The sequence below is a fragment of the Herbaspirillum sp. RV1423 genome (assembly GCF_000577615.1).
Lineage (GTDB): Bacteria > Pseudomonadota > Gammaproteobacteria > Burkholderiales > Burkholderiaceae_D > Herbaspirillum.
In genome coordinates this window covers 1-56,634 of the sequence record NZ_CBXX010000038.1, presented here as the reverse complement: position 1 = coordinate 56,634, position 56,634 = coordinate 1, and the positions used below count along the sequence as shown (strand labels likewise).

The window sequence follows — 56,634 nt, the reverse complement described above, 5'->3', positions numbered from 1 at the left end:
CCGTGCTCTCACGGATGGATTGCACTGGCATAACTCCTCACTACTCGGCGAAGAAGAACGCGCGGCTGGCCGAGGCTCACGCCAAGTGGGTGTATCCCGCTTGGATCCGGTGCAATCAGCTGGTGCGCCTTTTTAGCAGGTGAGCTGCTGCATTTTCTTCGAATCTGCCAGCTTCTTCGATATAGCCCTGTACCGTTCCGTCGTGGCGCCAGCCGCCTTGACGCTTGATATCTCGGAAGTCTGCCCCGGCGCGGTAAGCGCTAGTTGCCATGCCTCGACGCAAACTATGGCTGGAGAGATCCGGCACGTAGTCCAAGCCCGCCATACTTGCGCAATCAGCCAGGATCGCATTGATGCTGGCGGGGTGGATGGCATGCTCGCCTAGCATCGCCCATTTGTTGATGGAGCGAAATACCGCTCCGTCGCCAATTCCCGCGGTCTCCAGCCAGCCTCTTAGAGCGGTCGCTGGGCAGCACGGGCCGGTGCCGTAGGGGATTGCCTTGACGATCCCCTGGCCTTGCTGGTCAGTCTTGGAGCGCTGCAGCATCACGATCAATCCATCCGGTTCCCATGCGAGATCAGAAATCTGTAAGCCTGCTAGCTCACTTCTCCGAAAACCGCCAAAAAATCCCAGTTGTAGCAGCGCGCTATCCCGCTTGGCTTTGAGGGTATCTAAGGAGTCCAGCTTCAAGATGATCTTTTCAAGATCTTCGACCGGGAGGGCCTTGGCCTGTTTTTTTGGACGTCCGTGAGTTCGCCCGATACCTTTCAGTGTCTTGCGGACTGTGGGCGTGCTCGCAGGATCAGCAAAGCCTTGATAGAGATGCCATTGTGATAAGGCCGTCAGGCGCAACGCCAGAGTACGCGCATTGAGGTTGCTAGCGTGTGCCAGCAGGTAGCGGATCACTGCATTCTCGTCAGCCGGCAAGATCCCGCCCCAAGCCAGGAAATGTCGAATGGCCGAACGATACGTGCGCCGGGTATTTTCGGACGTGGCCGCTGCGAGGAAATTCCTGTGAGCCGCTTCAGCATCCGCAGGTAAAAGCGTATCGGCAGCTATAGCACCGCCAATGGCGGTGATAATTTTAGGAGATGGCAATTTGTCGCTCATTTTGGCTAATGTACCGCAACGCGACGGCATAAACGAGGAATGACGCACTATAACATTCGATAACCGACTTTATAGAGTACTATAAGGTGGACTTTTCCATAAATTATGAATTGTATTAAAACGTATTATTACGTATAACGTACTACGATATCTTATTTGATGGAGTTCTCATGGCCCGTGCCGGCATCCTCTACTCACAAGTCGCCAAAGCGGCCTCCAAGCTGGCCGCTGCTGGAAAAGCACCCACCATCGACACGGTTCGCGAAGCACTCGGAGATACGGGAAGCAAGAGCACCATCGCTCCCATGCTCAAGCGCTGGAAGGCCGAACATCAGGAAGTGGTTGCCGGCGGCGACACCGGCTTGCCAGTCGATCTGGTGGAGGCCGTCAAGTGCGTCTACCAGCGGCTTCAGGATGATGTCGTTAAGCAGTTGGAAGCCGCCAACGAGGCACACGAGCGAGCGCAGGCGGTGATGCGTAGCCAGAGAGAGGCAGCCCTGGCCGGCGAAGCCCAACTGCGCCTGGCCCACACCACCTTAGCCCGAGAACACGACCAGACTCAGCAAACCTTGGCGAGATGCCAGCAGGATCTGCAGGCCAATGCGCTTGTCCTCACGGCCGCACAGACTGAGAATGCCGGCCTTCAGCAGCGGCTGACTGATCGTGCCGCCGAGGCTCATGCCTTGAGCCAGCAACTGGCGCAGACCCGCACCCAGTTCGAGCACTTCCAGGAGGCGGCCGCGCGCCAGCGCGCCGAGGAGCGGCAGGCTTTCGAGCAGCGTCTTGCGCGCCTTGAACAGGAAAATATCGCGGGCCAGCGGCGCCAGGAGGCCCAGCAAATGAAGCTTGGCCAACAGGAGGCCACGTTAGCGCACCAAGTGAGCGAACTAGAACGACTTCGCGACGCCCTGTCGGAAGCGCGCGCTGAATTGGATCAGGTTCGCTCGGAGCGAAACCAGCAAGCCGCTCAACTTCAGGAATTGACCGTAGCCCGAGCCGACGCAGAGCGCCGACTCGACATGGCGCAGCAGGCGCTCATCGAGGCCAAGGCCGGTGTAGCGGTCGCCGGCAACCAGGTTGAAATGCTGACGAGTCAACTGGCCATTGCAGAACGCAAGGCCGAGCAAGCCGAGCGGGACAAGGCCGCGTGGATTGATAAGATCTTCGCGCAGCGTCCAGATAACACGGCTGCTGCGGTGTCAAATAGCCATGAAGGTGTTCGCCATGATTAGGCTCCCTGAAATCGGGGGCGCTGTCAGAGCTCGCCGCCAAGAAGTGGGCCTTTCGTCTCAGCAACTGGCCGCTTTCAGCGGCATGGACGCCCAGACCCTCATCGCTTTGGAGAACGGAACTCTTCCCGACATGGGCTATAGCCAGTTGGCCGCTTTACTGCAATTGCTTAGTCTCTCTTTCGGAGGACTGAGCACCTCAGCTCGGCTCACCAAGCGCGGGCTCTGGATGGCAGCGAAGAATATTAGCGTGTCTTATCGAACCGAAATTTCGCCCGACCTGTTGCGTGGTGTGTTGCAGACTGGAAGCTGCTCGCCGGACTACACTTCCAACATCGGCACTTTCCTAGACGAAACGCCCCTTGAGCTGGTCATCATGGCCGTAGAAGAGACTGCGGACGATGCGCAAGCAAGAGCGCACATCTGGCGACAAATTGCCGGTTTAGCATGCCAGCTTGGCTCCGCCAGGAGCGCATTGTGGGGAATTTAATGACACCAGACAGATGAAAATTTATTATTGAGCCATTAATAAGGACGATATATGGGACAAGCGAAGATCAAACAGCGCACCGCCTTTAATCCGCGCTCTATTGGGGAGTGGGAGGCAAATGATTGCGTCAATTTCGCTGTAGCTTTGGCCAGACTTACAGGCTGGCTTCTCCATGTGGATTGGTGGTCGGTGTCCGCCGAACGGCGAGAGGATATTCCGCTGGACCAGCTTACACCGTTGAGGGTATACGTCGCAGACAATCAGGACAGAATTTTTGACGTGCGAGGCGTCAAGAATATAGTTGAGTTCAATGAGGGCATCCTTTTCAAGATCATCCGCAAGAATGGATTTGGAAATGGTTGTGTCTATACCCGTTTTTATGACGAGGCGAAACTCCGGTCATTGCCTCTGAGAAGTCATGTAATGACCCACTAAAAACCTGCTCAGTAGATAATCCTAAAAGGAAATCAAAATGAGCAAGGTCATGGAAGAAGAATTCAAGCGTTGGACAGCCAAGCGCAAAGCGGCACTGGTGATGGAGATCATCCAGGGAAAGACGACGGTAGCCGAGGCTAGCCGGTCGTTTGATATCCCGCCATCCGAGATCGAAGAATGGGTCGATGAAGGCCGCAAAGGGATGGAGAACGCCCTGCGTGCCAAGCCGCTGGATGTGAGAGAACAGTACGAGCGGCAACTCAAGGAGCTCCAAGAAGCCTACGGAGAAGCCATGCTGGAGCTGCGCGCCAGAAAAAAATTGGCGTCCCTGTTGGGCGAGGAAGACAAGTAATCGAGACCATCCGCCAGGGACTCAAACAAGACGGTTTCGATGTAGCTGTCAGCAAGATCTGTGCGTGGTTTGGGATTGCCAGGCGCAGCGCTTACTACAAGCCTGTGAAGGCCGAGCCCAAAGTGCAGGAGCGCTTTGCCGAACCTATTCGCAAGATGATCCTGGAAGAGCCGTCCTTCGGCTATCGCACGGTGGCGGGCCTGCTCGGGTTCAACAAGAACACGGTGCAGCGGATCTTCCAGCTCAAAGGCTGGCAGGTCAAGAAGCGACCTATTGGTTTCCGTCCCAGGGTGAAAGCCTTGCCGTCGGTAGCCACAGGACCAGACCAGCGCTGGGCTACTGATCTGTGTCGGATCTGGACAGGACGCGATGGCTGGGCGGTGTTGGCCCTGGTAATTGATTGCCACACGCGGGAATTACTGGGCTGGCATCTGTCGCGTTCGGGTAGGTCGAAGACGGCCGAGTCGGCCTTGGAGCAAGCGCTGATCGCGCGTTATGGCTCGCTGGGTTGCGTGACGGCGCCGTTCTTGCTGCGCTCCGATAACGGCCTAGTGTTCACCAGCCGTAGTTACACAGCGCTGGTCCGTAGTTACGGGCTGCAGCAGGAGTTCATCACGCCGCATTGCCCGCAGCAGAATGGCATGGTCGAACGCGTCATCAGAACCCTGAAGGAGCAGTGCGCTCATCGACATCGCTTCGAAACATTGCAGCACGCCAGTCGCATCATTGGTGACTGGATTGGCTTCTATAACCACCGCCGGCCGCATCAGGCGCTGGGCATGAAGACACCGGCTGAGGCGTTTGCTTTAGCCGCATAACTTGAGCAGGTTTCGCTGGGTCATTACAGTCAACCTGATGAGGCATTGATCGCTCGCGCCACTTTAGAGATCCAGGCAAATCCTCACTACGTTGCAGAAATTCCGCGTCGAGTCGAACCGTATATTCCGGCATACAAAGCGGCTCAATACACCTATGGCAACTGCGCCGCGTATGCGGAAGCGTTGCATGAGCTGACTGGCCTGAAGCCAGCAGCTCTATTAGCAGTAAAATTCTCGCCGCTATTCGAAGGCACTAAGCGCGATGAAAGAGGGTATTTCCACAGTGTCGTCCTTCATCCTGATGGCATGGCCGAAGATTCCTGGGGTAAAGCATCCGTCGCCGAGATTGCAAACCGATTTGGGGTAATCGAATTTACGGTCAGCACAGAAGAGCATCCGCGTGTAATTGAGAAAATTCTGGAGTCTTCTGCCGACATTTATGCAGAGGTCCTGCAAGAGGCTAAGAGTGTCATACACGCGCATCGAGTTCGCGGCATTACGTAACCAGTCCGGTATCGTCAGAATTATTATCCATAGCACTCAAAACTTTACTTCGCCACCATGATGCAAGAAGTCCGGAAATCTGGATCGACCCTGAAATGACTTTCATATTTACTGCGAGCCAATTGACTGCTATTTCAAATGCTCTGGGTGATACGAGCATTGGGCTAACGAACTCGGAGATCGACTACCTAATCCTCGAATGTAGATTTAGAGACATCAGCCAAGGGCAAAACAAACGGACGCGAATATTTAACGCTTTCGTTCACGACCAAAATATGCGTCAAGACAGAGTAGGAATATTGGCATTTATCCGGAAATCAATGAGACCCGAGCGGCACCTGAAAGATCCGAGTCGTTTTGAGGCTTTGCGGGTTCTACTGAATCAAGCGCTTTCTTTTGTCGAAATGGCGGTTAATGAATCAGGGGAATTGATTAGTACAGAGAAGGTTTCAACTATTTCGCAAGCTCAAAGGCGAGCAGATGAACTTCGTGCCGACATGGTGCTACGAAAAGTTCATGACGAGGTCCTGAAATATTGCAGAGAGGAGCTTCTTGTTCGCAATTACTTCCATGCCGTTTTGGAGGCTGTGAAAAGTGTCTTTTCGAGGATTCGCTCGCTCACGGGCCTGTCCCTGGATGGTGGGCAACTTGTCGATCTAGCTTTTGGTGGTGACAATCCTATGCTCCGGATAAATTCGCTATCAAACGAGAATGAGAGAAGCGAACAAAAGGGCTTCATGAATCTCCTCAAGGGTACCTTTGGCATGTTTAGAAACCCCGCCGCCCACGAGGCAAAGATTCATTGGGAAATGACAAAAGAAGATGCGCAAGATCTTCTGAGTCTTGTGTCGATGACACATCGCCGACTGGATCGCGTAGCCCGTCAACGCGAAAGCTAGTGGAGCAGGTCAGACCTACAGATCAAACTTGAATATAAAAATCGGTCGCTAATTACTTTTCTGCTTTTATCCAAACGTTTGCTTTCTCGGAGCCGGCTCCCCACAAGGGGTGATGCTGCAGGTTAAGCGCCCACAAAGCAAAAGCCTGATGTAAATGGGAACTCTAGAATTCTATGAATCCACTACGTGAGCGCATTCGAGAAGAACGAGAAATTTTCCGCATGACGGGGCCACGCGCATTCCGGCGGAAACGATTTGTTGCGAAGAAAGATTTACGTCCTCTTCGGGTCGTAATTCGACGATCAATGCCTTTGAAACCCAATCCCAAATGGGGCGTCGTACCCAACATCCATGAGGCGGCTTAGTTACATTTACGCTGATATCCGAAATTTTTCGTTATCTCGGCTGGCTCGCAAGAAGACTGGCGCTTTATTTAAAAAAACAATCAAATCAACTATTTAGCTAAAATTCTGCAAAAATTTCCAGACTCACGGCCGACCCTCTAATGGTGAAATTTTCGGCGGCCACTTGGGAAGGCTGCTGATCAAGGAAAAATCTCAACCGCATTACGGAGTAGTCGTGAAGATTTCTGAACTTACCCGCCGCGACATTATTGATGCCATGTCCGTCGAGAAGGTTAGTTGGTGTGGCCGTCTGGAAGAATCCGGATTCCTCTCGCGGATATACGACCTGTCGGCGATGCCTTCAACGGACCCGCGATTCACCGACGCAGCTGGTGACATCTGGCAGCATCGAGTCAATAACTTCGACTGGGACGACGACTGGATTTTTTACGACAGCCGCTTTAACTTGGCCCACGGCGACGATGAGACATTCCTCCGCTTTCTTTGCGAGACCTTGCATCCTGTGGTTCGCTCCGACCCTACTGAAGTCGAGCGGATCTTGCAGATGTTTAACCAATATCTTCAAAATGACGGTTTCAAGCTTGTCGAGAAGACTAGGATGTCTGGGAGGCCAATTTTCGTAGGTCGTGATGTCGGCCTACTCCAGACGCCTGGAATCGCAGCCGCCCGCGAAGCTCTCGCCATTGCTGATCTTGGATATGTCGCCCAGCAGATCACCAGGATGGAGTCTTCCGTAGTCAATGACCCCGGCTTGGCAATCGGCACGGCAAAGGAGCTCGTCGAAACTTGCTGCAAGACGATCCTCGAAGAACGTAGCGTTGCTTTCTCAAAAAATGCAGACATCCCCGAACTAGTAAAGCTGGCGGTTAAGGAACTCGATCTCACCCCGGCGAACATCCCAGATCAAGCCAAGGCCGCCGATACCATCAAGCGGCTGCTCAGCAATCTAGCCACAATCACCCAAGGTGTGGCAGAGCTTCGCAACCACTATGGGACCGGTCATGGCAAGGCTGCTGGAGCGAAAGGGTTACAGGCTCGCCACGCAAGGCTCGCGGTCGGCGCCGCGTCGACCCTGGCAGTCTTCTTGGCGGAGACTCATTTGGATCGCGGCAGTTGAGCGCATCTTGGGCGCAACTGAGGGAAGACACCTGGCGTGGGCAAGCATCCACACGCGAAGGTCAGGTTTCAACCAATGCCGTCCCATCGTAATACCAGTCAGGCGGCATTGGAGCCGTCAGTTTTCGGTCAAGGGGCTAAGTCCAGGCTAAGATTGCTCGGGCATAATCGTTCCTTCAAAAACTCCAACAATTGTCACTTATGCATTACAACGATTTTTCTGACGACACCGAAGATACTGAACATACCCAACTGGACCGCGCGAAGGCCGCCTCGCAGAGTACTTGGGTTAGTGTTGCCGTAAATCTTATGCTGACGTTGTTGCAAATCATGGTCGGGATATTTTCCAAGTCTCAAGGTCTGATTGCCGATGGCATCCACTCGCTCTCAGATTTGGTTGCTGATTTCGTTGTGCTATTCGCGAACCATCACAGCAAAAAGGATGCTGACGAGGAGCATCCATACGGGCATCATCGATTTGAAACCGCTGCATCACTCGTGTTAGGCGTATTACTCCTTACCGTTGGCGTCGGCATGCTTTGGTCGGCAATAGTCAAACTTGAGAACCCCGAAAGTGTGCAAGAAGTTCACGTCGTGGCATTGTGGGTAGCATGTGGAGCGTTACTGGCTAAAGAGCTCCTGTTCCGTTACATGCTACGAGTCGCAAAGCGAGTGAAATCTAGCATGTTGGTCGCCAACGCTTGGCATGCGCGGTCCGACGCTGCATCATCTTTAGTCGTTGGAGTCGGCATTGTAGGCAATTTGGCCGGATACCCAATCCTCGATCCCATTGCGGCCTTGATAGTAGGTGTCATGGTTATCAAGATGGGTTGGGAGTTCGGTTGGGAGGCACTTCACGATCTGATGGATCGCGCCGTAGATCAAGACGAGGTAGATGCGATTCGGAGCACCCTCCTGGATACTCCCGGAGTAAATGGAATTCACGATGTACGTACCCGAAAGATGGGAGACATGATCGTAGTCGACGCCCATATCGAAGTCGATGCACTGATTAGTGTGGAGGCAGGGCACGAGATTGCTGTCTTAGCCAGGCAGCGAGTAATGCAGCGCCATCGGGTACTTAACCTGATGACACATATTGATCCATGGCACCGGCCGGATCGGGATCACTCCGACTAATCTGGCTCGTTGACATTTTATCGGGTGTGGCGGGAAACAGAATTGAGGGCAATATCGAGCCAGCAGGTGATTTCCCGGGTTGTGATACGGTTGCTTCAAATAATTCTAAGTAGCGCTGCGTCCATGCCTCTGTTATCCCGCTCTCCGTCATGAGCAGGATTCTGGTCTAGGCTCAAGTCTAATCAAAAGCTGACGTTCAAGAGGATTGAGCGTCAGCTTTTTAGTGCCGCAGGGAGCAGACATCGGCTCAGGCAAAACGACAGACTCATTGCCCGCGAGCATCAGGATATTCCTTATAGTGCGGTAATGCGGCTGCATACAGACTTTGAGTCTTTTCCTTATCACACTCCATCAGGGGCTCGGAATGAACATCAAGATCAGCGCACGACTTGCAGCTTGCTTTGCGGTACTCATTGCCGTGATGTGCCTCATCACGGGTGTCGGCTTGCAGAGCCTTAGCAGCATCAGTAAGGCCTCCAATATCTTGGTGGAAGATCGTTACGCCAAGATCGCACTGGCCGGGGATATACGCGACAATGTCAATGCAGCTGCCCGCAACCTGCGCAATGCTTTGCTTGGGCGCAACCTCGAAGAAGCCACGCGTTACCTTGATCGTAGCGCAGCTGCCAGTGCCAAGACAACCGAAGCAATGGCCAAGATCGAAAAGCTGTTGTCGACCCAGCAGGGGCGAGATATCTTCAAGGCCGTCGAAGAAGCACGTGCGGCCTACAATGGGCCGCGCGACAAGCTGCGCGAGCTGATCAAGCAGCAACAGAAAGATGTCGCTATCGAGCATCTCTTCACTGTGGTAATCCCGGCACAAGACAAATATTTCCAGGTGCTCGACCAGTTTGTGTCGCTGCAGAAGTCGCTTATGGAGCAAGGTGTCGCCGAGAGCAACCAGACTGCCGCTTCGGCGATAACCTTGATGCTGAGCCTGTCCGGGGTCGCCATCGTCTTATGCATCATTGCTGCCTGGTGGGTCACGCGATCCATCACCCGTCCGCTTAATGAAGCAGTGGACGTGGCCAGCGCTGTGGCGCAAGGCGACCTGACGGTACAAATCGGTGAGACTAGCAAGGACGAAACCGGCATGCTGCTGGCCTCGCTCAAGTCCATGAATGACAACCTGCACCGTATCGTCAGCGAGGTACGTTCGGGCAGTGACACGATCAACACTGCATCTTCCGAAATTGCCTCCGGCAACCTGGACCTTTCCTCGCGCACTGAAGAACAGGCTGGCGCTCTAGAAGAAACTGCTTCGGCAATGGAAGAGCTGACCTCCACGGTCAAGCAGAATGCCGACAACGCCCGCCAGGCCAACAGCCTGGCAGCCACTGCCTCAGAGGTGGCCGTGCAGGGCGGCAGCGTTGTCGGGCAGGTGGTACAAACCATGGGTGAGATCAACGAAGCATCGCGCAAGATCGTGGATATCATCACGGTCATCGATGGCATCGCTTTCCAGACCAACATCTTGGCCTTGAATGCGGCCGTAGAAGCGGCGCGGGCTGGCGAGCAAGGACGCGGATTCGCTGTTGTGGCCTCCGAAGTACGTACTCTGGCACAGCGCAGCGCTGCCGCAGCCAAAGAAATCAAGTCACTGATCGATACTTCGGTCGAGCGCGTGGAAAATGGCAGCCGTCTCGTAGAGCAGGCCGGTGCGACCATGAGCGAGGTGGTGGCCAGCGTCAAGCGGGTGACCGATGTGGTGGCCGAAATTACTGCCGCCAGTGGCGAACAAAGTGATGGTATCGAGCAGATCAATCAGGCCATCGTCCAGATGGACGAAGTGACGCAGCAGAACGCTGCCCTAGTGGAAGAGGCCGCCGCAGCAGCACAATCGCTGCAGGAACAGTCCAGCCGTCTACAGCGGACAGTCGGCATCTTCAAGCTCAGTGGCAGCGATTTCCGCCGCGTTTCCGCGGCTACTACAAGCGTGGTAGGCAATCACATGGATATCACGCCGCTGCCCGTAGGACTGCTCAGCTAGCAATATGCCAAACAGAACCCCTTGCCAGTGCCGATCTTCCACTGGTAATTCACAGCCCCGCCTCGCGCGGGGCTTTTTTTGACTGTACCTGTGGCACCCGGATGCCCAAGGCGGGAGAGGCCGATTCAGCGCGTGGATTCAGAAAGAAAATATACGGGACGTTGGCGATAGATTGAAAAAGCTTTTTCAATCAATGGCTTAGGAGGTTTTTGGCCAAAATTTCAGGAATCCCGGCCGACCCTCATATAGCGAATGACGTGAGAGGGCAGAGGATCTTTCCCAGCGTATGCGGCAGAACAGTATTTAACCAGTGCTCTTAATAACCGCGGCATCATCGAATAGGGTAGCCATAGATCCAAAAGGCTTAAAGTACAAATTTCTCCGTTTGCTCAGTTTCCCCCAAGATAAGCCAGCGCGGCGTCGACCTCCACAGGTACCGGCACCGGAGGTGTGACACCGTGGTCGATCCAGATCGTGGTCATGGCTTCGTCTTGCGCACGCCGGCGCCTTTAGATATGGTCTTCGAGGCAACAGTACGAGGGGCTCGCTGTTTCGGCGCTGGCGGTGGTGCCAGAGTCGCCCGTACGATTTCGTCGAGCTGGACGCGCTGGCTCGCGTTGATGGCCTTGAGGGCGTTTGCCTCCCCGACAGCCGCTTGTCGCTGGTCTCGCTCATGGACTGTCTCGCGTTGCGCCTCCGCGATGGCTTCCTCAAGCGTCGCGATACGCCGTTCAGCAAATTTCAGTTGGGAGCCGATTCGGTTTTGTTCTTGCTGCAGTGCCTGACGCTGCTGTGCCGTTTCCTGCATTAACTGTTTCGACAGGCCGTCGTAACGTTGTTGCGTCTCGGCCAGACTCTTCGCATGTACTTGTTGCTGTGCAGTGGTGTGTGTATGGGCCGCAGCCAATGCTTCGCGCAGGGCCTCATGTTCGGCCTGTAAGGCTTGTAGTTGCTGACTCAATGCACCGCGGTCGGCACGTGCTTGCGCGAGGTCCGTATCACGTGCGGCCAGCAAGCCGCGCAGTTCGGACAATTCCGCCTTGAGCACCTCAACGCGCAGCGCCGAGTCGTTCATTGCCGCCTTGGCGTTCTCGGCGACATCCATCGCCTCGCGTTTGAGCTTGGCGACTTCGTCGAGTTGGACGCCGACGGCGGCCTGCCATAACTGGCGCATCAGGTCTGAGACATCAGGTGGAAGCTCAGGAATCGCGATTTGATCGATGCCGGCTGCAACGACTTCGGCTTCGACCGCGTTGATGGCACGTCCGAGTGCGGCCGGATCGCCACCACCCAGCCGTGCCTGAAGCTTACGCACGGACACCACGCGGCGAAAACGCTCCCGTGAGGCGGGAGCTGCATCATGCGCGTCAGTGAGCATGGAGAGGATGGTCGAACGAATCTGTTCGGGTGTGGCGATGGCGGGACGGGGCATGGGCGGCTCCTTGAGGGGAATTCGCCTTTATAATAAATCGAAATCTAACGTAATGTAAGGTTTAAACATATGTTTTTAATCATTAAAAACAAGATAACTATTATTATCGCGGTAAAACGGGCCGTTTAATCGTTCGCAAGAGGGAGAGTGCCAGAATGAGCTACGGAAAGGCAGGAAAATAGATGGACAGCGACCAGACAGCAAGTGCTTGATTTATATGGGCATTTTGAAGGCGACGCCGTTGAAAGCCGCGTGACTGCTAGAGATGGCTACCGTCGTATATTGCACGACAATCAAAAGGACCCCTACTCTTGCAGTTTGCGGGAAGCAAATTTTAAGTCCATCAAAATACGGCTTAAGATTGCTTGCGACTCAGGATGGTCTAACTTGCTCTCATAGGTTTCTGAAAACTGTTGCAGCGCCTCTGCAAGCGAACCTGGTAAGGTCAATTCGACTTTTACAAGCGATTCATCGGTCGCATCGCAAGCGTTCGTAATTTTTTCCAGAGCGGAAAAAAGGGCTGGTGGATGTTTACCATTCTCCCTGGCGACTTCAATAGCTGGCCGCCCATCAACAAGGACCTGTTTTGCCATATCGAGGGTCAGCTGTGCAAATGGCCGGCTGCGTTTGCCAGTGCCGTAGACGAACTTCGCGACGGCTTTCTCGAAAGCCTCCTGTGTCATGCGGCGAATTTTCATAGTCATGCTTGATCCATGTTGAAGACTGCCCCCCACCAGGAGGGCATACGGAGGCGGTTTAGAGGCGCCATCCTGCCGGCATATCTGGCGTTTCGTCACGCTTGGCATCAGTACCACCTTTGGCATCGATGATAGGGTGGAGAGCATCCCACAATGGGCCAGCACCGGTCTTCTTCAGATCTGCAGCGAGACGGCGCAGGAAGATTTCGCTGGTCTTATCTCCAAGCACGGCCACAAGGGGAAGAACGATCGACTGAAAGCCAGCCCACTTCACCCAATTTTCCAATTGCTCATCATTCCCGTCCATTGCTCCGAGAGTGCCGACAAGATCCTGAATCTCCAGGAATTGCTTTTGGTTTGCCAAGCCCCAGTGATACATCTCTTCGCGCAAGATCTTAAGCCGGCGCTCAACGCTCTCACGAGTCGGACCTGCATTCTTGGCGAGCTGGAATGGCGACGCTACAGGCTCGGTCGCAGGCACCGCTTTGGACTTAGAACCTGGTGTAACAGCTCCGGCTCCATGCGAAACATTATCAAGAGATTCCTTCTCGCCTGCATTGTCCTGGGCAACAGGCAGACCTGGCTGCTTGCCAGAATTTGGCTTCCCAGCTCCTGCCGCCGCCACCATTGATTTTGCAGCGGGGCGCGTAGTTTTTGCACCACCAAGAGGTTTCTCCGACTGGCGCTGAATACGTTCTTTAATCAGCGTTTCCTTGTCGCGCAGCTGGTCACGATTGTATGAACTAGTACCGTCCTCGATGTCGCCAACGATTGCAGAGAACTCTTTTTCGTCTAGCATGAAGATGTTATTCAGGCTATTCAACATCTCCAGATCGGTGATCACATCATCACGTAGCAGGGCGATGATCGGCGCCGGCAATCGGGCCGCGGCAGCGCGCTTGCTGATCCAGGATGCGGAATGGCCCCAGATTTGGAGTGCGACTTCATTGCCGTACTTTGCTACGTCTTCTGCAACACCCATAGTTCGCTCATACGGTGTCAGGCTCTCACGCTTCTCGTTCTCTGAAACTTGAATCTTCCGAATAGCGAGATCGTCCGCATCATCGGGAACAAGTCTGTAGGGGATATCCTCCAGATTACCAATTTCAGCTGCAAGATAGCGCCGCTCACCAGCAATCAGCTTAAAACGGTTATCTGGTTTCCTTTTGAGTAACACAGGCTGTAATACACCGTTTTCGTCAAAGTCCTTAGCAAGTAACTTAAGCGACTCGATATCGAATTTCTTGCGAACCTGATCATCGCGATCGATCATGTTCAGTGGCGCTCTACCGTCCGCCTTTTCCTTTGCTTCAGTAATCGCGTTTAAGGCTTCCGCTGCCCCGCTGTACTTCTCAAAGTTCAGCGGCTTCTTCGGCTTCGTTGTAGGTGCTTTTGCGTTCATGGCATTAATCTCCCAAACCAACCATTTTGTAGATGTACATGCATGCCTTTACCATTTCGGTTGCGGCCGCGCTGCTGCTTGTCTCACCACGTTGTGTCCGCCAAACCGGCCGCGTACTTGATTCTTCAATAGCGCCGCGGTCGAACAGTTCAACTGGTAACACGTGATTTTTCCACGCTGAAGTTTTTCGCAAAGCATTGAGGCTTTGCATATGACGTGAGCGGGCCCGATTGATCTTGTTCGGCAGAATGCCCAGCGGCGCCAAGTCAAAATTCATACCACTGGCTTTTCGAACCTCCAACACATTTGCTGTCAGCGAATCCAAGCCCGCAATAGCATTGTCATCCATTGTGCAGGGTGCGATCACATGATCGCTGAGGCCAAGTGCAACGATGAGTGGATATAGATTTCCAGGACCTGTATCGATAATGCAGACGTCAAAATCGTTCGCAAGAGCATCAAATTTTGCCCTGGCGATCGCCATCTTTTCCGGGAATGTGTTCACATCGAAATTCAGTGAGGCCAGCTGAGAATCGACCTGGATAAGTGCACCGTTTTCTTCAAAAAAAACAGGCTTGCGCTGGTCTTCTGCTTCAAACAGCCAACTAGCAGTTGCGCCGTCTGCAGGGATCTCGTAACCGTTCAACTTAGCCAAATCGAGCAATGTCCCGCTCAAGTTGCCGATCGCTGCTGTCTGCTGCGTATCTACCAACGATTCGTTGTTAAGTTTAGCCCTCGCGTTCTGCGGGTCAAGGTCAAGGAACACGACCCGCTTGCCGACTTCCAATCCCCAAAATCCGCCATGAAGAGCGATCTTAGTTTTCCCTTGGCCACCCTTTTGAATCGCAAAAGCAATGACTTTCATCTTCTTACCAGTCTTCGATTGTGTATGCATGGTACGTGTCCGTATTAGATGGCCATCGCCGTTATTTCGGCGGATGGAATAGGTGAGGTATTTGGTGCCAAAGCAAATTGAAAATGCAGATTGATGAAGCAAGCCAGCCAGTTCACAGCGTACACATTCAACGACGTGCGTTGACGGTTGAGCTGGTCATCTAGGGCTACCTTTTTGTAATACACACGCTCATCAGTGAACCCAATGAGTTCAGCGGTTGCTGATAAATGATCGACCTCGAAAATCATCCAAGGCTCCGAATAAGCCTGGCTGGATGTCACCTGGTCATGGGCGATTTCAACTCTTGCAATACCTGGTGCAGTCGGCGTCACGACACAAAACAACGCCATGTCGTCCTTCTGACGCGGCGCTGCATACATGGCTCCTGCCTGGGTAATTAAAGCAAAAGAGGGGATCAGGTCTGACAACCTGCTGTAGATGCGCGAATACAAAGTTGGCGCCATAGAAGTTCTCCTGTCAATGATGGGTTCGAATTTCGCATGCGAAATTTTCGCCTCCCGGTCTGCTCACCGTACTGCCGAGGCGTTGGCCATGAACAAGACCATGAGTAAATATTAACCCATTAAAGATTACTGAGCAACTTATAAATGCACGAAATTTAAACGATCTTAAAATTTAAATAAACGATTTCACTGATTTAAATTTACTAGGGAACAGTTTTAAATTAGAATTTAAATCAGCGTTATTTCATCGTTGAAAGGACCGTTTTGAACCAAATCATCGCTCCCACGCCAGCAGATAAGCATCAGGATCTGCCGGTTCGCGCTCTATTTTTGTTGCTGGCATGCCTACAGCTGGCCGATTGGGACAGCACGGTTCGCGGGATACACATGGGCCGCCAGGAACAAAACATCGTTATTTCTTTTCTGGCATCCCATGTCGGCATATTGGCCGCAGTGACGTTCACCAAAGTTGCGGCCATCGTTCTGACGTGGATTTACCTACGAACGGCAGCAGCCCGGCATACAAAATTGGTTTTGGTGCCTCTTGCAATTGTCACAGCGATATACGCCGTGATTGTCATAAATAACTACTTCTGACAGGCGATACCTTGAAGACAAAAGATGCATATCGATGCTCAAACGGGCATACAAACCAAATGACATTTGATGAGGAGACATTCAAGTTTCCTTGTCAAACATGCGGTGTATCCGTTTATAGATATCGTGATGAAGTGCCGCCCCAGGCTGGAGAAGAGCCACATGATGCAAATGGGTCCACAGCTAAAGGGAAATACTCGCCCCCACGAGCGAATTTAATATTTGCAATTGGACTCGTCGTTGCTTTTTTTGGCGGCATGGCATTTCTGACTCTCTACCAACCGAAAAAGCCTCCAGTGGTGAAGTTAGCCGCCATGCCAGCTGCTGAAAAAAGCGGCGAGGAAAGTACTTCTTCATCGGCAAAGGCTGCTGAGCCACCAGCGCTAGTTAAACAAGCAGAAAAAAAACAAGAAAGAGATTTGACTGGTGTTAGGAACATCGAGATCAGCAATCTAACTGCAGTCGTTGAAGGGAAGGGTAAGAACGCGACAGCACGCATTCATCTCAAGTTGACCAATCATGGCGACCCAAACACCCCGTATCCGGATTTGCGACTCAAATGGCCGGGTTCTACGGCAAAAGACGTTGTGATCGAAAGTACTCAATACGCGCATCCCAACGGGCCTTTCACAAAATTTGAAATCGAAACTGAATTACACAAACCGCCTCACGCCAAGGGCGTAGACATCCACCTCAACGAAAGCAATTGAAAAATGAAAAAATTCTTGATTCTCATGTTGGCATTACTGGCATCCACAGCAGCCAGAGCAGACTTTCTGAATGATTTGCATAAACGATTTCCGCAAACGCAAGGGGCAAAGGTCGAAAAGGCTTTTGCCAATTTCTATTCGGTCGTTCAAGGTGGCGAAATTTTGTTCGTCAATGAAGATCTGTCCATCCTCATCAACGGTGAGGTCATCGACCTGGTGAAAAATCGGTCAATTACCCAAGAGCTGCGGGAATCTGGCCGGCCGAAAGTTCCAGTTAGCGAATTGAATCTCAAGGACGCTATCAAATTTGGGAATGGCCCCGATAAGATCTACGTCTTCTCAGATCCTGATTGCCCTTACTGCCGACAGTTGGAACGTGAGTTCGACAAGCTGCAGGGCGTCACAATCTATATCTTCCCCTTCCCCCTGGTGAGCTTGCATCCCAACGCGGCTAATGTCTCAGAAAGCATTTGGTGCTCAAACGACCGCGCTGCTGCATGGCATAACTACGTAGGCCGCACAGCTGAAGCAGGCGCAACAACGGCTGGTGGAAAGCCTGTGCCGCAAATGTTCCGAAATAAGAAAGACACAGGTGCTGAACTGAAGCCGGCACATTGCGACAATCCAATTCTGCGAAACCTGGCCGTGGGTGAAAAATATCAGCTGCTGGGCACACCAGCAATTGTGCTGTCCAGCGGCCGGGTTATTCCTGGATATGTACCAGCAGTCCGTCTGCAGGCTGAAATCGAAAAGGCAAAACACGAATGAAAATGCCGCCCGCAATTGCCAGCTTGCGGAACTGGCGCCGGAAGGATCAATATCCGGCGCCAGTGACGACCGAAGCAGCTTCAACAGTCACGACCGCCGCGCCTGCCCTGAGCGTTCAACTTATGGAAAGCGCTAGGAAATCGTTGGATGACCAAATGCGTGAAGTATTTGATCGCAATGCTGATGGCATCAACAGGGCGGCAAAATCAATCCGGGATCAAAGTGATTCGCTACTCTCACTTGGCATTACAGACGACCGTGTAGCACGCGCTGGCACCCTCTCCCAACTTGCCGTTGAACTGGCGAACAAGGGGAGGGGGCAAGGGCTTGACCAAGTTCGGCATGTCGTCGATGTAAATGTGCGCTGGCATCACGTTGAAACTGCTCTTGCAACGATAGCGCAGGCCGAGTTGCTGATGAGAGAGGCAACAGCCGAAAACAAAAAGCAAATTCGCACATTGTTTCAGCGGCAGGAAAAGATGCTCAAACTGGTTCGGCAAAACCCGCTGACAGAATCATTTGTGAAATAAATCTAGGAAGCTATCAGATTCAGCGTAGTGGCTGTTTGATATTTCCGCTAATTCCAAGTCTTATGGAAAACATGAACAACACCGAAAGCAAGGTATTCAGCGCGGCCATTGATTTGCAGACCTATCATCGAGAAGGCAATGACGAAGAGGGCGCATTGCGTTTGCTGCTTGCACTCAGAGACATATTGAGAGCCCGTAAATACACTCGTGTTGTTTGTTTTGGCTTGAGTCGAACACTTCCGCAACAGGTAACGGATCTACTGCAATACATGGCCCTCGTCGCCGGCATGGAAGTTATTTTGCAGCATCCTCGCCCTGAAAATTCGTCAAGCGCGTACACGACCTGGTTTAGTTATGCGGAAGCTCAGCCAGGCGCGACAGCACATTAAAAAGGATTTGAAAATGAAAATCTCACTTTTTCACATAATCACCTTCTCGCTAATTCTTACCGCGATCGCAATGGTCTTTACGGGCCGCGATTTGGGGCCGTTTGCTCCAATTTTTGTCTCTGGTGGTCTTTACATCGCACTGTTCTCCATGATCGCTCAGGTGGTCTATTGGATAAGCGTTGGCATCCAGAGATTGGCAAACGGTCCGGCAAGATGAAACGTTGGATTCTGGCGGTTGTATGGCTATTGTATTTGCCGCAAGCATTTGCTTCATGTCTTGATGATGCTGCCAAGGCGTACAACCTTGATCCTCTGCTAATCAAGTCGATCCGCTGGGTGGAATCGAGAGACAACCCCAATGCCGTCGGTCCCCGTTTGCGTGACGGTAACGTAGCACTCGGATCGATGCAGATAAATACCATCCATCTCTCCGAACTGAAAGCCTACGGAGTTACACGAGAACAATTATTTGATGAGTGCACCAGCCTAAAAATTGGAGCATGGGCGCTTTCAAAATGCATTTCAAAATTCGGCCCGACGGGAAAAGCAGTTGGTTGTTATAACACTGGACCCGCATCCGACAATCTTGATGCTCAAGAGCGATATGCACTCAAAGTCGGGGACGCCTACAGTCAGCTACGGTTAAACCCCGATCGACGACCAAACAGCAAATTGAGACAAGCGATTTCCAGAAGAACAGAATCAGAAGCCGTGACGCCATCGCGTATAGCCAATTTAAAAGAATTGAGAAGCTGGGAGCCTGTAAATGAAAACTAGAACGCTTGCTGCGGTCATCATGTCCATCTCTGCAATTGCCGCGGCCGAAGACCTGGGAACACGTAATAAAACTGCTCTGCCGGATCGCGATGCACGCGAGCAAATGAAAGATGTCGTGAGACAGAAGCAGCGAACAGGCGAAGTCGATAAATTCTGGAAGGCATTCAGAGACAAGAACATCGACGCGATCAAGAATCCTGTACCTCTTGGCATAGCAAGCAAATATGTGCCTCGTGTCGAGATGCACGATCTCAAGTTCGTCCTACCTGGCGATTACAAAAACGAGAAGGGTCAAGTGGTTGCACGTAAAGGAACCGTCATTGAGCCGTTGAAGATTCAACCCCTCGTAACGGGGCTGATCTTCATCGATGGTAGAGATCAGGCACAAATCGATTACGCCATCGCTGAGGGTAGAAAACAGCGTCTGAAAATCGTTCTCACAGCTGGTTCCCCGTTCAATCTGCGGGTTCGCTATAAGAACGCCATGTGGAATGGCACCCAAACAATCCCATTCTATTTCGACCAGCGCAAGATGATCATTAATCAACTTCAAATGCTGTACGGCATTAACATTAATTCCGTACCAGCAAAAGTATTTCAATCTGGTTCCCAGCTTCGAATTGAGTTTGGGTTTACTAAATGACCCGCCTATTTCTAGCATTTATCTTCTTTTGGACAACCTGCTCTGCATCAGCTCAAACGTGCCAGGGAGCATTTCCCAATCTGATTACCGATGTCTGTTATGACTGCATGTTTCCAATTTCGGTATCAGGCGTCCCTTTGAATTTCGGTATTGATAGTCAAGACTACGATACGACTGCTGCCGGCGCCATGGTCTGCATTTGTGTTAAGACTCTCTCAGCTGGTCTTGCTACCTCATTCTGGGAACCCGAGTACATGGTGGATGTAACGAATAAACCAGGATGCATGCCGTTATTGGGGGGCATCGATATCAGTCCCCCATACAACGATCAAGAATTAGGCGCCGAGAACATTGACAATCCGCACATCGGCGGTAAAAGCGCATCAGCTTTCATGCACGTGAACGAGTACCTGAATCCGGTAATGACTGCGATGGGCATCATTGCAGACTCACCATGTCTTGATACGAGAGGTTTTGACGTTCCTTTTATCAGCTGGGCCGATCCAACCTGGAATGATGATTCTCTGTCGATGATCCTAACTCCTTATGGATATGCATTCGCAGGCATTCCTTCTATTGCTGCAGAAGCGCCAGACGCGATTTCCGCTACTTTTGGATTCCCTTTCGCGTCACTATTTTGGGTCGCTGGTAGCTGGGGCCCAATGTATCCCGTTACCGGGAATGTGTCAGTGGCCACTACACCTGAACAAGTAGCGCATTTGATGATGGCCAGGCTCTTTGCCAAACTCCATGCAGCTGGTGCACTTCAGTCTACCGCAGGAAAAGACGCTCTTGAATCATGTGGATCTGCTGGCGTTCCTGAATTCATCATGGACAAGCGGCAGTACAAAAGCAATCGTACTTTTCCGTTCCCTGACAATATGTGCACCCCGATTGGGCGGCCGCTAGTAGTTCAAGAGGCTGGTGCAGCTCGGCCGCAAGACAAAGACTATGGCTATTTTATTTTCCGGAAAAAGGACTGCTGCACGCCAGTGATTGCACCATGAAAATGATAAAGAAAACACTTATTACACTCTTGGCTGCGTTAGCCACAGCACCAGCAATGTCAGAATCGATGTATGACAAATTCCGCGATCCAAATGCGAACACGATGCGGGCATTTATTTTCGTGTCCATGAAATTGTCCGATACGACCTTGATTGCATTGGCTCGGGACTCTCGTCGCGCCGGCGTTGGACTGGTGTTGCAAGGATTTATACATGAAGGTCCACGCGGCCTGGAAGATACTAAGGCTCGGATTGCCGACATCAATCGCGCTTGCTGCAACAACAATGTCGCGAACTGGCAGATCAATCCGATTCTTTTCAAGCGTTATGAGGTGAAAGCCGTCCCAGCTTTCGTGATCGCTAAAGGAAGCGGAAACAGCTCGACTGATTTCTCCAAGGTATCGGGCGAAATGAGCCTGGGAACAGCTCTGAAGTTTTTTGCACAAGAATCAAGGATTCCTGACATCAAAAAGCGGGCAGGCCAGGTTTATTATCAGACTTTCGCGGGTCAAGATTAAAATTTAAATACATCTTTTCACTGATTATAATTATAATTACACCCTATTGATATTGGGGAGCAGTGAAATTGAAATGGTCTGCACTTTTGGTTGCCGGTCTGATCGGCACTAGCTTGGCGATGGCTGAGCCCACCACTTTTGTTGGTGTTCAAAAAGCATTAGGTGGCTCTGCCATCGTCGAATTCACTGACGGTGGCGAATACGTCTACGCTTCACCACAAAAAGACAACCGCCCGGCTACACAAGCAATATTGATGGGGCCAGTTCCCCGTCAATCCTACCGCTACTTCAGCCAGGCAGAAGAGCAAGCTTTGCTTGCATTCAAAAACAAAAAACTCGCTGCACAGGTCAAGGCTGAGGTCATCGTCAGCCGGAAAAAGCATGTGGCTAAAACACAGCATTTCGACTGGCCAAAGGTCGTTTTAGTAGGCAATCAGGTCTGCGTGCCGGAACTGGCTGACGCCGATGGCGCCGACTGGAAAGAGCATCTGACCTGCATAACTGAACCCGGAGAGTAGATCAATGGAAGAAAACCAGATCCCTCAATACGGCAAGGCCGGCGTTGCTTTTCTCGGTGTTGAACTGTCGCAAGGCTGGCCCGTCATTGCTTCATTATTTGTCGCGTTACCTCTCGGGAAGCTCTATTGGTGGGTCTGGTACTTCGCCATTCCTGTCGGTACGTTTTTCGTCGTTAAGCAGTATTTGCAGTGGATGAAAAACGAAAGCGACGACTTTTGGACTGCCATCGCATATCGCCTCGGCCTGACTTCTATCTCACCGGCTTTTGATGATCAAAAGCAAATATTCCTCGGTGATTCTGTTATTTCAGCACCGGGTCATTCCAATCATCTCAAAGACCAAATCGAATCGGAAAATCATGGAACACGGAATCCGCACGAAATCGCTTGAAGAAACGCGCACCGACCTCCGCCGGTCAGTCCTTGCCAACGTCGTCCTGGCCATTGCCCTATTGATGGCAGTTTTCGGCTTGGTGACCCAAAAAAAGATTATCCAGACTCAGGTTCCCGGCATGCCTGACGGCGCAACAATCTCCAGCGATACCGCGGATCGTGCCGCTCAGTTTGCGGTAGTGCAGGCAGTGACTGCGGCGATTGCATCGATTAATCCAAGCAATGCTGAAGCTCAGAAACGTTTCATTAAAGCGTTTCTTGCACCTGACTCGTATACCAAGATTTCTGCCGAGATCGATATCCGCGTCAAGCAAATGGAAGCAGAACGTGAGCTGGGCTCTTACTACTGGGTACTGACCAAAGGAACTATGTATGACCCGAGCCTGAATCGGTTTTTCGTGGTCGGTGAAGTGCATACGGTCAATGCAGCGAAGGATACCGGCAAGCCGTATGTCTTCGAATACAGCTTGAGTTACGAGAACTATCGACCGGTGATCAACGACGTGATTTCCTATGACGGCGATAAGCCACACAACAGCGAATGGCAAAAAACGAATACGAAGGTGGTCAAATAATGAAAAAATATTTCTCTATCGCGGCACTATTCCTTTCGGCGCTTTTGGCGTCAGTTGGTTTCCATGTCGAAGCTGCGTCGTTCACTTTCACCCAGCCAGGTGCGACCTCTGCTAATCAGCCAAGTTCAGCTGGCTTCGCTACTAGCAGCGTTGACGAAAGCACTGTGCGCAACTCCTCGGCAAAGAAGAAGGAGAAGAAATCAAAGCGGGCCGAAGCTGCAAGTCAGCAAGATCCAGGGGCAATCAAAAATAAGAGCGATGACCGCAACCAGGTTCATCCTGATGCTGCAGTTAAAGACACCAAGCCGGAAGAAATCAAGCTTCCTGGTGTGATGAATATTGCGGGTGAGAGCACCCAAGCAATTGATTTCACCCGTACTCAGGTCGTCACAGTGAACGACACGGGTTCCGCCACTGTTATCGTCTCGATGGACAGCTCCAACCACATCCAGACGCCTTGGCTCAACCCAATTCTGAAGTCCACGAATGAAATCAAGCCTCTTCCCATCGACAAAGACGATAACAATATTTTCTTTTCGATTGCAGAAGGTGTTACCGGTGATGTTCAGATATGGCTGAAAGATCAAACCACACGAAAAGTTAAGGGTCTGATCCTTAGCCCTAAAAAGGGCATCAATGGCCAGAACATCATTCTCCGCGATTCCGGTGTAAGCAAAGGGAACGCACCTAAGTCCGATAGCTATGTCGCACAAGTTCAGCGTCATGCCGAGGTCGTTGCTTTCGGCAATGCCCCAGATGGCTATTCAGAGATCCAGCCGAATATTCCTCCTATTGTGCGGAACGGCCTGGTCATCACTACGAGCCGCCTCTATTCCTCTGCAGATACCGATATCTACGTCTACGACGTTGCCAACCCAGGCCCAGCTAAAGCGATGCTGACTGAAACTGAATTCGACGGCCCGACCGTTACTGCCGTTTCAATTTTCCCGAAACCACTTCTCAATGCAAAAGAGCATGTGAAGGTGATTGTTGAAGCAAAGAAGGGACGCTAAGCATGAGCTTCAATCTCAACGAATGGATCGCAAAAAAGAAGACAGAATGGGTTGAAATGGATAGCCACTTCAGGTGGATTATCTATTCCATTCTTATTTGCTCACCAGTGCTCATCTATGTTCGCGCTCAACAGCACGCGGAAATCGAAAAGCACCTTGCGGAACTGCAGGAAAAAAAGAATGAAAAAGGACATTCGGGGAGCAACGGTTCTTCGCAGGCTAACAGTGGCGGTGGTGCAGGCTCCCCAGCTGATCCAGCGAATACTGTCCGGGGCAGCAACGTTCTGCCCTATTCGTATCGCAATCAGGGGCTTGAAACACTGAAGTCGCAGCTTGACATGGCAGTAGCTGAAGCAAAGAAGGCCACGCAGCTGTCCAATGATCAGACCGGTCAATTCAAACTCGTCCTGGACCGTCTCAACAAACTGGAAACACAGAACCGTAACAGCGACCGTTCGGCCTCCAAGGACCAGTCATCCCCGGCTAATGCAAATGCTGGAACTGCCCCTGATTCTTCTTCTACGACAGGCTTTGGCCTCAACCAAAATCTTCCTGGGGTCAACCGCTCGGATAAGTCTGCAGATCCAGCACCTGTGGACTTCAACCAGGGGATCGGCAATGCACCTGTTGTGGCGCCTGGTTCTTCCTCACGAGAAATGAAAAGCTGGGGAAACGAGCAGACGTCGGATAAGGGTACGGCGAAGAAGAGCTTCCAAACAGTTTCACTTCCTACGAATTCAGGTATCGAGTCCGTGATGCTGACCGGTATCAATGCACGCTCCAATGCTTCTGGATCGATGCCGGCAGGTTCGGTTACGTCTGCCAACAACGTTGGTGCACCGTTCGTTACGCGAGTGAAGGGCGAAGCAATTTTGCCGAATCGATTCAAAGTTTCGTTGCTGAACGATTGCTTTATCAGCGGTTCCGGTGTCGCCGTTCTCTCAACTGAAAAAGCTAAGGTGATCGCCGACAAACTGACCTGCATTTCGGCAACAGGAGAAATCTTCGAAAGCAAAATTAAGGCATATGGCGTCGATCTTGATGGCAATGAAGGTATTTCCGGTCGAGTCGTGACTAAGCAAGGTTCTATCCTCGCCAAAGCCGCGCTTGCCGGCGTCGCATCAGGTATCGGACAAGCATTTAGTCCCCAGGGGATCAACGGCTACAACTCTAATGCGACCTCTGGCCAGCAGGGCATTCAGTACGCGAATCCGAGTCTCGTTGCCCAACAAGGTATTTACGGTGGCGTCAATAGCTCGTCAGCGATGCTTTCCAAGTTTTACCTCGATTATGCGAAGGAAATGTTCCCTGTGATTGAGGTTGATGCAAACACCCGAATCACCTGGATTCTGAAAGAAACCCTTGACGTTCCCTCTAAAGGCCGCTGATCCAACATGAAAATTACCTCACTTTTTCTCATATTGACAGCCAGCTTAATCGCTGGCTGCTCCTTCGCCCCAGTCGGCGAAAACACCTTTAACTGCAATCGCAAATCGAACCCTTCGGAATACTGCCGATCGTTCAAGTCGCTCGAAAAGAGCACGAACGGCAATTTGCCTGAAAGCCGGTTCGATAAGGAATTCCGTATGAGCGATGCCGACAAGGCTGCTGGTATCGCCCCTGACGACGATATCGATAGCAAAAGGGGGAAGGCGGTTCCAATAGCGGGCTTCCTACCCCATAACATGATTGATCGTTCTGACTCCGTGTCAGACATCGATGCGCTTAACGGTCGCCCAGTTCGCAATACGCCCGTCATCCTGCGCACCTGGATCAAACACTACGTGGACGAAGACGACGCATATATCGGCGACTTCATCGCTTACAAAGAAGTTCAGGCGTCGAAGTGGAGCGGCTCTGAGTCGATCAGAAACAATGGTGGTTACGCCAGCGGCTCAGTGTATCCACATCGCTCAACAAACAACGCTAATTCGGCTGGTGCCGAATCCTCTCCTCCCTTGGCGCCGAACGCGCGTCAAGGGAATACCTCTTTCAGTCAACCGCCGGCAGGTGATGACGAAAACGGAATGCAGCCCCCGGCAAGTGGCGCATCAATGCCCGAGTAATCATAAATCGAAAGGTCGTAACACCATGAAGAAGATCCTTGCAACCCAACCGGCCGGCAACATGTTGTCTGGTCTGATGTTGTTCGCCGCTCCTGTGGCAATTCTGCTGTGCGCGGCAGCCATGAACGGCGGCGCATTGACTGCCAGTAACTGGGACACGATGGTAACTCAGCTGCGCGGAATCCTGACCTCCACATGGGTGATCGTGCTGCTGCTGATCGTGCTGATTGCTTGCGTCTGGCAATTGGCACATGGCGGCGGTTATAAGTCGATCAGCTTTGTTATCGGCATTTTGGCCGTTGCCCTGATCGGTCCGGATTTTGTGGTCGATCTGGCGACTGCTATGCCTGATCCTGCTCAGATGCAAATGATCAAAGCCGCTATCGTTCCTGTCCTTTATTGATCCACCTGGACCTGCCGGCATGCCGGCAGGTCTATTCATTTACCGGCCCGTCAAACACCATGCAGCTTCGCAATCCACTCAATCAACGGTTCAAACTCGCCAGCAACTTTGTCAATCTGGAGTCCTACGTCGCGGACACCAACCTGATGATGGCGACTCCTGAAAAGTCGCCTCAATTCATTGGCAGGACTTATGAGATGAGCCCGCTGTCTGGTGGCGGCTCCGAAGTCCCAACACTTGTTAAAAACGTGTTCAAGATGGCCAAGGACAACTCCTTGGTTCAGTTCACGTTGGTTTCCTATCCCGACTATGACACTCCCCATATTTTCGCGCAGGGGAAAGTACATGGCGGTGAAATGATTACTGAGCTGGTACAACGTCAAGCACACTTGATGCACAAAGCGTTGACGCCAGATTGTTTGGAAGGCATTCCTGCAATCAACAACAAAACCTTGTTGATTACCTTTCAGACGCCAGTAAAAAAAGCTTCAGACGAAGTGCTGGAGGATGAAATGACAGCTCAGAATGAGTTTGTTGCCGGACTCCGTTCTTGCGGTTTCCTTGATGCGCGTCCGGTGTCACCTGAACTCTTGGCAGCGATCTATCGCCAGTTAGCCAATATCTATAAGCCTCGCCCTTCTGTCGAACTCGATCCGTTGTTGCCTCTGCGGAATCAGATCTTCGGCGGCGACGACGAATTTGATTTTACTCATCGCGAATACGCCTTGATTAACGATGTGTACTGCGGCGCCGTTGTCCCTAAACGACTGCCAAGAAAGCCGACCAATGCTTTAATGAACCTGGTCATCGGCGCACCGCTCTTGGACGGTAAGATTGCAGAGGGCGGAGGTGGAATCCGCCCCAAGACGCCATATATTCTCAGCACTACCGTTCGCGTTGCAAACCAAAGCCAGGAATCAACACGTGTTGAGCGTGCGCTGAATTCCAGATCAAAGAACGGCGGCAAAGCGCCATTTGCACTCGGATCTGAAGACAGCCAGCAAGTGGTCAATGATCTCGCGTATCTGCAGAAAGCTTGCAGCGACGGTCAGAACAAGTACACATACTCAAGCCTGGTTGCTTTTGCCTTTGGCAAGACCAAACAGGAAATGATTGAGACCCGCACCACACTGATGAATACGATGAACTATCTTCAGTTTGATGCGCGTCCGGTTCGTTGGCTGATCGGCCAACGTTTTGTTCAAACTCTTCCCATGAATTTTTCGCCTCTTATCGCCAAAAAACTGGTGAGCGAGGCAATCATGCCGGCCAGCTCGGCCGCGTATTTGCTGCCGATTTATTCCGACTATCGAGGCAATGCCAATCTTCGTAGCAACCACACGGGTATGGCACTCATGACCGAACGGGGAGAGTCCTTTTTTTGGGATATTTTCCGCACTAACACCAACAAAAACGGCGTCCTCGCTGGTGGTTCCGGCTCAGGAAAATCCTTCGCAGCACAAGAAATGATTGTCTGCAGCGTGGCCGAAGGAACACCGGTCTATTACTTCGACAACGGTAACTCTGGCAAAAAGACGGCTGAGTTTATTGATGGTGAAGTAAACGAATTTAACTTGCGCAGCTCCAATATCCCCTCTCTCAATCCTTTTACGCCGCTCAACCAGGAAGCGTTCGATGAGCAAAAGGAGCTGATTACCGCCATCGGCCTCAAAATGTCGTTTTTCGAAGAAGAGATTGAATCTGGAGCTCGTATCGCTATGAGCGAGGCTGTTGCAGCTGCTTGGCTGAAGAGACAAAACAAAGCCGATTACAACACCGTCCTGGACTGCCTGGAGAGCATCAAGAACAACAGCGCACAGGACCAAATGAAGAGCGAAGTGGTCGTTGCTGCCACAAACCTGATTCCGCGGCTCAAAAACTTCCTCGAATCGCCTGCACGCGGCCGCTTCTTCAACGGCACAGGCACGCTTGATCCCCAAAAACTCTTTGTCGTCTATGAAATGTCTGGCCTTGACGGCGACGACCATCTGAAGCAATGCGTCCTCTTTCTCGTCATGAACATGCTGCTGGAAGTGGTTAAAAAGCGTCCCGGCCGCAAACTTATTCTGTTAGATGAAGTGATGGATCTCCTGAGAGATCCAGGTGCAGCTTGGGTGGTTCAGCAAATTTACCGCAAGGCGCGGAAAGACGAGGGTTCCATTTGGGTGCTTACACAGTCTCCACGCGACCTTAAGGGCTTCGCTACCGGCGACATCATTCTTAGTCAGTCGTCTTGGAAAGTCATCCTGCGACAAGAAAAAGAAGAAGTTGACAAGATCATCGCTGAAAAAGTCCTCAGTAGCTTTGCCGATGACGGCTTTTTTAATCGTTCCATCAAGGACGTTAAAACCGTCAAAGGCGTGTACTCGGGCCTCCTCATCTGCGGTGAGCAAACATATGAGCGTTGCCGGCTCTACGTCGATCCCTTTACTCGTGTCCTATTCAGTACAGACGGCGAAGAGCGCAGCGAGATTTTCCGGATGATGAAGATGGGGATGACAGCCGTCGATGCCATCGAAAAACTTACTGGCGATAAGTCGCGTTCTCGCAGTAAATGGCTCCAGGAAATTATCCAGACGCTGCGTACTACTGACGGTCTGAGTGACCAACAAATTCACACCGAATTGAAAGCTGCTATTGATGAAAAAGCCTATTTCTAAGCGCATTGCATCTGCAATCACCACTCCTGTTCCACTCTTCGCAGTGTTCGCTTTTTGTGGCGCCAGTGCGTTTATTGGTCATCACATGGCCAAGCTCGATCCGCAAGCTAAGGCTGATGCCCTGGCAACGCCTAAGTACGTGATTGCAGAGAGAGGCACCTTGATTCTGCAGTCTGTTCTTTCTCATCCAAACGAAACCGGAGAGCAGCTGCAAAGCAGGGTCGCTGAGCCAATTCTTTCCGTGTTGCAGAAGTATGCAGACCAGGGCTACATCGTATTGGAAGCAGCTCGCGACGAAAATAATAACTATGTCGTCGCGGCGCTTCCTGATGGCGCTCGCAATATAACAAAGGAACTGGCTGACGCGATCGACCAAGCCGAGGTAGATGCCAAAAAGAAAGCTGAGGCAGGAAATGCAAAGTGAATTCCAGCTCTCTTTTCGACAAGCGATTGTTTCTGTCGTGACTTCACCAGCTAAGATTTTTAAGAGCATTTTTGGCTTCGCCTTCAATACCGGTGATCGCCAACTTACCCGGCCATACCTGGCAATTTTTGTGCTCATCGTAGCCCTTTCGGGCATCTATTGGGGACATGGAAAAAAATTCATCGGATTTGCCTTCAATCCAAACGATGCAAGCTGCTTGCCTGAGCTACACCTGGCGATGATGTTGTACTCACGCCCTGACGCAATTCAGCGTGACATGTATCTGTTTTGGAAACCGCGGGGTGCCCTGAGCTATGTCACGCAGACCTATGTGCTAAAGAAAGTCGCGGCGATTCCCGGGGATCATCTGTTGATCACTGCCGGCCAGGTCTTCGTCAATGGCAAATTGGTAGCTTCTGGCCTTGAAGACGCTCCGATCTACAAGAAGAGCGAAGAGTCATTCTATCGCTCGGAAATTGTGCCGCCGAATAGCTTGTTCATGATCGGCACCGCCAAATATTCCAACGACTCACGCTATTGGGGCTACTTGTCATTTGATGAAGTAGTCGGTCGTGGCTTCCGGGTGTTCTAATTTCGCATGCGAAAAATGACCTATCGCAAATTCACTATCGGGTTACTGCTGGCCCCTGCAATCGCAGCATCAAGTTTGGTCTATGCCGCCGACGTACATCTGGACGATGCCTATGGCGACGCATTTCTGAATTATCAGCCGTATGTTGTGCCGGAAAAGAAAATTGAAGCGCGTCCCTCTGTAACGAAGGCGGCCCCAAAGCCAGTGACAACTTCATCGGCGCCGGCAAAAGAGCAAAAGGTTGATGTGGAATTTCTACGTAAAAACTATGAATTGCTCGAAGAGAAGGCCGTCAATGACCCGACCACAGACAACGTTAAAGCCTATCTCTATGTGAAGCGTATCACCATGGATAAGGCACAGCGGTTCTCGGAAAAGGTGACCGAAGTAACCAACGAAGATCCTCTGCTGAACGAAAACAATCGCGTTCCATATGCCAGTACGGGTGCCCAAGCAATCCGCAATGCCAACAAACTTGCAGAGGGCGAAGCTGTGCGCGAACTGTCAAAAGTGGGCGGGCTGGTCGTATTCGTTGATGGTGAATGCCGGTTCTGCGCAATGCAAATGCCGGTAGTGCAAATGCTCTATCGCGAATACGGCATGGAGGCGTTGATTGTTTCTTTGGACGGCGCCCGTCCAAAGGGCTATGTGGGGCCCATCAGTAAAGATAACGGCTTGTTCCACAAACTCAGCCTCAAGCTCACACCATCAATCGTGTATGTGCATCAACCAAAGGGCTATACGAATGGTGCAGATCCTAACGAATACAAGATCGTGTCGCAGGGATTTTATGCACTGACCGAGTTGGCCAAGATGATTGCTTTTGCTGGCCACAAAACCAAATTGCTTTCGAGACAGACGATGAAAGATTTGGATGTCTGGGATCGAGGTGTAGCTAGTACTGAGGATCTGAACAAGCTGCGCCTAGATCCAAACGATCCGGAAGCAATCCGAAAGACTGTTGAACCGATGTTGTTGAAACAATACTAGAGTAGACCGAGATGATGAAAAAAATATTTGCGTACTTCTTCACTGCCTTAGTGTTCATTTCGCCAGCAGCCAATGCCGGCATCATGGCGGATCTGAACTCGATGTTCATGTCCAATACCACGGCCACAACGACGTTCACCTCGCGTGATCGAATGGGGGTTTTTGGTGGATCGGTAGCTATGCGATCGCCGATACGTTCTGTGAATCTGGTTTCCTTCGATCCTCCACGGCTTACCGCTGGGTGCGGCGGCATCGATCTCTTCGGAGGCAGTTTCAGCTTCATCAATGGCCAGGCTCTCGTTGCTCTGTTCCGAAATATCGCTTCTAACGCTGCAGGCCTGGCTTTCAAAGCTGCAATTCAGCTGATCAGCCCGTCTCTGTCCAAACTGATGACCGAATTTCAGTCGCTGCTCCAAGCGATGAACAACCTGGGCAAAAATTCCTGCTCGATGGCGCATTTGATCGTTGATCCGGCGTCGAAGGCGATCTCGGATGCGATTGATGGTGACGGCAATACCGGCGCTGTCGAAAAGTCCGCATTTTCTGATTCGATGGACGCTTTGTCTTCGTACCTTTCTAACGCAACTTCCTATCTGAATACCGCTGGGCATTCCAATCCGCGGGCTGGTAACGCAGCGGTCAAGGCGATCAAAGCATCCGGCGCCTCTGGCATTCTCGGTATGGCTGGATTACCAAATTCTGACGGATCTACCGACGATGCATCAGACCCAAATTCCCTGAATAATCAAATTCTTCTTTCTTTTATCGGATACTCCGTCGCCGGCGTTCCATGCGATCAGTCTAATGAAGACGGCACTACCACCAGCACGACATCTCCGACCGGGAGCATCGGTTCACGCATCGAATGTAAGGCACCAGCCATTCTCACGCTTGATGACATGATTCATGGGGGAGGAACTGGATCACCTCGCCCTGATATTCCATTGCGGATTTACAGATGTTTGAATCCAAATGGTTCAGGCGTCTCTTCTGATGCAGATGCTCAGCCTTGCACGCAAATGCAAACCGTCGCATACAACTACCAGGGCATCGAGGGCTGGGTTAACAACATGCTTTTCGGCTCCAATGATGGATCAGCCCCTACGGAGACATCTATCGTCGGTATGGCCAATAGCGAAAGTAGCGGCAAGTTCACCGCTACACAGAATCAATTTCAACACCAAGCCGGTATGCCGATCGTAGCCCTGATGAGCAAAATCAGTGATCCAAATGCGCGCCTCGATATTGCCAACATGCTCAAGCAACCAATTATCAACTGTGTTGCGGCTCAGATTGGACAGGCGTTGTATAAGGCGGCCAATGGCATTCAGGCTAATAACAGCTACCAGCTGGGCGACGAGGTGAGAACAAACATTGAACATCTGCGGAAGGATTATCTGGACAAACAAAATCAGTGTTTGAACGATCGTTCCCGTTTGCATGTGATGCAAATGATTGATCTCGCAGCACGACTGAATAGTAAGGCGGCCCAATAATGTTTTCTGCCCAAACGATTTACACAACTGACCCTGATCTGTCCACGCTCAGCGCCATCTTCAACGGCGTCGCTATGATTTGTAGTCAGCAGGGAATCATATGGGGCTGCGCTGTGGCGGCCGCGATGTGGAAACTGTTCACGCTGTCGACTTCGGCAGCATTCCAAGGAGCTGCAGGAGGCGCTTCCTCACCTGGTAAGGAATGGCCGGCATTCATTGTTCCATTTCTGCTCGCTGGCATGCTGACGAATGGTGATGTAAAAACGGATGTTCAGATCGAAAGCACGGTGTCAGGAAATGTGGCCATTGTTTCCAATGTTCCTGTGATCCTTTCAGCCGTGCCGGCAACGTTCACAGGGCTTGGTCAAGACGTTGGGAAAGTGGTTGAAACTGCTTATCAAGGCGTCGCTACGGACTATTCTGCCATTTCTGCATCGAGCACCGGTTTCATCAACCCCCTCAAGGTCTTGCTGACCTCGCGTACCGCAATCATGAAGTTGGGCGGGATAAACTCGCAGGTTAATTCGGTCATCAGCGCCTGCTTGGGTTCCGATTCTGGATTTAACTACGCAACAATCAATTCCCTGGTCAGTACCGCAGGCAATGGCGGCGCGACTGCTGCTCAGTCGCTCTCTGTGTACGACGCCGCCGGCGACAGCCCTACTTCTATTGGCGCGCTGCTTTATCAAGCCTCTTTGAATTTGACCGGTAAGGTTCCTGATATTGACGTGGCTGGAAATCACTTGGTCAGCTGTTTCGACGCCGCAAACCAGGTAGCGGAAAATATCAACACTGCGCTGTATTCAACAGATTTCACACGCGTTGTGCAGGGGGCAGTGAACTCAAGCGATCAACCCAATGCTTCTGCTGATTTTGATATTGGTTCCTTATCACGCGAATACCTGGCTGTCCGGACAGCGAACACGGTAACGAATACACTGGCTGGTGGTGCGGCCCAGGCAAATGCCGAACTTGTAAATTTGATGTTCAGTGAACTCGTTCGTGCTGACCTCAATTGCCTCAAGGCAGACGGTCAGTACAAAATCGCGTGTCTCGCTACTGCAACTCAAGCCAATGAGATCGAGCGCAACAACATTCAGCTGGCCGCCAATTCAAACGAAGGTGTGATGTACATGGGGCACTTCGCTAATGCGATCTTGTGCTTCATTATTGCGCTCGGTCCTGTCTTGATCATGTGCATGATGTATGTGGGCCTGAACGTTAACAAAACGTTTTTGGCCGCGATTCATATGATCGTATGGCCGATTCTGGCTATGCATGTGGGCGCAGAGATCATCAACGGCATGATCTACACCCAGATTGCAAGTTTCATGCGCTCAATCTCTCAAGGCGGCTACATCGCTCATGCGCAGATGATGGAAGTCTACAAAGAGTTCTCGATGAAAATTGGAACTGCTAGCCAGATGATGTCGCAATTACCAATTTTGATGACCACGATTTTTGGCTTGAGTGCCGGCGCCGCAATGGTTCGTATCTCCGATAGCCTTGGCTCACATAGCAACAAAGTCGGCGAGACAACTACTCCGAATGCAATTGATTCAGTCCCACTCATACGCCAAGGTAGTGCTTTCCAGGCGCAACAGGGACTGAACTCGTCGACCATCACTCCTGCAGGTAGTCTATCCGCAGCAGCGATCCGCTCGACAATGGGTGGCACGGAAGTTACTGCCGCACAAGCCATCCAAGATTCCAACGCGCAAATTCGTACTCTCAGCGAGGGTCACAATCAATTGCAATCGTGGGAAAACGCATTTCGTAGCGGGGACTATAACAGCGTGGGAGTCAGCAAATCGGTCTTTGATAGTGTCAAGAGTGCTTACGACAAGCAACTTTCATCTGGTGAAAATCATTCCAACAAGTCCGGCCACAGCGATACCGATGGGAAACTGAATTCGACTACGAATGAGGCGCACGTCGGTGCTGAAGTAAGTGGGGGGCTCAACCCGTTGAAGTGGGATGCGGGGGTCAAAGCCGGCGGATCACGGTCGAGGTCATGGCAACAGAATGCAAATCAAACTGACTATAAGGCTTCTGAGGAAGAGCGCTCAAGGGCGCTGAGAGTCGCCACCTCCAGCGTTCATGATAACGGCAGCAGCGTTACTGGGAATAGCTCCATGGATCATAGAAGCGAGAAGACGCTTTCGCATGTCTCCTCTACACAAGCCAGTTACAGCGACACTCTCAGTCACGTTCACAGCACAACTGAGTCCGCAGACACGGCCGTTCGCAGAAGTGCTTCTTTCGTCGCAAACACGCAAAGCATTTCAGCTGCCCAAGTCGCAAACCAGGCTGAGACGAATGCGGACTTTCAGCGTTTTATGGTTGGCCCTCAAAGTCGAGCATTTTCTTCTGACCCTGGCGCTGCACAGTACCTGGCACGTGCACGGTCCGAATCTGGAAATGGGAGCATCGATCACATTGATGGTCGCGGCCAGTCGGCTCTCGAAAACATACGTGCGGCAACCTTGATGGCTGGAGACACAAACGCATCAGCACAAGACCGCTTGAAAGCGACAGAATATCTTTCTGGCGCGGTTAAGGCTATGGAGGGTTACGGCCTCGACACTAATGCCCTGGACAACGCACGTCCTGCAGGTGATCCGTCTGCGCCTTCTGCCCCTCATCTACCAGGTGGTGCATCCAACACTAAAGGCGGCAATCCTGGAAGATCTGCGCACAGTGCTGGCCACGGATCGGGCAGGGCAGGTGAGCCGGGCCAGCCGCCGAGAATATCCGGTGCACCTGGCGGCGCCGCTATCGATTCGGAAGTGAAATCCACACTCAATACGCCTCGCTAGAACAGTTTCAAACTTGACGTCAATTGTGAATTCTATAAGTCAATGAGAATGTATAGAAGTACATGAGATTTACGAGCGGGTGGCCGGGATTTTTTTACGTGTCTTTTGACAATATGTCTCGCTCCCTCGACAATAGCTGACCTAATATCAAGGAGTGATATATGACGCAACTGAACATTCAAGAAGACGGTAATCTTTACATTGGCAGTGAAACATGGCGAGAGCTGAAGACCCGCAAGGACTCACCGGCGTTTGCTATCGTGGCGTCAACCCTGAAGCACTTTCTCACACAGGGTAAGGCGGTGCGCGTCATCAACGATGTCACTGGCGGTGTCGATCGTAGTTGTGATCGCATGAGCGAATTGCAGGATGAGGTAGGCGCAGATTTCCCATTGGACAAGCTGGCCTGATATCCATTTACGGGTATCGCATTCGCAACGCCTGGTCGGAGACGGTCAGGCGTTTTCGTTGATATCGCGCACTGAACATCGAGCAATACCGGCGCTTGCGCCCCGTATGCTGCCCGGCAGGCAGTGGAACGAAGAAAACAATGCTGGCCTATGGTTTCGGGATTTTGGTAACGATCGCAGTGATGGGGCTTTCTTTGCTCATTATGGCATTCTCTCGCCAGTATGGCCCCGCACTGGTGAAAACGATCCTGCTCTTTGTGTGCATTCTTACCGCGCAGGCAGCTTTCTACCAGTTTGAAGGCCTCGGCCAAGACCTCTCGAACATCTTGGGGTTCGCATCTGCTGGCATCATGGTTCTGGCTCTACGTGTTTCACGGTCTGTCGCATAACGCCGAGAAAATGCCCCGCGTCGGAGAAGATGACCAGGAGCGCAACAGATCTACCCACGGCCCGCATCGACGGGCCTTTGTCGGTGAGAAGGCCAGTATGGTGCTGGCCATGGAGGATGACATGAACAAACGGGATATTGATTACGCTAATGCCCAGGCGAAGGCTCTCGACGCTCACGACGAAACGAAGAAACACAGCGTCGTCACAACCGATCAGCTGTGCCCCGACTGCAAACGTTCGATGCTGGTAGGCGAGGTTCTTGAAGTGAACGAGGACGGGCATCGCTACGAAGTAGACGTGAAATGCAAATCGGCTTGCAGCCCCGGCCACGTTTTCAGGATCTGATCGAGGAAAAATCATGGACGACACAAAATTTAGCTTGCAGAAAGCATTTGATAAAGCGCCAGTCCGTTGCCGTGAGCAACACTTCACACCTACCATCGAGCGTGCAGCCGGGCCGAATAGCGCTCATGCGCTCGTTGGCAGCGTCTCAAGCAACTCGGGATCGATGCAGATCTTTTGGAATGCTGACGGAACCGCTGTCCGGGTGACAAAGACCATTTTCAGTGATTATCCGGATTCCGACTTTGACTTGTTGATGGCAGTATAGGAAAAACATGGACCGTAGATTTGAGGATTGGCGTGCGCAGGCTAAGCGGTTTGAAACACCGTTGGACGATAGTTCAATGATGGAAGCGACTCGCCAGCTTCATGCCCTTGCACCGATTCTGATCGGAAATGTCTTACTGAAGATTGAATCCTGCGATTGGCCTTACCCGTTCAATACAGGGAATCAGTTTTTCGGACAAAACAGCTTCGGTCGCGCTATTCAGGATGACGAAGATTTAGACCATGGCGGGCCGCTCCAAACTGAGAAGCTCCGAATGGCAATCAAGTGGGCTGAGCTGCAGGACGCGAATCCCGAACAATCCAAGGCCATGCAACGACACATCGGCGCTATTAACAATATGAGCTAGGAATAATGGCCGCAACTACGGAACGATACGGCGCTCTCTTGGCACCGCTTGATAAACACTCGCTGCTTCTGATCATCGATGAACGTGATGATCCAGCGGTTGCCCGCTTTATCGAAGTGGTCGATTGCACCACACGTGCAGAAATGATCAGTGATCCGTGCACCTGGACCGAGGCTGAAAAAGAAGCATGGGATCGAGGCGATTGGCGCGAGTTTTCGACATTGCGCGGCTATTCGCAGTCAGAGATATCTGACTTCGCGGAGTACCTTGAGTTGGCGGAGAAATTAGATCACAAGTACGGCGAAAATTATTCGGCGTCGATCAGTTATTTAGTGCAAGAGCACAATGGTTCACTTGGCTTGTGAGCAAACCAGAAGGGAAAACAATGTCTCGTCGTATTCGGCCCCTCTTGGCGCGTATATTTTTGTGCCGCTTTGGTTTTCATACAAAGGCAATGGGAATTGGCTTTGATGCCTGTGGTAGAAGCTGCGGCCATGTACGTGCCCCTGACGCAGCCAAAAGATATGAAGTCGTGCTGATCACTGGAGAGCGGTTTGAGGTCAAAGCCGTCAACGAATTTCATGCCGGCAGCATCGTTGTATATGGTAGCGAAGGACTTTCGATGGATCAATTCGGAAAGCCCCTCGGTACAATCAAGGTGCATCGGGAAAACATAAAAACAGTTCGCATGCTGAGCGTTTAGCAACGACAGCTATTGTTGGAAGCCTTCTTTATACCTGCACAAAATTTCGCATGCGAAATTTCACCTTTTCTACAACACTTCCTTCGTACCAGGCTACGATTTATTAGACAAATTTTGTTGCGAAGTCTAAGATAACTGTATGAACATCCAGTTAAAATAATCGGTGATAACTTCATTTCTTAGTCTATTTTCACGTGGTGGAGCAAAGGCACTTCCAGTTGTTCGCCCGCTGCTGGAGATTGAACTGGTACCTCAAAGCACTTGGGAAAATAATTTGCGCAGCCGTCTTACTCCTGGTGAATGGCGCCAGGTGAAGAACAAAACGTTTGAGCTGGCCAACTGGAAATGCGAAAAATGCGGCGGGCAGGGCGGTCAACATCCTGTTGAGTGCCACGAAGAATGGTATTACGATGATGTCCGACTGATTCAAAGACTTGTTCGGACTATTGCTCTGTGTCCTGACTGTCATCAGGCAGTGCATTTCGGCCTTGCTCGGGTCAAAGGTATTGAGAGCAAAGCGCGTGCTCAACTGATGAAAGTCAACAATTGGAACGCAGACCAGGTTGATACGTATATTGCTGCCGCTTCACGAATTGGTTTCCAACGAAGTCAGCGACAGTGGCAGATCGACGTTTCTTGGCTGGATAAATTTGTGGAGAAAATCCCAAGCGCCCAGACAAGTCTCTTCTAAGAATAGAAAGGAACACCATGGATTCCCTGTTATCGTCAAACCTGTTTCTGCCGGCTTTGCTCCTGGCTGTCCTGGGCTTCGCTGGCTTGATGCGGCTGATCCAGCGCAATTTTCCGGAGATTTTCGCTGCTGGTGATGACAATGGTCATTCCAGCTCGATGCAGTTCAAGCATTCCGATGCATCCGCTTGGACCGTTGATACCCACGGCCGGCCAACTCCGCATCAAGACAGCCAGAACATCACTGGCGGATATTGAGCATTTAAATCGTCACCCGCGGAAGCCTGCGAACCACTATTCGCAGGTTTTTTTTGTTTACCGGGCGCCGGCGCTGCTGCCTATTCCAATAGTCGACATGTAAATGACTGATGTCCTTCATCTGCCTCCCCAGGAGGCGCCTAAACTACTGACGGCAAGACAAGGGACTCAGAATTTACACGAACATTTTCTGGCGTTTCTAAATGCCAATAATCCTAATGGTTTCTCTTCTGAGGAAATTTCTTCGATAGGAGAAACTGCGATTGTTGAATTATTACAGCGTGTAGCAGAGAGTAAGTTAGTTCCAGAATGGATATTTAAGCAGTTTGCTAAAGAAATTAAACGCGCTTCAAATGGCGCCATTATTCATAACCGAGCTTTAGAAATCGTATCTCGTGTGTTCGGGTATAACAGCTGGTCTGAAGTGAAACATCATCATATCGGCGCCGATGGCTTGATCCAAAATCGAAGCAAGCCAGAACGATTACCGATTAAATTGTTCGGATCGCTAGCAAGGGAAAAACATGAGTGACTTGATCAAAGCCATCGACGCGGCAAACGTGCCTTTGAAAGCAGCCGGATTGCCATCGTATGACCAGGTGGTGGAATTGCTCCAGGCAGCAGAAAATAAGCTGGAAGGAATGCAGCGCTATCACGGAGCAAGTGCCGCTCAAAGCATCGAAACGTTCCGCATCAAAATCAATGCGCTCTTGGAGCCGTACCCGTATCCCTAAGAGCTTTCAGGCATGTCAAAACGACGAACCGGCGCCGGCACTGCTGCACCTCCAATAAAAGCGCATTTAAGGCTCAACGCACTTCGTGATTCAGAAAATATAAAGAATGCCAATTCATAAGCTACCGGCGATACCGGGAAAATTCCAAAAAGGCAAAAATAAGCCCATGAAGAAGCAAATTCTCGCTGACCGGATTCGGGAGTTGCGCGGCCAGCGAAAGCCTGCAGCGCCGTCCGGTCACTCGGAGAAGTGACTGATCACCGCGCTATAGGCAATTCACCCCAGTCCGTTGTGTAATTTGGAGTTTTACGATCAAAGCGTGCTGCCCATCTTCCACTTCCTGCAGCAGATGCAAGCCGTACCGTATCCCGACCGTACCGCAAATTGAGCCCGTCAAGCGCCGTCATCACATCCGCCGACCGCGCCTGGTGCATGCCCGTATCAAACAAAGTTGCCTGCAACGTTTGGCCGTCGCTTATATCCATGAGAACCACGCCGGCCTTTTTATACCGATAGCCGGCACGAAATATCCGCTTCAATCCCCACAGTGCTGCGCGCGCCAGGATGCGCAGGTCGTCCGATGGTTCCGGTAGAGGCACGGTGAAGGCATTGCTGTACTGAGGGTCATGTTCGGCGAATCGGTCAGTCATGACGAACACTTGCACAGCGCCGCACTTTGAATGCTGCCCACGCAGTTTTTCGGATGCCCTGGCCAGGAACATCGACACCGATTCTTCGACCTCTCGCAACGTCATGACGGTTGAACCGAATGACCGGGACGAGATAATCTGCTGCTTGGGTGGTGCGACTTCCTCAAGCTCGATGCAGGAGACACCGCGCAGCTCATTGCAAGTTCGTTCCATGACCACGCCAAACTGCTCGCGGATGACCTTTGGAGACACTGCGCGCAGTGCTTGTACCGTATCGATACCCATACTGTGCAACCGGGCGGCCGTCCGGCGGCCGACGCCCCATACTTCGCCCACGTCGATACTCGACAGCAGCTCCGACAGCTCGCCGGCGGGCATCACGGTTAAGTCCGCGACACCATTGAACTCGGGGCGCTTCTTCGCCACATGGTTGGCCAGCTTGGCCTTTTTGCAGAACGGTTTTCGTCCACAATGGGGTGGGTGGGTGAATGTTATGCCTTAATAAGCTTCGTATCATGCTCGGACGTATCCACCTCCGACTGAACACGTCGTCCATAACTGAAGTCCATAAGCGCATTATGTTCGTCGTATTATGTTCATGAGTCACCTCGAACATAAATAAACCAGACTTTCGGCGGATTATAAGTCGTTCTACTTTTCGCGGTCCGAACCCCAACAGCATCGCTCGCCGCTGGGCAGGGGGTGCAGCACAAAAGCACTGCTGCACCCCCGCCCATATAGCGTAAATCGCTTCAGTCGCATCAAGGCCTTTCGCGGCATAAACGCTGCGGTAAAGCTGCAGCATTTATTCCACGGTGCCTTGACCCGCCTTTCACTTTAAGATCACCGCACTTCGTGTGGGAAGGGTACGTAATGGGTTTGCGATATGGAGCGATCATGTTATCGATCGGGTCATTGATGTTTCTTGAGAAATCGGCTTGACTGGATCGATGTGCGTCATGAGGTTCAACACGAGCGGCTGCATCATGACTCGATTCCGAGCGTCCAGTGCGATGCAATGCCCTTCCTCGATCGTCAATTGGCCATCGATCTCTAGATGGACATCGACCAGGATCAAGTCTCCCATCTTGCGGGTCCGTAGGTCGTGCCATCCAATTAGGCCCGGTGTGTCGTCGAGCGCGCGCCGGATTTCAACCAGGAATTTCTCATCGACTGCTCGATCTACCAGGTCATGCAAGGCGTCCCGGGCAAAGCCCCATCCCATTCTGACAACCATCAGACCAACGACTAGCGCAGCCACCGGGTCAAGGATGTGGTACCCGAGAAGATTGCCACCAATGCCTGCCGCGACGACGAGCGAGGATGCCGCGTCGGAACGGGCATGCCAGGCGTTCGCGATCAGCATGTTTGATTGAACACGCTTCCCAATCTGGAGCATGTAACGAAACAGGAGTTCCTTTGCCAACAGGGCACCTAGCGCGACCCAGAGCGCAATGATCTTGACCTCCTGGATCAGGTCTGGCTGCTCGACCTTACGAACGGCGCTCCACAGCATGCCGAGCCCGACGGCCAGTAGCAGGACGCCAATCGCCAGTGACGCGGCATTTTCATAACGCTGGTGACCGTAGTGATGGTCGGCGTCGGGGGCCTTCTGGCTCTGGTGATTGGCAAACAGGACAACAAAATCCGCGATCAGGTCCGAAAGGGAATGAAGGCCGTCGGCGATTAATCCCTGTGAGCCTGCGACAATGCCAGCAATGATCTGGATCGTCGAAAGCCAGATGTTAACGAACACGCTCACCATCGTGCTTCGTCTCGCTGCGAGATGCTTGAAGCGCATGTCCAATTCACTGCTGTCGAATTCGTCTGTGGATAGCATTCGGTGTGGCCCTTGAAGTTGTACTCTTTCAGCCTGCCATACGGTCACGACGATAATCTCGCGGATCACTGGACGACGGACTTCGTACTGCGGATATCCCGCGGTCGATCGATTTTGAATTTAGACCGTCGCTTTCGGCCGGTCGACCTCGACCGTGACATGCGATAGCCAACGGAAGTGGCCCAGCCGTGCGTGGTAGAACGCTGCGTCGCGCGCCCCGTTCGTGAACACGGATACGATTGCTCCAATATGGCCTGGGCCGAGACGCCAGACGTGCAGATCGGTCACGCGATCGCCGTCGATTTCAACGAGCTTCCGCACTTTCTCAGTCATTAGCTGATCGGGGGACATATCGAGCAAGATGCCGCCTGTGTCGCGCAACAGGCCATAGGCCCAATTGGCAATGACAAGGGCGCCAACGAGGCCCGCCGCCGGGTCCATCCATACCCATCCGAACTGCCGGCCCAGCACCAGGCCCACAATGACCAGGACAGAGACCGCCGCATCGGCGATCACGTGCACATAGGCAGCGCGCATATTGTTGTCGCGATGAGCCGTTGGATGAGCTGCATCGCCGGTCGCGGCAGTCGCGGAGCCGCCATGCTCATGATGACCATGTTCTTCGAAAGTAAGTTCATACGACGCCGCATCCAGTCTGAGGCAGGCATGGAATTCGTGCGGCTCGGGAATCACATCGACCGATTCCATATAGTCGCCACGGTCGACGAAGGAAAATATCTGCGCCGCCCCATCCGGACGCATGGTTTCCATCATGATCTTAGAAGGGCGGACTGTCCCTTCGAAGCTTACGCGAAATCGCGGCGGGACGTTGTCTTCGAATACATCCACGACGACGACACCAAAAGCGGTATCGAGTAGTTGCGTCTCGCCGCCAGGAATTTCATCATGGTCATGTCCATGACCGTGATCATGACCGTGGTGATCACCGGCCAGTAACCAAGCACTCACCAAGTTCACCAAGAGACCTACGACTGCGATCGGAATAGCCTCGTTGAAGTTGATCGGAACCGGGGATATCAAGCGCGAAATCGCTTCATATCCAATCAGGATGGCAATCATCGCGAGCACGATCGCACTGGTAAATCCAGCCAGATCGCCCAGTTTGCCGGTGCCGAATACGAAGCGCGCATCGGTTGCGTGGCGTCGTGAAAACGTGTACGCGAGCGCGGCGATCAACAACGCCCCAGCGTGGGTCGACATGTGAAGCCCATCGGCGACCAGCGCTACCGAGCCGAACAAGTTGCCGCCGAAAATCTCGGCAATCATCATCACGCCGCACAGCCAGATCACTGTCCATGTCTTGCGTTCATTGTGTGCGTGTCGCGAACCGAGGAATACGTGGTCATGCTCGCGTGGTGCTAAGTGGGTGTGGGCATTCGTCATGGCTTATATGTATTTGGTGATGTTTTTGAACTCGCGAATAGCGTCCGCAGAACCGCGGCCGCCTTTCGTTACCGCGTGTTCGAAGTAGTGGTCGATGTGGTTGTGCACAAGCGCTTTCTTGGTAATCGTGATGGCATTTTCAACGGCATGCAATTGAAAGGAGCTGGGTCCGGCAGTAAGCGTCAACCCATCGCCATGCGCACCACTTTGTACGCAACGAGGCAGATGGCAATAATCAGATAACCACGCAACACTCCCATCCACACCAATTTTTCAACTGTCAGATTCAATGGCTTGAGCTGATCGAGTGGCGGCATGCGCCAGTTCGCACTGTCGGTAATATGCTCGACAAATTCGGCGGTGACTCGCGCTGCCTTGTTCCGCTTTGCCTGAATCAGCTTGACCACCGCTGCGACGACAATAGCGACGGCACTGCCACCCACCAGAATCGCAATGATTGCGTCGCTCGATATGTCAGGGAATAGCACGGCCGAGGTGAGGATGATCGACAGCATCACGAGGATTGCGACAATCGCTGCAGTAAAAATATTGAGCTTGCGGCCGTTCACCCATGGTCCCAATACCTCCTTGTCGTTACACAGAAGCAGCAAAAAAACGGAAGCGCTTGGCAACAACACCCCTGCCAGCGTTTGTACGGCATTGGTCAGAAGCCCTAGCGGCGTACCGGGGATTAGAACCAGTACCGCAGCGATCACGATCAGCGTGAAATACACCGCATAAAATCCGATCGCTTCTTTCGGCTTGCGATGCAGCGAGTGATTCACCGACAGCACATCACCAACGGCGTAAGCAGTCGATAGAGAAACTGCCGAGGCACCAATGATGCAGGCGTCAATCAATGCAATCGCAAACAGCTTAGCAGGCAGTTGCCCGTAGTATTTGGCAATGCCGCTGGCCACCGCCCCGGCATCGGCAAAATTGCCGAACTCCGGTTTGCCGGCAAACGTATGCGCTGCAAATGCCATCATTGCGACGGCGCCAATAATGACCAGGACGATGCCGAAGATAAGATCCCAGCGTTCGTACTTGATGAAGCGCGTCGTGATACGTTTGTCGATTACATAGCTTTGCTGAAAAAATAGCTGCCAAGGTGCGACGGTGGTGCCAACGATACCGATGACCAGCAACATGATGTCGCTCAGTTTGGCACCTTGCGGGTAGGCCGGAATCAGGAAATCGTGCGCCACTTGTCCAAGCGGCGGATGCACCATCACGAAAACGGGAACAAGTAGCAGACTGGCAAACACCAACACCATCGAGAATCGTTCGAAGCGTCGGAAATTACCGGTACTGACTGCCATCATGATCAGTAGTGCTGATACGATTACACCGGGGATTTTTGGCACCCCCAAGAAGCTTAGTCCCAATGAGATACCAATGAATTCGGTGACGATCGTGAGCGCATTGACCAGGAATAAATCGATTACGCTGAAAGCGCCCCAGAAGCGGCCGAACCGTTCCAGAATCAGGCGCGCATGTCCGACGCCACTGACGACGCCCAATCGCAGTACCATTTCCTGATTGATGTACAAGACCGGGATCAACAGCATCAACGTCCACAGGAGCGTGGTCCCGTAATTCTGGCCAGCCTGCGTGTAAGTGCCGAACGCACCCGCATCGTTGTCGCCGACCATCACAATCAGACCTGGTCCGATGATGGCCATCAATGTCTTGAAGCGTGCCATCCAGCTGGTACGACGACCCGTGTCGTTTTGGGCGACGGTGCCGAAGGCACCGCGAATGTCCCCGACGTGGGCACTATCCAATACCGCGGTTTGGTCCGGTGCTCGGGAATGTAAAACGCGTGTTTCCATTTTTTACTCCTGGTTTGCAGGCCAGTCTTTACACTGCCCTAACAACTTTAAAGTGGTGAAGTCGAGGTCACTCGACTTCACCGTGTATAGGTATTAAATTTCGACGTGGAGTCGCATAGCGAAGATGTTCACTGGGCCACGATCGGTGTTGTACGCCGGGTTGCTAATGCGTTGGAAGTCCGCTGCGAGGCTCACGTGGGACGACAGGGCGACGTTGTAATAGGCTTCGAGCAATCGCTCCGGGCGGTAATTTGGCAGTTGGCCGTCGCCGATGAAGGCCCCCAGGCCGCCGGCAGCAAGGTAGCTACGGTGCGCTTTCGAGATACCGTTTTGCGCAGCAGCGATGCCAATCGTATCTTTCTCGCGCCCCCACAGGGCCCCTTTGATCGATACGCCACCAGACACAGAACTGTCCGCCTCGGCAAACTGATAGGTTTCTGTCTTGCCGTCGTTGAATCCGGCTCGTCCAAAGACGCCGATGTTGTCGCTCACGCTTTGTTCGACATTGAGCCCTGCGCCGGTCTTGTTTTGATCCCGGCGGACATTGGCAACATCCGGCGTTGCGCCACCATTTGCGCTCTGATACGCAAGCGCGTCATCGAAACTACCCATCATCGCGTGATTGCGGAAGGCCAACAGGCGCACCTTGCCCGGCTGGCCAAACAACTCGTGGCTACGCTCGATTTCAATTTGGGTTGCGCCGTGACGGGTGAGGCTGTGCTCGAGGTACAAACCATTGGAGTCTTTCGGCTGGGTGAACTGGCCAATCCGAAACGCCCAGTTATCCTTGTAATACTCCAGCGCAGCACCCCAAGTGTAGCCGCGTGCATCCGCGGCAAAATCTGAAGCGAGATTGGTAAATAATGCCCAGTTCAAAAACTGCGTCCGCGCATCGTGGGCGTACATGTTGTTGTCAAAAATATCGGGTGTCGAAAAGTTGCCGACGGTCAGCACAACGCGATCATGATCAACCGTGCCGGCCAGCTGATTGGCACCCGATTCGAGTTGGATCTTCTCGCCACCGAGATTCCAGGTTTGCCGAGCGAACAGACGTGCACGATAAAACGTCGGCGTCGTCTGACCCGATTTCTGGTTCTCGTTATTGTTGAAGCCACCGAGGCCGTGCAGGCCAGAGAACTGACTCGACTGGATCATCTCAGGGTTGAAATAGATTTCGGTATTGGCGAAAGGACGAAATCCCAGAAACGCGGTTACTGTCCACGTGTAGGCTTTCTCGTGAACCGGCAGCAAACTGTTCGTGCCGACATACGGTGACCTGAACGAGCCATGTTCTGCGACTACCCACGTCGATTGTGCGTGTGCATTGAATTTCTCTGGTGCTTCAATGAGGTCTGCTTTCGTTGCTGCAGCGGCGTCGACATTCGACACGGTGGCATTCGCCGCAACGTCGGCTGTCTCTTCCGCATGTCCCGAGAGTGGGAGAACCAGCAGCAGCATGGCCGCTGCGGCAAACAGCGTTAATTGGAGATGCTGTTTGCCGGGATGCTGTAACGCCGCTTTTAACGAGGAGGAAACGAAGTGTCCTATTGCACAGAACAAATCGCGGATCGACGGCAATGAAAACGCAGTAAAGCGATCTTCTGATGCGTCGTAGTGGTACTGCGAAACCAGGTTGCCGTACAGGCTGGTGGGTTGAATATTGTGGTGCATTGGTATTACTCCCTTTCAAGGTCGCACGCAGCCGGCTGCCCAGGACAGAAAATCCGGCAGAAAGCGTGCGGCAACGTCACGGCGCAAACGTGCTAAAGCACGGCAAGGCCGTTCGATTGCGATCTAGTTTTTTGGAAGGGCGCTACAAAGAAAACGCTGGTGTTAGACCAGAGTTGGATCGCGTGCGCACTGCCTCGTCATGAGTGTCGAGACAGTGGACGCTGAAAAATCAGGGGAGTCCGATAAGGTGTCTCAACAGCTCGATGTGGTGTAGTCGATTGGTCGCCTACAACTGCCTGAGTCCATTTCGGCCTCCATTCAATAATAACGAGGCGTATAGTCAAGGAAATTTTCTGGAAAGTAAAGAAAAAAAGCTATTTTTTTAATTTATTTTGATGATAGGTAAAAAGCTTTGTCCAACTATCCCTTGGGTGCATGTGTGCCTATACGACTGTCGTGATAGCAGAAAGGCATAAGGCGCTGCTTTTTTCCATAAATTGCCGATTTATGGATACATCTTTGCCAATTAATGAATCCCAATTCTTGGCAAACCGCGCTACAGCTAAGGTAAGTTTGTCAATAATTGCGTCTCGCTACATCCGCTACGCATGATTTATCGGCCTTGCCCGATCACGATGATCCAAATAAGAACCCGACTTCTCTAGTTGAAGCACTTGGCGGAGCACTGATTACGGCGTCAAGCAGCGAACGGTCTCCAATAAAGACGACTTGCTGCTTGGCTCGTGTCAACGCTGTGTACAGCATCGTACGGTCAAGCAGCTTCGATTTCATGATAGGTACGATCACCCGAGTGAACTGGCTTCCTTGGGCTTTGTGCGTCGTGACTGCGTATGCAAGCGATAGCTTGTAAAGGTCAGCAACCGGTACCAGGTGGCGACCGTCTTTTCCTTCGAACTGGCAGATTAGTCCATGATTGGATGAGTCACTGCTAATAGCAACAACGACCCCGAACGTGCCGTTATACAAGTCAGCTTCCTCGTCATTCTCAAGATACATGACCGGATCGCCAACGGCGAAATTTTCCCCGTAAAGCGGCTGACGGTTGGCGCGATCATTATTCCGATGATGGAAGAAGTTGTTCAGGGTGATGGTTCCACCTTGTTTGCTTTTCACAATGCCGACGATCTGAGCGTTGGACGGGCCGCCAAGCGTTTCGCAGATCTCGTAGATTGTTTCCTTTATCTGATCCGGTTCGCATGGCACGAATGAAACGCCGTCTTTCAGACCCTCATAATGGGAGAGAGAAGGCAAGCGGCCATGGCGGATGTTATCAGCGATTGTCGGTATTCCAGTCGCGGCGGCTTGGCGATGAACGATGGTCAGCTCGACGTTTTTCACGACGCTCTGCTCACTAGCCAGAACGTGGAAGGTAAGGCCGAATTCGATTGGAGGTAGCTGGCCCGGATCGCCCACGAGCAACAGCCTGGCACCTTTCGGCATGGCACGCACAATCCGGTACATCGTGGATAAGCCGATCATGCTGGCTTCATCGACAATGATGAGATCATCCGGCTGCAGAATGATCTTTTCTCGCCGTATATCATTCAGGAATTTCGCTATAGTCATTGCCGGACGACCAGTCGCTTCCTTCATCCGCTCTTTTGCCCTGCCAGCCAGCGCCATCTGGTGGATGACTCCACCGGCACCTTCGATCATGTCGTGCACCACGCACATCACGGACGTTTTACCAGTGCCAGCGCCACCTTTGAGCACCAGAGCTTGGTTTTCGATCATCGTGATGACGGCTTCCCGCTGCTGGGGCGTCAGCGGATGATGGGATGATTCGTATTGGTCGAAGATCCGCTGCAAATATTCCCCGTCATCCAGCGACCGGAGCAATTCCTGCCATACCGCTTGCCGTGGCTTGCCATTGATATCAAAGAGATCCTGCTGGTCCGGGGCTTCGCCAACGCTCATTTTCTTGAAGCGAGCCGCCAGATATTCTTCCATCTCTTCGACTGGCTTTGTGCGATATCCGGTTTTACGGCTGCCGACGATAGCGCCTACAGCAAGCGCTTCTTCGATGGCTTTTTCGCCAGTCTGTACGCCAGCTTGACCCCATTTCGGACGGCCGAATGTGACAGTATTCAGAAGGTTGATGACACGGGTACGCAATGCGACATGCTTGGTCAGGGTATGTTTTTCATCGAGACGGCGATAGAGGGCAGCTTCGACTGCGCCGACCAGCCGGCGCTCGTCGCGACCGTCGATGCCAAGGCTGTATGCAACGCGCTCGACCCTGTTCCAGCTGACAAGCGCCAGGAGGAAGTACGGGTTGGCGCGAACCACGTCCATCGCGCTTGCACCCCAGACGCGGAAAATTTTCTCGGCAATCGAAATCGGCAGCCCAAGTCCATCGAGTTCAATGACGATGCGAGTCTCAGCCATCCGATCATGCCAGTCCTCGATCAATTGCTCTGCCACGTCGCGGTTCGACATCACGTCGAGCAGGCTGTTAAGGTCTCGGCGGTCAAGAACGTAAACGAGATTTTCGCCACGTTCATCGAAGTGATTGAACAGTTTCTGAGCGGTCTGCTGACCGATCCGATCGAAGTGCGTCTTCAGGTAGCGAACAAGAAGCTTGCCATGGGTAGGTTTTTGCAGTTCCGCCGACGATGCGCCTATTTGAAGGCCGCCGTTGTATTCTTCCCAGACGCCTTGAATCCGCCATACCTCTCCGGGCTGGCATTTGCGCCGAATAATGGCGTTCCGGCTTGCACGCACCCGATACAGCACACCATCTTCATCGTGACTACTGATGATCTGGCCGCGAAACGGGTGATACCACAGTACGTTCAGGATGCTCAGGGTGCATGTCGTCTCTTGATCGACGATACCAATTTTCGGCGGAATGTCGCGTTTCACTCGTCACTCCCTGCGAAGCTGATGGTCAAGCCTGGAAGATTGCGACCGGTTTCAATTTGAATCCGCCGGATTTCAGCATACTGGTCAAGCTGCTTGTTCTTTTGCTTTACTTCCTTTTGTGTCGCCTTCAGTTCGGCGCTTACTTGCAATAACCGTGAAGCCAGCTTGTCCTTTTCCGCTTTTACCCGCTCCAGTTCCGTTTTGGACGCCGTTTGAGGCGGCTTTCTGGCTCCGTCTGGCGAAACTATCCCTAAGGCGCTCTCGAACTCCTTCAAAGACTTCCTTGCTCTTTCCGTTTTCAGCGCACTGCGGTCATAGATTCCCAAATGACGGGCAAGCCAAGTACGGTTGATTGTTCCCTCGTTATTGTTCAGCTTGATATTGGAAGGATCTGGGTTGCCATCGCCATCCAACTTGAGCGAACCATCAGGGTTGTAATGGCTGGAAATCCATTCCTCCAACTTCCTGAAGTTTTCATCGCCTTTGCTCATGGTGGATGATCCCCTTATTTGCTCTTGTCAGTAAGATGCCTGGCCAGAATGCTCGTTACCTGGGGTAAGGCATTGGGGGCATACGCCTGAACCGCTTTCAACATCTTTTCCATCGTTTCGGCTATCTCATCAATGCGACCGTTCAGCCGCTCGATCTCTGCATTCAACTCGCGAGCTTCTCTGCGCTTGTCAACGGGTGGCGGCGAATCGATTGTCGCCGAGTGCGCTGCCCACCGCTTCTCGGCTTCCTCGACCAAATCGAGGGCATGGTCATAGAGCGTTTGGGTGCTTATGCCAGCCCTTTTTGCAATGTCTCGGCGCGATAGCAATACGTCCTCATCCGCCATGGCATTCAAAGCGGCCAGGACATTCGGACGAATCATGGTACTTGGCGTTCTTCGCCTCTTTTCTGGCGCTAGTGAACCTTTGCCTGCCTTGCTGCTCATGATGCTCTCCCTTCATCTGACCTCGGACGCTTCAACTCACGGTAATGCGATTCGCCGCTTTTATAGGCCTGAACGCTTACTTTGACTTCTCCAAGCTTTCCAGCTTTTTCCAACAATTTATTCCGTTGATCTGCAGCCTCCTGCCAAGCCTGCATCGCCTTTTTGATACCTGCGATTTCTGCATCCAATGCTTCAAGCGCCGTTTCCGCTTTGTAGGCACCGTCATAAGCAAGCTGTTGAACCTTTGCGCGATGCAATTCCTGAATGGCGAGTTCCTTCTGAAGTTCTTCGCGCTCCGTTTCGCTACCAGTCAGGTGCAGATGCTTACAGTTCTTGAAACATTTATTGTGCTTCGGGCAGGATTGTCCAGTCCACTCGTTTGTGCAAGCTCCGTAGCGGGTCACAAGGACTTGTCCAACTTGCTCGTCAAGGAATTCCTCGGCTTTCACCGGACTTATTTGACGCAGCTTGTGGTATGCACGGGTTACAGACCCGGTAATCAGGCTCCGCCGAACAGCCTCTTTCACGGTTTTGACGCGCTCCGCTTGCGCTTCTTTCTTCAGCCTCTGGATGTTTGATGCCTGAATGATTTGTATATCGCTACCTTGCTGGTAGTTGACGTTCTGTGACGGCGTTCTTCCCATGGCAAGCGCCTGTTGCAGTTGCGTGAGACCCGCTTCGTCCAGATCTTTATTGCGGTCGTGCCTGCCTTGGTGGCTTTCAAGTTTGATTGGGCTGCCGTCCGGCATAGTCAAATTCCGGCGACTAAAAACGGATAGCTTTGGATTGCCAAGCTGATTCCGTATGTCATCGTACTTCAATCGCTTGGGCAGGAACGGCATGTAGGTCCTAGCTGGTGCCCATGAAGCTCGTTGATCATCAAATACCACGATTAAGAACTCATGCAGCTTTGCGATGGGCTTTCTGGAGTCTGCCAAGATAACGTCAAGGTTCAAATGCTTCAGGAAATACTCTTCGAAATCACGGACACGGTATTTGAAAGCATGGAGACCTCGACCAAGGCTCCAGGAAGGGTCCTCGAAGCTGTTTGCTCCAGTTGGTTGTATAACTGGATTGATTCCCCAGCGAGTAAGGATCTTGCGTTGGTCAGCGCTGCAGAATTGCTGCGCTTCAGGATCATAGTCAGATCCAGCAATCAAGGTATTCCTCACCTTGAACTCCCATTTCATCCAACAACCGATGTCTTCCAGAGTCACGAGATCGTCAGGATCATGGTATCCATCGTTTCCATGCTTTGGGAGCGGGAAGCGCCCAGGCATACTTGCCAGCAGCATCGCTCGCTCTCGCGCTGGAGCGCACAGGCGCTCCAATTCCACAACGGCTTGCTCAACTATGGAGCCGGCCGCAGTATCAAGCGGCTTGATTGAAACGCCATCATGGAACCCTTTCTCCGGGAAGTAACGCACTCCATAGTTTTCGCCGGATTTGCTGACTTCTCTTGAAAGTCTGACGACGGCATGGCTTCGATCTTTATAGTGTAAGGATGAAGCAAGCCGCAAAGTCTCTCCAATACGGCCGCCCCATGCGAAGTGCAGTCTCAGCACTTCCATAAGAACGAGCTCACCATCGTCCTGTGGATTGTTGATGCAGTGGTAAAGCGCGTCCCTTGCGAACGATTCGATAGTCCTATCTCGACGTACTGGTGGCGGCTGTTTCAAGGGATTGTCGAAGCGAATTTTCGCATCGGATAGTCCAAGGTCATCAATCTTGTCGGCGATAAGAGTCAGTTCGCGCGCCGTTTCGAAAGCCTCGTTTTTGTTGGAAATGCTTTCGGCGATTTTTCCGGCTGCTCTCTCGAAGTGGATCGGCAGGAGATCATGTACGTCCTTGGCAGGAGTTCCTAAGATTCCTTCATTCAACCAACGAATGCCGAGAATAATGTCCCGTAATCGGTTGAAGGTTTTCGCTTCTTCACATAGCCATAGTGCTGTGATCACCTTGGCAAGCTGCTCCACCCAAGGCAATAGATAGGCAGATGGTTTAGGCTTGCCTCGACCTTCGCCTGGCCGAAGGAATAGGGCCTGTTTGTCGCCTTGGGCTGAGCCACCTTTGCACAAGGGAATTACTGGCCATTTTTTGTCTCTCCAGAAGATCGCAATGGGGACGCCTTGCTGCCTTGCTGTTTTGATGCGTGCGGCCAGCATCATCCGTGCTTGCTTTGTCACCCGCGCGTAGTTTTTTTTCGCCACTGATTGTTTCATGCCTGACTCTCTTCGATCACTTGAATGATTGCTGACACCTCGGCAATCAATTCCTGATTGGAGATAGCCATCCTGGTAGGTTCGGCTTCCTCACCTACTTCCTCAAGGTATTCGACTGCTTCTCCCTTCAGGGCGTCCAGAACCTTCTCGTGAACGGCAATGTCATCAAATGGCTGGAATGCCGGGCATCCGCCATAGCAGGAGTAAACAGGTTCATTCTCGCAAGGCCCCATGCCTTTTCTCTTTCGGTCACAGGCACCGATTCCGCTTACTAGCGTATGCCCGACCACTCCACTGATCACGTCCGTCTCGGGAGTAATATTCTCTTTTTTAATCCAGATCACGCCAGCCAGCTTTTTCATTCTCCGCTGGTATCCGTCGCTTTTTGCAAGAGCCATGTCCTGCACCTCACTCAGTTTTAGGGAGGCGTGCACATAAAACTGGACGTTCTTTATGCTTTCGTGGTCCAACGTGTCTGCTATCACTTGAGCAGGGTAGCCGGCATCGGCGAGGCGTTGAGCTACATTGGCACGTAAATCCTTTGCGCTACGGTTGACGCCAAGTTGCTTCTTAAGGAAGTTTTCAATGCTGGCGGTGCAGTCCTGCTCATTGGGTCTGTCGCCGGACAATACCGTTTGTGTGCAGTCGGAAATAAGGAGTGGTTTGGCTCTGCCCTTTGGTATCGTCAAGATACCTAAAGCTTCAGCTTCGCGCTTTAGTGCAATGAGCGCCTCGATCTTCTGTCCAAGACCAATCTCCTCTGGGAACTTGCGGCGCTTTGCCTGCTTAATGACTTTTGGTTTGCCACCATTTCCGCTTTGCTTGACCGTTGTCGTTGAACGCTTCTTGCGGGAAGGGATCTCAATAGAATAAAAGAGATCTCCGTCAGGATCATATCTGACGAAGTTTTCTTCATCGATTCCGACAAGCTGCGCTGGTCTTGCGCCAAGCGCAAAAGAAAGGTGTGTCAATATTTTGGAGCGAAGCTGGATCAGATGGTTCCGCACAATGTACTTGCGCAAAGCTGGTATAACATCGCCTGCAGGGTAGTAGACTTGTGCCTTGTAGCCGGTAACTGAAGCGATGCGTTCATCCTTCGGTATATCGATAGCGGGCACCTTTAGGTTTACCAGCATAGCTCTATAGTCCTTGAGGACGGAGTGCATGTAGGTATTGTCAGCTTTCGCAGCACGTGGAACCATCGGCCACCTTCCAAACCAGTGAGCGACTTCTTCAAGCGTATGTGGTGTATTTGGATCAGTCAGTGCTGGCAATTTGACCGATGATGGCTGGTACACGACCCCATTACGAATAGCAATATCCTCATCCAGTGTCAGCACATGCTTTCGTTGCTTGACACCAGCGTAATAGACGAATTCGTCTGATTTTGATGTGGTAGCCTTGCGGATCGACCAAGCAATCGATTCGTCAAATCCGGGCTTGCCATTGTTTGCCGCCCACAAATAGAACTCTTTGAAGGCATAGAAATTGTCATATTTGGTGCGAAGCCCGGCAAGGATTGCCAAGACCCTGTCCTGTGACCAAGGATATGCGGTGGGGTCCTTCAACCGGTCTTGGATTTCAATCAATTCCAATGCAACGTTGGCAGCCGAGGTATAGGCAAGCCTTTGAATCTTGTAAAACGTGAATTCCTTTATCAGCTCTTTCAGCGGACTTATCAGGTGCAGTTTGTCCCAATAAATATATGGCATGCCCTTGCGCCATATCCAGGTCTCGGTTGAAGTATCAACGCGCAGCGGGTCTATATCTGGGTTCGGCCGTTTCCCAACGATTGCAACGCCTGGATTGTTGAACTTGTAGTGGAGATGCAGCGGTGCAACGTAGTCCCTGATAACGTCATCGAACAGGTCCGCTGCAATGTCCTGCATTACAACGGTATTGCCGTCTATTCCAAACAGAATCTCATCATTCGCTGCGCAGGCATTACTTGCCATGTTTTACTCCCTGTTGCGCTTCGCGGTGTTCCCGCTTCAGCCGTTCAACGTTCACGTCATCCGACTTCTTCCTGTGCCACTTTGCTGCGTACAGCGCAGGCATTTCAGACTTGGATGACCAACCGCATACTCTCCGCAGGTTGTCGACGGCAAGCGTCACATCTTCGCCCCTGATGTCAATTGCCTCTTCCAGGTATTCGTTGCAGAACGTATTCCGGAGGATGTGCGGATGGAGTTCGATATCCACGTCATGGAAAGCCGCATCCTTGTACTCTTTCAGCATCTTGTTGATGCTGTCTAGTGACAAGGGAGTGCCACCCTGTGTGCTGATTAGGAAGAACGGATGCGAGGGCTTGCTTTTCGTAACCTTACCGCTCGCATCCTTCTTGTACACCCAGCGATATTTGTCCTTGTACTTCTTGACCATCTCGGATTCTGCCTCTGTTAAGGCGATTTCTCTTTCCTCAGTCTTGATCTTTGGGAGTGGTTTACGCCGATCTTCGGGAATCGGATTCCTTCTGACGACTTTCCATTTGTTGCCGAACCTGAAATCCGGTGCGTCTTCCGTGTAGGAGCAAAGAATCTCGGCACGGCGCATTCCGGTTGCAAGAAGCAGCTTGATGATCATCCAATTCCGATATCGGGTTACCTCGCCCTTGAACGGGTTGAGTGGAGAAGCAGGATCTGCAACGCTCAATAACTTGCGCTTCTGGTTCCTGTCCAAACCTTTCGTGTGCTTTGGCTTTTTGGCTTTGATTTGGAAGTTTCGGAATACAGCTTCCAGACGGCTTTTTACATCATCGAACGTTTTTTCAACGTCCCGGAAATGACGGTTTTCGGGTATGAAGGTCAGTGCGGACCAGGCCAAGTATTCTTTGACGAAGTGCAGGTACGTGCTGAACGTGCCGTGAGCAAGGATGTCGTCGTCTTCCTCCGCCATACCGATACGGGCTACGACGTTGGTCGGCAGCTTCCGTCCAAGACGCAGCCAAGAAGCAAAGCCAACTATCTGGTCTGCCGTCATCGTTTTGCCACTCAGCAGTTGAGTTTCAAGATCGATGTCTGCGATGCAGTAGCAATAGGTATAGAGATCCTTGAGCACACGACACATGACCGAACATGATCCGTCAGTATATTTCTGCTGCCCTGTTAGAGTCATGTACTGAAATGGAAGGCGAACTGGCGCGTATGGCTGTTCGTGAAAGAGCAGATGGAAGCGCCCCCCATCTCGCTTAGTTATTGACCTGACCTCAAAACCCATTTTCCGTCTCCGTGACAGTATGGACGCGTATTGACACTATAAATACATTATAGATAGTGTTAATAGCGACCGCGTAAACAGGAACGACTCTTGTTGACGCCTATCAAAAGCGGGTTCTTATGGATTAGAAAAACGGTTCTACGAAATTGCAAGGGTTTTGGAATCCCCCGCGCCATAGCATACAGGCAGGCATACATCCCGCCAGATCCTCGACCGCACCGCTTGTCCCATCGCCGAAAAGCTAGGCCACAGCCCCTCCAATCCATTGAGCGAAAAAAAAGACTCGTCAATACTGTAAACCTCGATGCTCGGGCTGTATTCCCGCAGGACTGACACCAGCCTATTCGACATATCGCTGTATAACGCATAGTTGGACGACAAGGCCACGATGCCGTGCTGTCGGGCCAGGCCGCGCAACTGAAACCACGGGACACCCATCCCAACGAAATGTGGAATGCATCAAATTCCACATTTCCCTGTGGCTGCCGAGGGCTCTCATTGAGACTTTGTTCGAGAACTAAAGAATTGTTAGATGTTTATTTTTACCTATCGCCACCACAAATCGTGCACTAATCTGTACTAC

62 protein-coding genes are annotated in these 56,634 nt (G+C 51.9%); 44 read left to right on the top strand and 18 right to left on the bottom strand.

Translation table 11 applies throughout. From position 1 onward, the window contains the following. Positions 1 to 115: 115 nt before the first annotated feature. Positions 116 to 1,111, bottom strand: a complete 996-nt coding sequence (locus RV1423_RS23695) for a site-specific integrase (protein WP_034302275.1) — start codon at positions 1,109 to 1,111, stop codon at positions 116 to 118. Between the two features lie 170 nt (positions 1,112 to 1,281). Here RV1423_RS23695 and RV1423_RS23690 point away from each other — a divergent pair, with 170 nt between their 5' ends. The 10 genes from RV1423_RS23690 to RV1423_RS23645 all read left to right on the top strand — a co-directional run bounded on the left by RV1423_RS23690 (position 1,282) and on the right by RV1423_RS23645 (position 10,449). Beyond that, the gene (locus tag RV1423_RS23690) at positions 1,282 to 2,343 is read left to right on the top strand and encodes a DNA-binding protein (protein ID WP_034302273.1); all 1,062 of its coding nucleotides are present in this window, start codon (positions 1,282 to 1,284) and stop codon (positions 2,341 to 2,343) included. Next, positions 2,321 to 2,830: a helix-turn-helix domain-containing protein gene (locus tag RV1423_RS23685; RefSeq protein WP_077238577.1), complete on the top strand. Its 510-nt coding sequence runs from the start codon at positions 2,321 to 2,323 to the stop codon at positions 2,828 to 2,830. Before RV1423_RS23690 ends, RV1423_RS23685 begins: the two co-directional genes overlap by 23 nt. Before the next feature lie 51 nt (positions 2,831 to 2,881). Beyond that, entirely contained in the window at positions 2,882 to 3,265 is a 384-nt protein-coding gene (locus RV1423_RS23680; protein WP_034302271.1) for a hypothetical protein, read from the top strand. 37 nt (positions 3,266 to 3,302) lie between these two features. Next, complete coding sequence (locus RV1423_RS23675; protein WP_017455550.1) at positions 3,303 to 3,617, top strand: transposase; 315 nt, start codon at positions 3,303 to 3,305, stop codon at positions 3,615 to 3,617. Further along, positions 3,584 to 4,435 (top strand): IS3 family transposase, encoded by an 852-nt coding sequence (locus RV1423_RS23670; RefSeq protein ID WP_197034993.1) that lies wholly within the window; start codon positions 3,584 to 3,586, stop codon positions 4,433 to 4,435. Before RV1423_RS23675 ends, RV1423_RS23670 begins: the two co-directional genes overlap by 34 nt. Positions 4,436 to 4,480: 45 nt before the next feature. Beyond that, the gene (locus RV1423_RS23665) at positions 4,481 to 4,939 is read left to right on the top strand and encodes a hypothetical protein (protein WP_034302264.1); all 459 of its coding nucleotides are present in this window, start codon (positions 4,481 to 4,483) and stop codon (positions 4,937 to 4,939) included. A gap of 95 nt (positions 4,940 to 5,034) precedes the next feature. After that, positions 5,035 to 5,838: a TIGR02391 family protein gene (locus RV1423_RS23660; protein WP_034302262.1), complete on the top strand. Its 804-nt coding sequence runs from the start codon at positions 5,035 to 5,037 to the stop codon at positions 5,836 to 5,838. Positions 5,839 to 6,417: 579 nt separating this feature from the next. Next, positions 6,418 to 7,320, top strand: a complete 903-nt coding sequence (locus tag RV1423_RS23655; RefSeq protein ID WP_034302260.1) for an abortive infection family protein — start codon at positions 6,418 to 6,420, stop codon at positions 7,318 to 7,320. 200 nt (positions 7,321 to 7,520) lie between these two features. Further along, complete coding sequence (locus RV1423_RS23650) at positions 7,521 to 8,459, top strand: cation diffusion facilitator family transporter (protein WP_034302259.1); 939 nt, start codon at positions 7,521 to 7,523, stop codon at positions 8,457 to 8,459. Positions 8,460 to 8,823: 364 nt separating this feature from the next. Further along, positions 8,824 to 10,449, top strand: a complete 1,626-nt coding sequence (locus RV1423_RS23645; protein WP_034302257.1) for a methyl-accepting chemotaxis protein — start codon at positions 8,824 to 8,826, stop codon at positions 10,447 to 10,449. Positions 10,450 to 10,927: 478 nt separating this feature from the next. On the opposite strand, the gene RV1423_RS23640 is transcribed toward RV1423_RS23645, so the two are convergent. The 5 genes from RV1423_RS23640 to RV1423_RS23620 form a co-directional block, all read right to left on the bottom strand. Beyond that, complete coding sequence (locus tag RV1423_RS23640; RefSeq protein ID WP_034302255.1) at positions 10,928 to 11,881, bottom strand: DNA-binding protein; 954 nt, start codon at positions 11,879 to 11,881, stop codon at positions 10,928 to 10,930. A 305-nt stretch (positions 11,882 to 12,186) separates the two neighbouring features. Beyond that, positions 12,187 to 12,585, bottom strand: coding sequence for a hypothetical protein (locus RV1423_RS23635; protein WP_155835246.1), 399 nt, complete (start codon positions 12,583 to 12,585; stop codon positions 12,187 to 12,189). Positions 12,586 to 12,637: 52 nt separating this feature from the next. Then, positions 12,638 to 13,981, bottom strand: a complete 1,344-nt coding sequence (locus RV1423_RS28715) for a ParB/RepB/Spo0J family partition protein (protein WP_051516898.1) — start codon at positions 13,979 to 13,981, stop codon at positions 12,638 to 12,640. 4 nt (positions 13,982 to 13,985) lie between these two features. After that, positions 13,986 to 14,876 carry a ParA family protein gene (locus tag RV1423_RS23625; RefSeq protein ID WP_034302249.1) on the bottom strand — a complete coding sequence of 297 codons (891 nt, stop codon included), beginning with the start codon at positions 14,874 to 14,876 and terminating at the stop codon, positions 13,986 to 13,988. 14 nt (positions 14,877 to 14,890) lie between these two features. Continuing rightward, positions 14,891 to 15,340, bottom strand: coding sequence for a hypothetical protein (locus RV1423_RS23620; RefSeq protein ID WP_034302246.1), 450 nt, complete (start codon positions 15,338 to 15,340; stop codon positions 14,891 to 14,893). Between the two features lie 264 nt (positions 15,341 to 15,604). Here RV1423_RS23620 and RV1423_RS23615 point away from each other — a divergent pair, with 264 nt between their 5' ends. The 34 genes from RV1423_RS23615 (at position 15,605) to RV1423_RS23470 (ending at position 39,390) form a co-directional block, all read left to right on the top strand. Further along, positions 15,605 to 15,937, top strand: coding sequence for a DUF5658 family protein (locus RV1423_RS23615; RefSeq protein WP_034302243.1), 333 nt, complete (start codon positions 15,605 to 15,607; stop codon positions 15,935 to 15,937). Positions 15,938 to 15,948: 11 nt separating this feature from the next. Further along, entirely contained in the window at positions 15,949 to 16,647 is a 699-nt protein-coding gene (locus tag RV1423_RS30090) for a hypothetical protein (RefSeq protein ID WP_155835245.1), read from the top strand. 3 nt (positions 16,648 to 16,650) lie between these two features. Beyond that, positions 16,651 to 17,415 (top strand): DsbC family protein, encoded by a 765-nt coding sequence (locus tag RV1423_RS23605; protein ID WP_034302237.1) that lies wholly within the window; start codon positions 16,651 to 16,653, stop codon positions 17,413 to 17,415. Further along, a complete protein-coding gene (locus RV1423_RS23600; protein ID WP_034302233.1) occupies positions 17,412 to 17,945 on the top strand; it encodes a hypothetical protein in 534 nt (177 codons plus the stop codon). The genes RV1423_RS23605 and RV1423_RS23600 overlap by 4 nt, the downstream gene beginning before the upstream one ends. A 71-nt stretch (positions 17,946 to 18,016) precedes the next feature. Next, positions 18,017 to 18,334: a hypothetical protein gene (locus RV1423_RS30085; protein WP_155835244.1), complete on the top strand. Its 318-nt coding sequence runs from the start codon at positions 18,017 to 18,019 to the stop codon at positions 18,332 to 18,334. A gap of 13 nt (positions 18,335 to 18,347) precedes the next feature. Further along, the gene (locus RV1423_RS23595; protein ID WP_155835243.1) at positions 18,348 to 18,551 is read left to right on the top strand and encodes a hypothetical protein; all 204 of its coding nucleotides are present in this window, start codon (positions 18,348 to 18,350) and stop codon (positions 18,549 to 18,551) included. Continuing rightward, complete coding sequence (locus RV1423_RS29345) at positions 18,548 to 19,111, top strand: transglycosylase SLT domain-containing protein (RefSeq protein WP_081768977.1); 564 nt, start codon at positions 18,548 to 18,550, stop codon at positions 19,109 to 19,111. Before RV1423_RS23595 ends, RV1423_RS29345 begins: the two co-directional genes overlap by 4 nt. Continuing rightward, entirely contained in the window at positions 19,101 to 19,754 is a 654-nt protein-coding gene (locus tag RV1423_RS23590) for a conjugal transfer protein (protein ID WP_034302227.1), read from the top strand. The genes RV1423_RS29345 and RV1423_RS23590 overlap by 11 nt, the downstream gene beginning before the upstream one ends. Next, the gene (locus tag RV1423_RS23585; protein ID WP_034302224.1) at positions 19,751 to 20,761 is read left to right on the top strand and encodes a TraU family protein; all 1,011 of its coding nucleotides are present in this window, start codon (positions 19,751 to 19,753) and stop codon (positions 20,759 to 20,761) included. The genes RV1423_RS23590 and RV1423_RS23585 overlap by 4 nt, the downstream gene beginning before the upstream one ends. Then, positions 20,758 to 21,279, top strand: coding sequence for a type-F conjugative transfer system pilin assembly protein TrbC (trbC, locus tag RV1423_RS23580; RefSeq protein ID WP_051516897.1), 522 nt, complete (start codon positions 20,758 to 20,760; stop codon positions 21,277 to 21,279). The genes RV1423_RS23585 and trbC overlap by 4 nt, the downstream gene beginning before the upstream one ends. 62 nt (positions 21,280 to 21,341) lie before the next feature. Beyond that, complete coding sequence (locus tag RV1423_RS23575) at positions 21,342 to 21,797, top strand: hypothetical protein (protein ID WP_155835242.1); 456 nt, start codon at positions 21,342 to 21,344, stop codon at positions 21,795 to 21,797. Between the two features lie 4 nt (positions 21,798 to 21,801). Further along, positions 21,802 to 22,188: a hypothetical protein gene (locus tag RV1423_RS30430; RefSeq protein ID WP_034302219.1), complete on the top strand. Its 387-nt coding sequence runs from the start codon at positions 21,802 to 21,804 to the stop codon at positions 22,186 to 22,188. Further along, on the top strand, positions 22,157 to 22,765 hold the full coding sequence (locus RV1423_RS23565) for a TraE/TraK family type IV conjugative transfer system protein (protein WP_034302216.1): 609 nt from the start codon (positions 22,157 to 22,159) through the stop codon (positions 22,763 to 22,765). The genes RV1423_RS30430 and RV1423_RS23565 overlap by 32 nt, the downstream gene beginning before the upstream one ends. Further along, positions 22,732 to 23,778, top strand: a complete 1,047-nt coding sequence (locus tag RV1423_RS23560; RefSeq protein ID WP_081768975.1) for a type-F conjugative transfer system secretin TraK — start codon at positions 22,732 to 22,734, stop codon at positions 23,776 to 23,778. The genes RV1423_RS23565 and RV1423_RS23560 overlap by 34 nt, the downstream gene beginning before the upstream one ends. A 2-nt stretch (positions 23,779 to 23,780) precedes the next feature. After that, a complete protein-coding gene (locus tag RV1423_RS28710; protein ID WP_051516896.1) occupies positions 23,781 to 25,166 on the top strand; it encodes a TraB/VirB10 family protein in 1,386 nt (461 codons plus the stop codon). A gap of 6 nt (positions 25,167 to 25,172) precedes the next feature. Then, positions 25,173 to 25,844, top strand: coding sequence for a TraV family lipoprotein (locus RV1423_RS23550; protein ID WP_051516895.1), 672 nt, complete (start codon positions 25,173 to 25,175; stop codon positions 25,842 to 25,844). 25 nt (positions 25,845 to 25,869) lie between these two features. Then, positions 25,870 to 26,247: a hypothetical protein gene (locus RV1423_RS23545; protein ID WP_034302210.1), complete on the top strand. Its 378-nt coding sequence runs from the start codon at positions 25,870 to 25,872 to the stop codon at positions 26,245 to 26,247. Positions 26,248 to 26,306: 59 nt separating this feature from the next. Beyond that, the gene (locus RV1423_RS23540; protein ID WP_155835241.1) at positions 26,307 to 28,907 is read left to right on the top strand and encodes a TraC family protein; all 2,601 of its coding nucleotides are present in this window, start codon (positions 26,307 to 26,309) and stop codon (positions 28,905 to 28,907) included. Further along, entirely contained in the window at positions 28,888 to 29,331 is a 444-nt protein-coding gene (locus RV1423_RS23535) for a hypothetical protein (protein WP_034302206.1), read from the top strand. The genes RV1423_RS23540 and RV1423_RS23535 overlap by 20 nt, the downstream gene beginning before the upstream one ends. Then, the gene (lepB, locus tag RV1423_RS23530) at positions 29,321 to 29,923 is read left to right on the top strand and encodes a signal peptidase I (RefSeq protein WP_051516893.1); all 603 of its coding nucleotides are present in this window, start codon (positions 29,321 to 29,323) and stop codon (positions 29,921 to 29,923) included. The genes RV1423_RS23535 and lepB overlap by 11 nt, the downstream gene beginning before the upstream one ends. 15 nt (positions 29,924 to 29,938) lie before the next feature. Then, positions 29,939 to 30,913: a conjugal transfer protein TraF gene (gene traF, locus RV1423_RS23525; protein ID WP_051516892.1), complete on the top strand. Its 975-nt coding sequence runs from the start codon at positions 29,939 to 29,941 to the stop codon at positions 30,911 to 30,913. A gap of 11 nt (positions 30,914 to 30,924) precedes the next feature. Beyond that, complete coding sequence (locus RV1423_RS23520; protein ID WP_051516891.1) at positions 30,925 to 32,409, top strand: conjugal transfer protein TraH; 1,485 nt, start codon at positions 30,925 to 30,927, stop codon at positions 32,407 to 32,409. Next, positions 32,409 to 35,228: a conjugal transfer protein TraG N-terminal domain-containing protein gene (locus tag RV1423_RS23515; protein WP_034302203.1), complete on the top strand. Its 2,820-nt coding sequence runs from the start codon at positions 32,409 to 32,411 to the stop codon at positions 35,226 to 35,228. Before RV1423_RS23520 ends, RV1423_RS23515 begins: the two co-directional genes overlap by 1 nt. Positions 35,229 to 35,389: 161 nt before the next feature. Next, entirely contained in the window at positions 35,390 to 35,638 is a 249-nt protein-coding gene (locus RV1423_RS23510) for a hypothetical protein (RefSeq protein WP_034302200.1), read from the top strand. Between the two features lie 140 nt (positions 35,639 to 35,778). Beyond that, a complete protein-coding gene (locus tag RV1423_RS23505; RefSeq protein ID WP_034302197.1) occupies positions 35,779 to 36,027 on the top strand; it encodes a hypothetical protein in 249 nt (82 codons plus the stop codon). A gap of 121 nt (positions 36,028 to 36,148) precedes the next feature. Then, positions 36,149 to 36,373, top strand: a complete 225-nt coding sequence (locus tag RV1423_RS23500) for a hypothetical protein (RefSeq protein ID WP_155835240.1) — start codon at positions 36,149 to 36,151, stop codon at positions 36,371 to 36,373. 13 nt (positions 36,374 to 36,386) lie between these two features. Further along, the gene (locus RV1423_RS23495) at positions 36,387 to 36,638 is read left to right on the top strand and encodes a hypothetical protein (protein ID WP_034302191.1); all 252 of its coding nucleotides are present in this window, start codon (positions 36,387 to 36,389) and stop codon (positions 36,636 to 36,638) included. A gap of 7 nt (positions 36,639 to 36,645) precedes the next feature. Beyond that, positions 36,646 to 37,005 carry a hypothetical protein gene (locus RV1423_RS23490; RefSeq protein WP_034302188.1) on the top strand — a complete coding sequence of 120 codons (360 nt, stop codon included), beginning with the start codon at positions 36,646 to 36,648 and terminating at the stop codon, positions 37,003 to 37,005. A gap of 38 nt (positions 37,006 to 37,043) precedes the next feature. Continuing rightward, a complete protein-coding gene (locus RV1423_RS23485; protein WP_155835239.1) occupies positions 37,044 to 37,370 on the top strand; it encodes a hypothetical protein in 327 nt (108 codons plus the stop codon). 20 nt (positions 37,371 to 37,390) lie between these two features. Continuing rightward, positions 37,391 to 37,708 (top strand): hypothetical protein, encoded by a 318-nt coding sequence (locus tag RV1423_RS30080; protein ID WP_155835238.1) that lies wholly within the window; start codon positions 37,391 to 37,393, stop codon positions 37,706 to 37,708. Positions 37,709 to 37,871: 163 nt separating this feature from the next. Next, positions 37,872 to 38,399, top strand: a complete 528-nt coding sequence (locus RV1423_RS29340; RefSeq protein ID WP_197034992.1) for a hypothetical protein — start codon at positions 37,872 to 37,874, stop codon at positions 38,397 to 38,399. A 17-nt stretch (positions 38,400 to 38,416) separates the two neighbouring features. Then, positions 38,417 to 38,656, top strand: coding sequence for a hypothetical protein (locus RV1423_RS23475; protein ID WP_034302182.1), 240 nt, complete (start codon positions 38,417 to 38,419; stop codon positions 38,654 to 38,656). Positions 38,657 to 38,759: 103 nt separating this feature from the next. Continuing rightward, positions 38,760 to 39,188, top strand: coding sequence for a hypothetical protein (locus RV1423_RS30075; RefSeq protein WP_155835237.1), 429 nt, complete (start codon positions 38,760 to 38,762; stop codon positions 39,186 to 39,188). Further along, on the top strand, positions 39,181 to 39,390 hold the full coding sequence (locus RV1423_RS23470) for a hypothetical protein (RefSeq protein WP_034302179.1): 210 nt from the start codon (positions 39,181 to 39,183) through the stop codon (positions 39,388 to 39,390). Before RV1423_RS30075 ends, RV1423_RS23470 begins: the two co-directional genes overlap by 8 nt. A 257-nt stretch (positions 39,391 to 39,647) precedes the next feature. On the opposite strand, the gene RV1423_RS23465 is transcribed toward RV1423_RS23470, so the two are convergent. From RV1423_RS23465 to RV1423_RS23405, 12 genes are all read right to left on the bottom strand, one after another. Then, a complete protein-coding gene (locus RV1423_RS23465) occupies positions 39,648 to 40,466 on the bottom strand; it encodes a DUF4113 domain-containing protein (protein WP_051516889.1) in 819 nt (272 codons plus the stop codon). Between the two features lie 469 nt (positions 40,467 to 40,935). After that, positions 40,936 to 41,841, bottom strand: a complete 906-nt coding sequence (locus RV1423_RS23460; protein WP_231502492.1) for a cation diffusion facilitator family transporter — start codon at positions 41,839 to 41,841, stop codon at positions 40,936 to 40,938. Positions 41,842 to 42,000: 159 nt separating this feature from the next. Continuing rightward, complete coding sequence (gene dmeF / locus RV1423_RS23455; protein WP_034302173.1) at positions 42,001 to 43,284, bottom strand: CDF family Co(II)/Ni(II) efflux transporter DmeF; 1,284 nt, start codon at positions 43,282 to 43,284, stop codon at positions 42,001 to 42,003. 182 nt (positions 43,285 to 43,466) lie between these two features. Further along, entirely contained in the window at positions 43,467 to 45,119 is a 1,653-nt protein-coding gene (locus RV1423_RS23445) for an Nramp family divalent metal transporter (protein ID WP_034302167.1), read from the bottom strand. Positions 45,120 to 45,212: 93 nt separating this feature from the next. Then, entirely contained in the window at positions 45,213 to 46,790 is a 1,578-nt protein-coding gene (locus tag RV1423_RS23440) for a carbohydrate porin (RefSeq protein WP_155835236.1), read from the bottom strand. A 630-nt stretch (positions 46,791 to 47,420) separates the two neighbouring features. Beyond that, complete coding sequence (locus RV1423_RS23435) at positions 47,421 to 49,676, bottom strand: AAA family ATPase (RefSeq protein ID WP_051516888.1); 2,256 nt, start codon at positions 49,674 to 49,676, stop codon at positions 47,421 to 47,423. Next, positions 49,673 to 50,167: a hypothetical protein gene (locus RV1423_RS23430; protein WP_034302164.1), complete on the bottom strand. Its 495-nt coding sequence runs from the start codon at positions 50,165 to 50,167 to the stop codon at positions 49,673 to 49,675. The genes RV1423_RS23435 and RV1423_RS23430 overlap by 4 nt, the downstream gene beginning before the upstream one ends. 14 nt (positions 50,168 to 50,181) lie before the next feature. Continuing rightward, a complete protein-coding gene (locus RV1423_RS23425) occupies positions 50,182 to 50,613 on the bottom strand; it encodes a hypothetical protein (protein WP_155835235.1) in 432 nt (143 codons plus the stop codon). Continuing rightward, positions 50,610 to 52,835 carry a hypothetical protein gene (locus tag RV1423_RS23420; RefSeq protein ID WP_034302159.1) on the bottom strand — a complete coding sequence of 742 codons (2,226 nt, stop codon included), beginning with the start codon at positions 52,833 to 52,835 and terminating at the stop codon, positions 50,610 to 50,612. The genes RV1423_RS23425 and RV1423_RS23420 overlap by 4 nt, the downstream gene beginning before the upstream one ends. After that, positions 52,832 to 54,790 carry a tyrosine-type recombinase/integrase gene (locus RV1423_RS23415; protein ID WP_081768972.1) on the bottom strand — a complete coding sequence of 653 codons (1,959 nt, stop codon included), beginning with the start codon at positions 54,788 to 54,790 and terminating at the stop codon, positions 52,832 to 52,834. The genes RV1423_RS23420 and RV1423_RS23415 overlap by 4 nt, the downstream gene beginning before the upstream one ends. Beyond that, entirely contained in the window at positions 54,780 to 56,051 is a 1,272-nt protein-coding gene (locus tag RV1423_RS23410; RefSeq protein ID WP_034302153.1) for a site-specific integrase, read from the bottom strand. The genes RV1423_RS23415 and RV1423_RS23410 overlap by 11 nt, the downstream gene beginning before the upstream one ends. Positions 56,052 to 56,189: 138 nt before the next feature. Further along, complete coding sequence (locus RV1423_RS23405; protein WP_034302151.1) at positions 56,190 to 56,489, bottom strand: hypothetical protein; 300 nt, start codon at positions 56,487 to 56,489, stop codon at positions 56,190 to 56,192. Between the last annotated feature and the right edge of the window lie 145 nt (positions 56,490 to 56,634).

What these genes read in the sequence shown, in the direction of transcription:
- RV1423_RS23430 (WP_034302164.1), bottom strand. Translation starts at nt 50,167, where the DNA reads ATGAGCAAAGGCGATGAAAACTTCAGGAAGTTGGAGGAATGGATTTCC.
- RV1423_RS23405 (WP_034302151.1), bottom strand. Translation starts at nt 56,489, where the DNA reads ATGGGTGTCCCGTGGTTTCAGTTGCGCGGCCTGGCCCGACAGCACGGC.
- RV1423_RS23640 (WP_034302255.1), bottom strand. Translation starts at nt 11,881, where the DNA reads ATGCCCCGTCCCGCCATCGCCACACCCGAACAGATTCGTTCGACCATC.
- RV1423_RS23625 (WP_034302249.1), bottom strand. Translation starts at nt 14,876, where the DNA reads ATGCATACACAATCGAAGACTGGTAAGAAGATGAAAGTCATTGCTTTT.
- RV1423_RS23520 (WP_051516891.1), top strand. Translation starts at nt 30,925, where the DNA reads ATGATGAAAAAAATATTTGCGTACTTCTTCACTGCCTTAGTGTTCATT.
- RV1423_RS23425 (WP_155835235.1), bottom strand. Translation starts at nt 50,613, where the DNA reads ATGAGCAGCAAGGCAGGCAAAGGTTCACTAGCGCCAGAAAAGAGGCGA.
- RV1423_RS23475 (WP_034302182.1), top strand. Translation starts at nt 38,417, where the DNA reads ATGGATTCCCTGTTATCGTCAAACCTGTTTCTGCCGGCTTTGCTCCTG.
- RV1423_RS23410 (WP_034302153.1), bottom strand. Translation starts at nt 56,051, where the DNA reads ATGGGTTTTGAGGTCAGGTCAATAACTAAGCGAGATGGGGGGCGCTTC.
- trbC (WP_051516897.1), top strand. Translation starts at nt 20,758, where the DNA reads ATGAAAATGATAAAGAAAACACTTATTACACTCTTGGCTGCGTTAGCC.
- RV1423_RS23635 (WP_155835246.1), bottom strand. Translation starts at nt 12,585, where the DNA reads ATGACTATGAAAATTCGCCGCATGACACAGGAGGCTTTCGAGAAAGCC.
- RV1423_RS23515 (WP_034302203.1), top strand. Translation starts at nt 32,409, where the DNA reads ATGTTTTCTGCCCAAACGATTTACACAACTGACCCTGATCTGTCCACG.
- RV1423_RS30080 (WP_155835238.1), top strand. Translation starts at nt 37,391, where the DNA reads ATGTCTCGTCGTATTCGGCCCCTCTTGGCGCGTATATTTTTGTGCCGC.
- RV1423_RS23505 (WP_034302197.1), top strand. Translation starts at nt 35,779, where the DNA reads ATGCTGGCCTATGGTTTCGGGATTTTGGTAACGATCGCAGTGATGGGG.
- RV1423_RS23550 (WP_051516895.1), top strand. Translation starts at nt 25,173, where the DNA reads ATGAAAATTACCTCACTTTTTCTCATATTGACAGCCAGCTTAATCGCT.
- RV1423_RS30085 (WP_155835244.1), top strand. Translation starts at nt 18,017, where the DNA reads ATGAACAACACCGAAAGCAAGGTATTCAGCGCGGCCATTGATTTGCAG.
- dmeF (WP_034302173.1), bottom strand. Translation starts at nt 43,284, where the DNA reads ATGACGAATGCCCACACCCACTTAGCACCACGCGAGCATGACCACGTA.
- RV1423_RS23680 (WP_034302271.1), top strand. Translation starts at nt 2,882, where the DNA reads ATGGGACAAGCGAAGATCAAACAGCGCACCGCCTTTAATCCGCGCTCT.
- RV1423_RS23535 (WP_034302206.1), top strand. Translation starts at nt 28,888, where the DNA reads ATGAAAAAGCCTATTTCTAAGCGCATTGCATCTGCAATCACCACTCCT.
- RV1423_RS23495 (WP_034302191.1), top strand. Translation starts at nt 36,387, where the DNA reads ATGGACGACACAAAATTTAGCTTGCAGAAAGCATTTGATAAAGCGCCA.
- RV1423_RS23605 (WP_034302237.1), top strand. Translation starts at nt 16,651, where the DNA reads ATGAAAAAATTCTTGATTCTCATGTTGGCATTACTGGCATCCACAGCA.
- RV1423_RS23600 (WP_034302233.1), top strand. Translation starts at nt 17,412, where the DNA reads ATGAAAATGCCGCCCGCAATTGCCAGCTTGCGGAACTGGCGCCGGAAG.
- RV1423_RS23660 (WP_034302262.1), top strand. Translation starts at nt 5,035, where the DNA reads ATGACTTTCATATTTACTGCGAGCCAATTGACTGCTATTTCAAATGCT.
- RV1423_RS23560 (WP_081768975.1), top strand. Translation starts at nt 22,732, where the DNA reads ATGGCAAAAAACGAATACGAAGGTGGTCAAATAATGAAAAAATATTTC.
- RV1423_RS30430 (WP_034302219.1), top strand. Translation starts at nt 21,802, where the DNA reads ATGGAAGAAAACCAGATCCCTCAATACGGCAAGGCCGGCGTTGCTTTT.
- RV1423_RS23650 (WP_034302259.1), top strand. Translation starts at nt 7,521, where the DNA reads ATGCATTACAACGATTTTTCTGACGACACCGAAGATACTGAACATACC.
- RV1423_RS23500 (WP_155835240.1), top strand. Translation starts at nt 36,149, where the DNA reads ATGAACAAACGGGATATTGATTACGCTAATGCCCAGGCGAAGGCTCTC.
- RV1423_RS23695 (WP_034302275.1), bottom strand. Translation starts at nt 1,111, where the DNA reads ATGAGCGACAAATTGCCATCTCCTAAAATTATCACCGCCATTGGCGGT.
- RV1423_RS23545 (WP_034302210.1), top strand. Translation starts at nt 25,870, where the DNA reads ATGAAGAAGATCCTTGCAACCCAACCGGCCGGCAACATGTTGTCTGGT.
- RV1423_RS23415 (WP_081768972.1), bottom strand. Translation starts at nt 54,790, where the DNA reads ATGGCAAGTAATGCCTGCGCAGCGAATGATGAGATTCTGTTTGGAATA.
- RV1423_RS23595 (WP_155835243.1), top strand. Translation starts at nt 18,348, where the DNA reads ATGAAAATCTCACTTTTTCACATAATCACCTTCTCGCTAATTCTTACC.
- RV1423_RS23470 (WP_034302179.1), top strand. Translation starts at nt 39,181, where the DNA reads ATGAGTGACTTGATCAAAGCCATCGACGCGGCAAACGTGCCTTTGAAA.
- RV1423_RS23540 (WP_155835241.1), top strand. Translation starts at nt 26,307, where the DNA reads ATGCAGCTTCGCAATCCACTCAATCAACGGTTCAAACTCGCCAGCAAC.
- RV1423_RS23590 (WP_034302227.1), top strand. Translation starts at nt 19,101, where the DNA reads ATGAAAACTAGAACGCTTGCTGCGGTCATCATGTCCATCTCTGCAATT.
- RV1423_RS23675 (WP_017455550.1), top strand. Translation starts at nt 3,303, where the DNA reads ATGAGCAAGGTCATGGAAGAAGAATTCAAGCGTTGGACAGCCAAGCGC.
- RV1423_RS29345 (WP_081768977.1), top strand. Translation starts at nt 18,548, where the DNA reads ATGAAACGTTGGATTCTGGCGGTTGTATGGCTATTGTATTTGCCGCAA.
- RV1423_RS30075 (WP_155835237.1), top strand. Translation starts at nt 38,760, where the DNA reads ATGACTGATGTCCTTCATCTGCCTCCCCAGGAGGCGCCTAAACTACTG.
- RV1423_RS23490 (WP_034302188.1), top strand. Translation starts at nt 36,646, where the DNA reads ATGGACCGTAGATTTGAGGATTGGCGTGCGCAGGCTAAGCGGTTTGAA.
- RV1423_RS23440 (WP_155835236.1), bottom strand. Translation starts at nt 46,790, where the DNA reads ATGCACCACAATATTCAACCCACCAGCCTGTACGGCAACCTGGTTTCG.
- RV1423_RS23620 (WP_034302246.1), bottom strand. Translation starts at nt 15,340, where the DNA reads ATGGCGCCAACTTTGTATTCGCGCATCTACAGCAGGTTGTCAGACCTG.
- RV1423_RS23690 (WP_034302273.1), top strand. Translation starts at nt 1,282, where the DNA reads ATGGCCCGTGCCGGCATCCTCTACTCACAAGTCGCCAAAGCGGCCTCC.
- RV1423_RS23510 (WP_034302200.1), top strand. Translation starts at nt 35,390, where the DNA reads ATGACGCAACTGAACATTCAAGAAGACGGTAATCTTTACATTGGCAGT.
- RV1423_RS23565 (WP_034302216.1), top strand. Translation starts at nt 22,157, where the DNA reads ATGGAACACGGAATCCGCACGAAATCGCTTGAAGAAACGCGCACCGAC.
- traF (WP_051516892.1), top strand. Translation starts at nt 29,939, where the DNA reads ATGACCTATCGCAAATTCACTATCGGGTTACTGCTGGCCCCTGCAATC.
- RV1423_RS28715 (WP_051516898.1), bottom strand. Translation starts at nt 13,981, where the DNA reads ATGAACGCAAAAGCACCTACAACGAAGCCGAAGAAGCCGCTGAACTTT.
- RV1423_RS23685 (WP_077238577.1), top strand. Translation starts at nt 2,321, where the DNA reads ATGAAGGTGTTCGCCATGATTAGGCTCCCTGAAATCGGGGGCGCTGTC.
- RV1423_RS23460 (WP_231502492.1), bottom strand. Translation starts at nt 41,841, where the DNA reads ATGCGCTTCAAGCATCTCGCAGCGAGACGAAGCACGATGGTGAGCGTG.
- RV1423_RS23585 (WP_034302224.1), top strand. Translation starts at nt 19,751, where the DNA reads ATGACCCGCCTATTTCTAGCATTTATCTTCTTTTGGACAACCTGCTCT.
- RV1423_RS28710 (WP_051516896.1), top strand. Translation starts at nt 23,781, where the DNA reads ATGAGCTTCAATCTCAACGAATGGATCGCAAAAAAGAAGACAGAATGG.
- lepB (WP_051516893.1), top strand. Translation starts at nt 29,321, where the DNA reads ATGCAAAGTGAATTCCAGCTCTCTTTTCGACAAGCGATTGTTTCTGTC.
- RV1423_RS23420 (WP_034302159.1), bottom strand. Translation starts at nt 52,835, where the DNA reads ATGAAACAATCAGTGGCGAAAAAAAACTACGCGCGGGTGACAAAGCAA.
- RV1423_RS23645 (WP_034302257.1), top strand. Translation starts at nt 8,824, where the DNA reads ATGAACATCAAGATCAGCGCACGACTTGCAGCTTGCTTTGCGGTACTC.
- RV1423_RS23445 (WP_034302167.1), bottom strand. Translation starts at nt 45,119, where the DNA reads ATGGAAACACGCGTTTTACATTCCCGAGCACCGGACCAAACCGCGGTA.